This window comes from Olsenella phocaeensis (assembly GCF_900120385.1).
Classification (GTDB): Bacteria; Actinomycetota; Coriobacteriia; order Coriobacteriales; family Atopobiaceae; genus Olsenella_I; species Olsenella_I phocaeensis.
Genome location: NZ_LT635494.1, coordinates 828747 through 885306, shown reverse-complemented (window position 1 = coordinate 885306; position 56560 = coordinate 828747). Strand labels below are relative to the sequence as shown.

Annotated in this window: 49 protein-coding genes, 1 tRNA gene and 4 pseudogenes (1 of these 54 running past the window's edge); 11 read left to right on the top strand and 43 right to left on the bottom strand. The window is 67.2% G+C overall.

The genetic code is table 11. The features are described 5' to 3' along the window. Both BQ7388_RS04175 and BQ7388_RS04170 read right to left on the bottom strand, forming a co-directional pair. A pseudogene (locus BQ7388_RS04175) lies at window positions 1–807 on the bottom strand (subtype A tannase); the annotation flags it as partial. A 100-nt stretch (window positions 808–907) separates the two neighbouring features. Then, window positions 908–1849, bottom strand: a complete 942-nt coding sequence (locus BQ7388_RS04170) for a DegV family protein (RefSeq protein WP_009279661.1) — start codon at window positions 1847–1849, stop codon at window positions 908–910. 118 nt (window positions 1850–1967) lie between these two features. Between BQ7388_RS04170 and BQ7388_RS04165 the strand changes: the two genes are divergently transcribed. Then, entirely contained in the window at window positions 1968–2306 is a 339-nt protein-coding gene (locus BQ7388_RS04165; protein WP_083558255.1) for an acylphosphatase, read from the top strand. Between the two features lie 336 nt (window positions 2307–2642). Here the strand turns inward: BQ7388_RS04165 and BQ7388_RS04160 are convergent, their stop codons facing one another. The 20 genes and pseudogenes from BQ7388_RS04160 to BQ7388_RS12910 form a co-directional block, all read right to left on the bottom strand. Then, a complete protein-coding gene (locus BQ7388_RS04160) occupies window positions 2643–2969 on the bottom strand; it encodes an AzlD domain-containing protein (RefSeq protein WP_072499846.1) in 327 nt (108 codons plus the stop codon). Then, window positions 2966–3691 carry an AzlC family ABC transporter permease gene (locus tag BQ7388_RS04155; protein ID WP_083558254.1) on the bottom strand — a complete coding sequence of 242 codons (726 nt, stop codon included), beginning with the start codon at window positions 3689–3691 and terminating at the stop codon, window positions 2966–2968. The genes BQ7388_RS04160 and BQ7388_RS04155 overlap by 4 nt, the downstream gene beginning before the upstream one ends. Window positions 3692–3936: 245 nt before the next feature. Beyond that, window positions 3937–4012 (bottom strand) — tRNA-Phe (locus tag BQ7388_RS04150). A gap of 92 nt (window positions 4013–4104) precedes the next feature. After that, a complete protein-coding gene (locus tag BQ7388_RS04145; RefSeq protein WP_072499845.1) occupies window positions 4105–6084 on the bottom strand; it encodes a DUF2207 domain-containing protein in 1980 nt (659 codons plus the stop codon). 89 nt (window positions 6085–6173) lie between these two features. Then, window positions 6174–6767 carry an FHA domain-containing protein gene (locus BQ7388_RS12265; protein ID WP_062530506.1) on the bottom strand — a complete coding sequence of 198 codons (594 nt, stop codon included), beginning with the start codon at window positions 6765–6767 and terminating at the stop codon, window positions 6174–6176. 388 nt (window positions 6768–7155) lie between these two features. Further along, window positions 7156–7593 (bottom strand): hypothetical protein, encoded by a 438-nt coding sequence (locus BQ7388_RS04130; protein WP_009279668.1) that lies wholly within the window; start codon window positions 7591–7593, stop codon window positions 7156–7158. Window positions 7594–7655: 62 nt separating this feature from the next. Further along, window positions 7656–9650, bottom strand: a complete 1995-nt coding sequence (locus BQ7388_RS04125; protein ID WP_234946829.1) for a hypothetical protein — start codon at window positions 9648–9650, stop codon at window positions 7656–7658. 34 nt (window positions 9651–9684) lie between these two features. Further along, on the bottom strand, window positions 9685–10182 hold the full coding sequence (locus BQ7388_RS04120) for a TadE family protein (RefSeq protein WP_009279670.1): 498 nt from the start codon (window positions 10180–10182) through the stop codon (window positions 9685–9687). Between the two features lie 22 nt (window positions 10183–10204). Further along, complete coding sequence (locus BQ7388_RS12260; protein ID WP_156797643.1) at window positions 10205–10375, bottom strand: hypothetical protein; 171 nt, start codon at window positions 10373–10375, stop codon at window positions 10205–10207. A 684-nt stretch (window positions 10376–11059) separates the two neighbouring features. Further along, complete coding sequence (locus BQ7388_RS04105) at window positions 11060–11260, bottom strand: Flp family type IVb pilin (RefSeq protein ID WP_009279672.1); 201 nt, start codon at window positions 11258–11260, stop codon at window positions 11060–11062. Between the two features lie 39 nt (window positions 11261–11299). Further along, complete coding sequence (locus tag BQ7388_RS04100; RefSeq protein WP_072499841.1) at window positions 11300–11968, bottom strand: type II secretion system F family protein; 669 nt, start codon at window positions 11966–11968, stop codon at window positions 11300–11302. Then, window positions 11968–12906: a type II secretion system F family protein gene (locus BQ7388_RS04095; RefSeq protein WP_083558253.1), complete on the bottom strand. Its 939-nt coding sequence runs from the start codon at window positions 12904–12906 to the stop codon at window positions 11968–11970. The genes BQ7388_RS04100 and BQ7388_RS04095 overlap by 1 nt, the downstream gene beginning before the upstream one ends. After that, entirely contained in the window at window positions 12879–14240 is a 1362-nt protein-coding gene (locus tag BQ7388_RS04090; RefSeq protein ID WP_072499840.1) for a TadA family conjugal transfer-associated ATPase, read from the bottom strand. The genes BQ7388_RS04095 and BQ7388_RS04090 overlap by 28 nt, the downstream gene beginning before the upstream one ends. Before the next feature lie 1063 nt (window positions 14241–15303). Then, window positions 15304–16161: an SAF domain-containing protein gene (locus BQ7388_RS13195; RefSeq protein ID WP_009279677.1), complete on the bottom strand. Its 858-nt coding sequence runs from the start codon at window positions 16159–16161 to the stop codon at window positions 15304–15306. Window positions 16162–16330: 169 nt separating this feature from the next. Continuing rightward, window positions 16331–16684: pseudogene (gene rsgA, locus BQ7388_RS04075) on the bottom strand (GTPase RsgA); the annotation flags it as partial. After that, a complete protein-coding gene (locus BQ7388_RS04070; RefSeq protein ID WP_083558251.1) occupies window positions 16647–17045 on the bottom strand; it encodes an SAF domain-containing protein in 399 nt (132 codons plus the stop codon). The pseudogene rsgA (BQ7388_RS04075) and the gene BQ7388_RS04070, both read right to left, overlap by 38 nt. A 169-nt stretch (window positions 17046–17214) precedes the next feature. Beyond that, window positions 17215–18363, bottom strand: coding sequence for a ribosome small subunit-dependent GTPase A (gene rsgA, locus BQ7388_RS04065; protein ID WP_072500444.1), 1149 nt, complete (start codon window positions 18361–18363; stop codon window positions 17215–17217). Window positions 18364–18420: 57 nt separating this feature from the next. Continuing rightward, entirely contained in the window at window positions 18421–19995 is a 1575-nt protein-coding gene (locus BQ7388_RS04060) for a cation-translocating P-type ATPase (RefSeq protein ID WP_234946827.1), read from the bottom strand. A gap of 191 nt (window positions 19996–20186) precedes the next feature. Further along, complete coding sequence (locus BQ7388_RS04055) at window positions 20187–20696, bottom strand: NanQ anomerase/TabA/YiaL family protein (RefSeq protein ID WP_159430786.1); 510 nt, start codon at window positions 20694–20696, stop codon at window positions 20187–20189. Between the two features lie 352 nt (window positions 20697–21048). After that, entirely contained in the window at window positions 21049–21198 is a 150-nt protein-coding gene (locus tag BQ7388_RS12910) for a hypothetical protein (protein ID WP_234946825.1), read from the bottom strand. A gap of 371 nt (window positions 21199–21569) precedes the next feature. On the opposite strand from BQ7388_RS12910, the gene BQ7388_RS12905 reads away from it, so the two are divergent. After that, complete coding sequence (locus BQ7388_RS12905; protein ID WP_231782250.1) at window positions 21570–21971, top strand: IS110 family transposase; 402 nt, start codon at window positions 21570–21572, stop codon at window positions 21969–21971. 261 nt (window positions 21972–22232) lie between these two features. On the opposite strand, the pseudogene BQ7388_RS04045 reads toward BQ7388_RS12905, so the two are convergent. From BQ7388_RS04045 to BQ7388_RS04030, 3 genes and pseudogenes are all read right to left on the bottom strand, one after another. After that, window positions 22233–23531: pseudogene (locus tag BQ7388_RS04045) on the bottom strand (cation-translocating P-type ATPase); the annotation flags it as partial. Window positions 23532–23886: 355 nt separating this feature from the next. Continuing rightward, entirely contained in the window at window positions 23887–24396 is a 510-nt protein-coding gene (locus BQ7388_RS04040; protein WP_159430786.1) for a NanQ anomerase/TabA/YiaL family protein, read from the bottom strand. Window positions 24397–25762: 1366 nt separating this feature from the next. Then, window positions 25763–27073 carry an ATP-binding protein gene (locus BQ7388_RS04030; RefSeq protein WP_062530448.1) on the bottom strand — a complete coding sequence of 437 codons (1311 nt, stop codon included), beginning with the start codon at window positions 27071–27073 and terminating at the stop codon, window positions 25763–25765. A gap of 535 nt (window positions 27074–27608) precedes the next feature. Between BQ7388_RS04030 and BQ7388_RS04025 the strand changes: the two genes are divergently transcribed. Both BQ7388_RS04025 and pyk read left to right on the top strand, forming a co-directional pair. Beyond that, window positions 27609–28616 carry a 2-hydroxyacid dehydrogenase gene (locus tag BQ7388_RS04025; RefSeq protein WP_062530482.1) on the top strand — a complete coding sequence of 336 codons (1008 nt, stop codon included), beginning with the start codon at window positions 27609–27611 and terminating at the stop codon, window positions 28614–28616. Between the two features lie 136 nt (window positions 28617–28752). Further along, window positions 28753–30195, top strand: a complete 1443-nt coding sequence (pyk, locus tag BQ7388_RS04020; protein ID WP_062530480.1) for a pyruvate kinase — start codon at window positions 28753–28755, stop codon at window positions 30193–30195. 428 nt (window positions 30196–30623) lie between these two features. Here pyk and BQ7388_RS04015 read toward each other — a convergent pair whose 3' ends face one another. From BQ7388_RS04015 to rpsA, 8 genes and pseudogenes are all read right to left on the bottom strand, one after another. Further along, window positions 30624–32039, bottom strand: a complete 1416-nt coding sequence (locus BQ7388_RS04015; RefSeq protein ID WP_072499836.1) for a glycoside hydrolase family 1 protein — start codon at window positions 32037–32039, stop codon at window positions 30624–30626. A gap of 25 nt (window positions 32040–32064) precedes the next feature. Continuing rightward, a complete protein-coding gene (locus BQ7388_RS04010) occupies window positions 32065–33534 on the bottom strand; it encodes a PTS transporter subunit EIIC (protein ID WP_072499835.1) in 1470 nt (489 codons plus the stop codon). A 74-nt stretch (window positions 33535–33608) separates the two neighbouring features. Beyond that, entirely contained in the window at window positions 33609–34451 is an 843-nt protein-coding gene (locus tag BQ7388_RS04005; RefSeq protein ID WP_072499834.1) for a PRD domain-containing protein, read from the bottom strand. A gap of 317 nt (window positions 34452–34768) precedes the next feature. Beyond that, window positions 34769–34990: a type II toxin-antitoxin system RelB/DinJ family antitoxin gene (locus tag BQ7388_RS04000; RefSeq protein WP_062530470.1), complete on the bottom strand. Its 222-nt coding sequence runs from the start codon at window positions 34988–34990 to the stop codon at window positions 34769–34771. Between the two features lie 240 nt (window positions 34991–35230). Beyond that, window positions 35231–35656, bottom strand: coding sequence for a class I SAM-dependent methyltransferase (locus BQ7388_RS12900; protein WP_234946823.1), 426 nt, complete (start codon window positions 35654–35656; stop codon window positions 35231–35233). Window positions 35657–35712: 56 nt separating this feature from the next. Next, a pseudogene (gene coaE, locus BQ7388_RS12895) lies at window positions 35713–36153 on the bottom strand (dephospho-CoA kinase); the annotation flags it as partial. A 165-nt stretch (window positions 36154–36318) separates the two neighbouring features. After that, a complete protein-coding gene (locus BQ7388_RS03985) occupies window positions 36319–36729 on the bottom strand; it encodes a hypothetical protein (protein WP_062529677.1) in 411 nt (136 codons plus the stop codon). A gap of 255 nt (window positions 36730–36984) precedes the next feature. Then, window positions 36985–38157 carry a 30S ribosomal protein S1 gene (gene rpsA, locus BQ7388_RS03980; protein WP_062529675.1) on the bottom strand — a complete coding sequence of 391 codons (1173 nt, stop codon included), beginning with the start codon at window positions 38155–38157 and terminating at the stop codon, window positions 36985–36987. A 259-nt stretch (window positions 38158–38416) separates the two neighbouring features. On the opposite strand from rpsA, the gene BQ7388_RS13320 reads away from it, so the two are divergent. The 5 genes from BQ7388_RS13320 to BQ7388_RS03955 all read left to right on the top strand — a co-directional run bounded on the left by BQ7388_RS13320 (window position 38417) and on the right by BQ7388_RS03955 (window position 41710). After that, window positions 38417–39067, top strand: a complete 651-nt coding sequence (locus BQ7388_RS13320) for an HAD family hydrolase (protein WP_456319909.1) — start codon at window positions 38417–38419, stop codon at window positions 39065–39067. Window positions 39068–39261: 194 nt separating this feature from the next. Beyond that, the gene (locus BQ7388_RS03970; RefSeq protein WP_062529670.1) at window positions 39262–40563 is read left to right on the top strand and encodes an L-cysteine desulfidase family protein; all 1302 of its coding nucleotides are present in this window, start codon (window positions 39262–39264) and stop codon (window positions 40561–40563) included. A 26-nt stretch (window positions 40564–40589) separates the two neighbouring features. Continuing rightward, window positions 40590–40844, top strand: a complete 255-nt coding sequence (locus BQ7388_RS03965; protein ID WP_072499833.1) for a hypothetical protein — start codon at window positions 40590–40592, stop codon at window positions 40842–40844. Window positions 40845–40932: 88 nt separating this feature from the next. After that, window positions 40933–41268: a hypothetical protein gene (locus BQ7388_RS03960; protein ID WP_072499832.1), complete on the top strand. Its 336-nt coding sequence runs from the start codon at window positions 40933–40935 to the stop codon at window positions 41266–41268. Beyond that, on the top strand, window positions 41252–41710 hold the full coding sequence (locus tag BQ7388_RS03955) for a PIN domain-containing protein (protein WP_062529666.1): 459 nt from the start codon (window positions 41252–41254) through the stop codon (window positions 41708–41710). Before BQ7388_RS03960 ends, BQ7388_RS03955 begins: the two co-directional genes overlap by 17 nt. 96 nt (window positions 41711–41806) lie before the next feature. Here the strand turns inward: BQ7388_RS03955 and BQ7388_RS03950 are convergent, their stop codons facing one another. The 7 genes from BQ7388_RS03950 to BQ7388_RS03920 form a co-directional block, all read right to left on the bottom strand. Beyond that, window positions 41807–42181, bottom strand: a complete 375-nt coding sequence (locus BQ7388_RS03950) for a heavy-metal-associated domain-containing protein (RefSeq protein WP_062529664.1) — start codon at window positions 42179–42181, stop codon at window positions 41807–41809. Between the two features lie 90 nt (window positions 42182–42271). Continuing rightward, entirely contained in the window at window positions 42272–42757 is a 486-nt protein-coding gene (gene rnhA / locus BQ7388_RS03945; protein WP_197414909.1) for a ribonuclease HI, read from the bottom strand. A gap of 101 nt (window positions 42758–42858) precedes the next feature. Continuing rightward, a complete protein-coding gene (locus tag BQ7388_RS03940; RefSeq protein WP_062529661.1) occupies window positions 42859–43707 on the bottom strand; it encodes a metal ABC transporter permease in 849 nt (282 codons plus the stop codon). After that, entirely contained in the window at window positions 43707–44471 is a 765-nt protein-coding gene (locus BQ7388_RS03935) for a metal ABC transporter ATP-binding protein (RefSeq protein ID WP_062529659.1), read from the bottom strand. The genes BQ7388_RS03940 and BQ7388_RS03935 overlap by 1 nt, the downstream gene beginning before the upstream one ends. After that, a complete protein-coding gene (locus BQ7388_RS03930; protein ID WP_062530373.1) occupies window positions 44471–45478 on the bottom strand; it encodes a metal ABC transporter substrate-binding protein in 1008 nt (335 codons plus the stop codon). Before BQ7388_RS03930 ends, BQ7388_RS03935 begins: the two co-directional genes overlap by 1 nt. Window positions 45479–45749: 271 nt before the next feature. Continuing rightward, window positions 45750–48473, bottom strand: coding sequence for a DNA polymerase I (polA, locus tag BQ7388_RS03925; RefSeq protein WP_072499831.1), 2724 nt, complete (start codon window positions 48471–48473; stop codon window positions 45750–45752). A gap of 458 nt (window positions 48474–48931) precedes the next feature. Then, on the bottom strand, window positions 48932–50350 hold the full coding sequence (locus BQ7388_RS03920; protein WP_072499830.1) for an NAD(P)/FAD-dependent oxidoreductase: 1419 nt from the start codon (window positions 50348–50350) through the stop codon (window positions 48932–48934). A gap of 406 nt (window positions 50351–50756) precedes the next feature. Here BQ7388_RS03920 and BQ7388_RS03915 point away from each other — a divergent pair, with 406 nt between their 5' ends. Continuing rightward, the gene (locus BQ7388_RS03915) at window positions 50757–52853 is read left to right on the top strand and encodes a glutamine synthetase III family protein (RefSeq protein WP_072499829.1); all 2097 of its coding nucleotides are present in this window, start codon (window positions 50757–50759) and stop codon (window positions 52851–52853) included. 316 nt (window positions 52854–53169) lie between these two features. On the opposite strand, the gene BQ7388_RS03910 is transcribed toward BQ7388_RS03915, so the two are convergent. Next, on the bottom strand, window positions 53170–53763 hold the full coding sequence (locus BQ7388_RS03910; protein WP_072499828.1) for a manganese efflux pump MntP: 594 nt from the start codon (window positions 53761–53763) through the stop codon (window positions 53170–53172). 149 nt (window positions 53764–53912) lie between these two features. Between BQ7388_RS03910 and BQ7388_RS03905 the strand changes: the two genes are divergently transcribed. Next, window positions 53913–54842 (top strand): zinc dependent phospholipase C family protein, encoded by a 930-nt coding sequence (locus BQ7388_RS03905; RefSeq protein ID WP_072499827.1) that lies wholly within the window; start codon window positions 53913–53915, stop codon window positions 54840–54842. A gap of 135 nt (window positions 54843–54977) precedes the next feature. Here BQ7388_RS03905 and BQ7388_RS03900 read toward each other — a convergent pair whose 3' ends face one another. Continuing rightward, window positions 54978–56381 carry a cation:proton antiporter gene (locus BQ7388_RS03900; protein ID WP_159430785.1) on the bottom strand — a complete coding sequence of 468 codons (1404 nt, stop codon included), beginning with the start codon at window positions 56379–56381 and terminating at the stop codon, window positions 54978–54980. A 171-nt stretch (window positions 56382–56552) separates the two neighbouring features. Beyond that, a protein-coding gene (locus BQ7388_RS03895) for a carbohydrate-binding domain-containing protein (protein WP_159430784.1) crosses the window boundary here: on the bottom strand, window positions 56553–56560 show its 3' end. The gene runs 1603 nt beyond the window's last position; 8 of the gene's 1611 nt are visible here — the last part of the coding sequence; the start codon falls outside the window, past its right edge — the gene reads right to left on this strand; it ends in the stop codon at window positions 56553–56555.

The following is a 56560-nucleotide window of genomic DNA, read 5'->3' as shown; positions in this document are numbered from 1 at the left end:
GAAGGAGGTGACGGAACACCAGGGGGCGGAGCCGCAGATGGCGTCGGACACCGCGTTGCCCTCGTGGTCGTGCGTCACGGCGCCGATGGCCTCCAGGTACTTCTGGTAGAGCGCGGAGTCCCCGCCCGCACCGAGGACCGCCGAGACGCCGCCGCCCGCGCCGTAGCCCGCGACGAAGACGCGGTCCAGGTTGGCGGGGAGCTTGGAGGCGTTGTAGCGCAGGTAGCGCACGGCCGCCTTGAGGTCGACGACCGGCCAGGGTGCGCCACCCGGATAGAGGTCCTGGGAGTCGCTCGCGATTCCCGCGGAGCGACCGCGGAAGCCCGCATAGACGTACACCATGCCGGCAGAGAGGTAGCGGCTCAGGCCGTCGTAGGAGTAGGAAGTGGGGCAGGCCTGGGCGTTGAGGCGTGCGGAGTTCACGGGCATGACGACGGGCGCCGTCTTGGGGGTGAGTCCGGCCAGGGTGGCGTCCTGCTTCACCGTGCACTTGTAGCTCTCGCCCGACTTCTGCGCGTCGAAGTAGGCGCCCGGCACGAAGATGGCCAGGGACTCGTAGGACTCGCTGCCGGGCTTCAAGCAGTACTTGACGCCCAGCTGGTAGTAGCAGTCGTTGGCAGCGTCGTACTTCCAGGCGTCGTCCTTGAGTGCCAGCCCCTCGAACTCCTCGAGAACGACGGAGGGCTGCTCCTGCTGCTGGTCAGTGGCCTGGTCGCCCGTCTGCCCGCCGGGACGCGCGCAGGCGGCGAGGCCCAGGCCTGCGGTTACGGCCGAGAGGGCGAGGAAGTCTCTTCTGCTGGCGTTCATGTGTCCTCCTAGTTGCGTGCGCTCCCCTGCGCGCCGTATCTGACGTTCGTGCCGGACGGCGCGCCCCATGACGTGGTGGCGCGGTCGCCCGGCGTCCGCGCTACTGGTCTCGGACGCTCCGTGAGATCTGGTCTGCCACCGACGCCCCGTGGCGGCGGTCCTCTCCCCAGAAGCAGCACGAGACCATGCCGGGGCCGACGTGGCAGCCGATGGTCGGCCCTATGGTCGAGATCATGGTGACGGCCGAGTCGTTGCCCTTGTGGATGATGTCCGCGAGGCGGTCGGCGTCGCGGGGGCAGTCGGCATTGCCGATGGCCACCACGTTGGAGAAGAGGTCGTCGTTGTGGTTCCGCTCGTAGAAGGAGGCCAGCTTGCGCAGGCCCTTCTTGCGCCCACGCGAGATGCCGATGACGCTGAGCGCCCCGTCGAGGTCAAAGGTGAGAAGGGGCTTCACGTCCAGGGCCCCGCCCAAGACGGCGACCGACTTGGGAACGCGCCCGCCGCGATGCAGGGCGTCCAGGTCGTCCACCATGAAGATGGTCTGCACGAAGTAGCGCGCCTCCTCCGCCCAGCGGACCATCTGGTCTGCCGTGAGGCCCTTGTCACGCTGGCGGATCGCCTCGACCACGAAGAGGTACTGCGCCGTCGATCCCAGCTTGAGGTCGACGATGCTGATGGGCAGGCTGTGGCCCACCTCCTCCTCCAGACGCGCGAGCGCCGTCTGGGCCCCCTCGTAGCAGCCCGAGATGCCGCTCGAGAAGCAGAGGTAGACGGTAGGGAGCTCGAGTTCCGCCGCCTCGCGGAAGGCGCGCTCGAACTCCAGCTGGGAGGGTTGGGAGGTCATGGGGCAGGCGCCCTTGCGAATCTCCTCGTAGAAGCTGTGGGGGTCACGGCTTTGGAAGAGGTCGTCCTCGCCGCTGAGCCCGCCCTCACGGCCGGCCTCGGTGTAACTGAAGTGCAGGCAGCGTATGCCGGAGTCCTCCACCATCTGCTGCGTGAAGTCGCAGGGCGAATCCGTCATCAGGTTGAACTTCGCTGGCATGCATCCTCCTCGGCGCGGGTGGGCCTGGGGCCGTGCCCGGCGTCGAGCGGACACGGCGGAACCTACTGATGGTATTGTACGCCCAAGGGTTTTGGACGTCCGAACGGGGGGCTGCCTCATGCTTGGCTTTGGTCTGCGGAGGCGGAACGGCAGGGAGAAGGGTCCCCTGCCCGAGGGGACGAGACGGCTGGGCCTGGTGTTTCGCGGAGAGGTCCAGGGCGTCGGCTTCCGCTGGACCTCCCAGCACGTGGCCGGCGAGTCGGGCTGCACGGGCTGGGTCAGGAACGAGGACGACGGCAGCGTGAGCATGGAGCTCCAGGGGACGGACGACGCCATATCTGAGTTCTTCGGGCGCTTCTCGAACGCATACGCCCGCTACCCAATCGACTATCGCATCGACTCGAAGGTCGAGCTCGAGCCCGTGCCCGGAGAGGTCGGCTTCCGCGTGCGCTACTAGCTGGAGACGGCGCGCCGCGAGGCGGGCGGTCGCGTTCGAGCGTGCGAGCTGCAACATCCTGCACGCTGCCGCACACGTTTGCGTGTTCGCTACAGCACCACACACGCCGTTGCACACGCCCCCAGACGCCTAGCACGCCATCGCGCACAGTCGCAGCACCACGCACGCAGTTGCGCACATTCGCCGCATCGCGCACGCAGTTGCGCACATTCAGCCTGACGTTTCCGCAGTTGGCAGATACCGCCAATGTGCGTAACAGCGTGCTGGATAATTTGCTTGTGCGCAACGGCGTGCTCAGCAGGACTGCAGGGGAATCCTCTCGCCCGTCTCGAAGGGCTAGGCGAGAAGGCCCAACAACGCATACGCCAACATGCCCACTGCGGCACAGAGGACCAGGGACTTCGTCCTACGCGCCACGATTGCGACGATGACGGCGGCGACCAGCCCGGACGCCGCTGCCAGCGGGTCGCGCGCGATGGCCGAGGGGTCGAGGAGGTCGTTTGCCACCAAACCGGCGAAGGCGGCGGCCGGTATGAGCCCGAGCGCCTCCCCGACACGGGGCGAGAGGCTCCTTCCCCTCAGGAGCAGCAGAGGCAACGTCCTGAAGGAGAGGATGGCAGCAAAGGTGACAGCCCAAGTGAGGGCGATCTGAGAGGCGCTCATGACCGGATACCCCCACTCCGGCCCCAGGCCTGCCAGGCAAGCCCGCAGACAACGCCACCGGCGGCGCCGAGGAGCACGGCTGCGCCCTGGAGGTCAGCGAGCTTGCAGACGAGGACGAGGAGTGCCGAGACAAGGGCCGCGACGTAGGTGGACCCGTCATGCAGCTGCCCCAGGAGCAGGCACACGAAGATCGAGGTCATGCCAAATGACATGAGCGCGGTGGGTAGGCTCACCATGCCACCTACGAGCACGCCTGCGGCATTGGCAAGCGCCCACGCGGACATGCAGAGAAGGTTGAGGAGAAGGCCGTCGCGAACGTCCCAGCCGGCATCTCCCGCAAAGCGGTCGAGGTTGACGCCGAAGGACTCGTCCGTGACAGTCGCCGCAAGCGCAAACGCGTCAAGGCGCGAACCCTTGCCCAGGTAGGGGGCAAGTCCCGCCGAGTAGAGAAGCTGTCGCGAGCTCACCAGCACGATGCTCGCAATGGTCGTGGGAAGCGGCATCCCAGCAAGGACCATCTGGGGCAGCATGAACTGGCCTGCGCCGGTATAGAAGGTGGACGAGAAGGCGAGGGCGAGGAGGGGACCGAAGCCAATCTGCGCCTCGAGCACGCCGCAAGGGATCCCAATGACCAGGTAGGCGAGAACGACGGGCAGCGCATGGGGAAACACGTACGCAAGCCGTCGACCCACGGTGCCATTGCCCCCCTCTTTTGAAGCCATTGCGCCCCCTTGCGCATCACCGACAAACCGCTCCCGCGGGCAAAGGCTAGCACCCTCGAGAAGCGCGCCTTGGCAAAGTCACAGTCGGGAAAACATTCGGTCACGTCGCCTTAGCGCACCCCGCGCGATTTGGCATGCGGGAGGCGCGCGAAGGTGTACGCGCTTGCATGGGACACCGCAAGGAACAGATACCCACCCAACAGGAAAGCCCGCCTACCTTCACGCAGGTAGACGGGCCTTTTTTATGGTGGCGGGGAAGGGAATCGAACCCCTGACACGGGGATTTTCAGTCCCCTGCTCTACCAACTGAGCTACCCAGCCGAAGCGCTTGCGCTTGCAAGCCTGTTTAATATAGCAAAGAATCCCAAGCCGTCAACGGATTTCTCGAATCTCCTTCTCGTGAAGGTTCCCGACTAGAAGGCGCCGCCTCCGCCGCCTCCGCCGAAGCCGCCTCCGCCACCACCGGAGAACCCGCCACCACCTCCACCGCCATCGCTGAAGGACGAGCTGGCGAGCTCGGCGGTGCTGACCTGGTGGGCATGCGAGATGTTCTCGCCAAAGTCCGCGACGGGCCTGCCCAGGCCGGGCTCGGTGTGATACCAACCGTACACAGGCATGATCTGGGGATCCTCGAGAATCTGTGGTGCGGCGATCTTGAGCTGCTTGATGACCTCCTCGGAGACACCGAGGACGACAGCCAGGACCAGGAGCTGGTTCCAGAGGACCACGTCCTGGGGAATGGCCTCCTCAAGGCGGGTGAAGTCGAGGAGCCAGCGCCTGAGTGCCTCCAGCTTCGCCTTGAGCTCGATCGCCTCGGAGGAGAGGCTCTCCATGCCGCGGGCGCTCCAGATCGAGAAGACTCCTGCGACGGCAAGGAGGGCGGCCGCGGGCAGCCCCCACGTCCCCGCGACCTCTCCGATCAGCATGAGAAACGCCAGGCCCACGGCAAGGATGACGTCAATGCCGCCAAAGAGCGCCAGGCCCACACGACCGTTCGAATGCTCGTCCTCGGAGAAGCGGCGCTCCGTGAGGCAGGCCTCCACGGTCGTCTCCCAGTCCTCGTATGCGTCCCTGTATGTCTCGGCATCTGACTTTGCAACGTCACCAATCTCGGAGAAGTAGAGGGTGGTCGAGTCGCTGCGCGTGCCCTTTGGGGCAATCTTGCGGAAGAGGAACTTTATGGTGTCCTCGTCGATGCGTCGCGCCTGTGCCTCGCCTGGCCCCTTGGTACGGGCGATGGAACGGCCCACGTTGTTGGGAGTGAGCTCGAGCCGGTACTCGCTGTCCTGGTGGGTCCGGCCAAAGAGGCCCTTGCGGCTCGTCTTCACCATGCTGAGCTTTGCCATCCCAAGGTCGGTGAGACGCATGAGTGACGCAGTGAGGTCCTCCTGCTGCGGAGTGCCGCCCTTGATGAGGGCCCCCAGAACCGCGGGGTGGTCTGCGGAGGGGACGTCGCGGAAGTACTTGTCGTCGAACTGGGGCTTGTGCGTCTCCTTGTACCTCAGGCGCCTGGATATCGCATAGGCGCAGGACGCGATGGCGGCAAGGCCCCCGAAGCCCGAAAGCCCATACGAGATCGCCCGGGCCTTCGCACGCTTAGCGTTGGCCTCGTCTGCCCAGCCCTGCTCCTGCGAGGTGATGTAGTCGAGCCTCGCCTCGCTCGAGGCAGTCGCGTCAGAGAGCCATTCGGACGGGAAGGCGACGCGCGCCTCGGCGTACTCGGAGCTTCCCACGCCTGGCACGCTGTAGACGACGTTGCCGTCCACGACGTACACGCTGGCATCGAGGGGGCCGTGCCCCCAGACCCTCACGTTATCGCCCGCGCTCACCGTCTGGCCAGAGGGCACGGGTAGGTGCACCACGCAGCGAACGTTCTGGGACTCGACGTCCCAGCCATCCGAGACGAACTTCCAGTAGAGCTCGGAGGTGTCGGCGTAGCGACGTGCGAGCTGGGAGTCGACATAGTTGATGCGGAAGGTGGCCGACTCGTCCTCGTGCGCCGAATAGAGCTTCACCTGGAGGTAGCTGCCGTAGTCGGTCACCGTGTAGGTGCCGTCGTCGCCCGAGCTCGACATGGTGAAGGACTCGAAGGAGCCGTCGGTCACGAGGCCCACCTCGCCGATGGTCACCTGCACTTCCCTGCCCTCGTACTCCCCTTTGGGAATCTTCCAGTACACCCCATGGAACGAGCCATCGAAGTCGTAGATGCGGTCCTCGGTGACCGAGAGGCTGCCGTCCGTCGCCACGGTGGCGTCTATGTCCACGCTCGTGATGGCGTAGTCCTTTGCCAGTGCTCGCAGGGGCAGGAATGCAGCGGCAGCAACCAGGGCAATCGCGGCAAGCAATACGGCATGGACCCGCATTTTGCGGGCATGGCTGCGGGGAAGCGACATGGTTCCCTCCGATCCGTCTCGGGGGAGGGCACTAGAAGCCCTCTCCGTAAGAGGATACCAAAGCGGAATGCGCCACCCATCGCCGTCGCTCATGAGGGAACGGGCCCAACGAGCGTGAGGAGCGTCCCACACACGTCCAAGGTGTCGCCGACCTGCATGCGGGCGAGGTCGTCCACCGCGCGCCCACGCAACATGGCGGGGTTCGTCGAACCCTGGTCCTCGACCACGGCGCCCCCCGACACGAGGGACACCCGCAGATGACGACGCGAGGCCGCGGCAGAATGCAGCACCACGTCGTTCGAGGGCAAGCGCCCCACGTTGAGGCCATCCTCGGGGATGGGCACCACTACCTCGAGCTCGCTGCCCCTGACCCACACCGACGGGATCCCGCTGGTCCTGGCACCCAGGGGCATGCCGGACAGCTCGAGCGTCCTGCCATTCTCCTCGAGCTCGAAGGGTGGCATCCCCTCGTCCCAGCCCCGAGGCTCGTCCAGGTCGTCCTGTGGGGGCAGGTCCGGACCTGACGAGCCCGCACGGGAGAAGTCGAAGAGGCAACCGTAGCAGACGTCCATGTCCGAGAAGAGCTCCATGCCACAGCGGGGACAGCGCTTGGTCGTCTCGCCCTGGCCTTCGGGCTGGACGGGTGGTTCCAGCGCCAAGGAAGTGGTTCCGTACTCATCCATGCTCAGATACCTTCCTCTTGGGTCGGGATTCCCCTCCCGACAAATCGAACAGCTCGACATGACTGCCCTCGAGAGGCCATGGCCTCGAGCCCGCAGGCCTCTCCAGCACGGCCGCGGCACCGTGGCAGCACAGAATCGTCCCGGCGCGCAGGGCCCTCCGGACGAGGAGGACCCTCCCTCCCCCGTCCAAGAACGCGACGTCTATCGCGTAGCGCATGCCCACGCAGTGGATCGAGTGGCAGGGCATGATCACGATGGGCATGGCGTCAGGCCCCGTTCCCAAGAGCCCCCGTGCCCGTTCACAGAAGCGCTCCCTGAGCTCGAATCGGCCCAGTGTCGTCCCATCCGCGAGTCGTGCCCCTACCATGCGCCCTACCATCCCCCTCACCTACACCACCACCCCAGGCCTGAAGCGGTCGACGGTGATGGAGCGTTCGTGCCGCAGGAACGCAGGGACCCTCAGGTCGATCCCGGCCATCGAGAAGGAGCTCGGCCAGGGACGGTACGAGAGGGTGCAGGTAAACGTGGTGAGGAGGGGCGAGACGGGAAACGACACCCCCTTCCCCCTTGGCGCAGGACCTAGGTCCCCCGAGCTGACCGCCACCTCACAGCCAGATACCGGGAGCCCGTCCTCGATCGCCGCCCTCACCTGCGCGCAGGCAGACGCTACGTCCTGCTCCCCCGCGGGACTCACCCCGTGCGCGATGACGCAGTCGGGCGCGACCCTGTCGAAGGCCGCACAGGCTTGCAGGAAGCGGACCATGTTGAATGCGACGAGGGCCACCGCGATCACGATGGGAAGCAGCACCGCGAGCTCGACGACCATCTGCCCCGCCTCGCCTCGCGACACTCCGGCGTCGCTCGCCCCGGCCCATGTCCATGCCACCCTCATGTCAGCGCCCCCAAAATCGTGGCCAGGTCTATGGTCAGGGGGATGGTGGTGCCCTCCATGCCGGGAACGGGCAGTTCGGCAACCGTGAAGGTCTTGTCCCCAAGCTCGTCGGAGACCATCTGCGCACAGCGGCCCAAGAGCTCCCTGGGTTCCATCGGCAGGGCCTGCACCAGCTCCCTCACCTTGCCGACCCTCTCGAGCCCTGCCCGGTCCAAGACCTGCTGGCTGTTCACCAAGACGGGCTTTCGCAGCCTCATGTCCGCTGGCTCGAAGCCCGCAGACGTCACCGTCGCAGAGATCTTCTTGCGCAGCCACGACGCGACCCTCTCGCCGAACACGCCCCCTATGCCGTCCAGCACGTCATCCGTGACCCCCGAGACGCTCTCGTAGGACGAGCCATACGAGACGAGCAGCCTTCCCCAGATGCCCGTGATGCCACCCACGAGGTCGAGCACCAAGCCCCCGTCCGAACGGGTGACGCCCTCGAACACGCTCGAGAGGACGTTGTGCCCGTCGGTCCCCTCGTCCGGGGCAAGGGTGGCGGCAGAGACGGCGGCGCCACGGGGGAGCTCTCCCTCGGAGGAGAAGTGCGAGATCCCCGCCGGCACGGGGGTGAGGTCCGGGCGAGACACCACGGCCATGCATCCGTAGGCGCCGGGAGGGCAGAGCCTCGGCCTCCCCACCGAGAGCAGCTTCATGGCGCGCTCGAACGCGCCGTCCGCACGCTCCGCAATCTCTTGCATCTCCCGTTCTGCCTGGACCTCCTCGTCCCTTGCCACCTGGTACTCGCGCGAGGCCTCCACGACGATCCTCCAGTAGTGCTCGTAGCCGTTCGATATGTTGGTGGACGCGTCCGCCACGTTGCCCATGGCCACCGCGTCCATGCGACAGTCGGGGCAGACGGCGGCAGACCCCGCGTCGATGTCCGCGAGGCTCGCAAGGCCCGCATAGGGACCCCGGGCACCGGGGCAGTCGAGCGAGCAGTGCAGCGTCCTCACGCCATCCTCGATGGTGCACGGCCAGACGACGTCGGTGTACAGGGTCGTCTCCCTGACCCCCGCCGTGGTATGGGGGAGTTCGGGCAGGTCGATCGAGCAGCCCTCCTCCGACTCGTCACAATGCGCCTCCGATGTCCGCTCGTAGGCGTAGCGAAAGAAGGCCTTGCGCGCACAGGACCTCTGGAGCTCGTCCGCGTCCGAGCCCGTCTCGCCCTCTGCCGACCAACGGGTCAAGTAGTAGTTAGCGCTGCGGAGCCGCGCGAAGTCGAAGCGCCATGACGAGGGCTCCGGATAGGACGGGTTCTGCCCTCCGGACAGGCCCGCAAGCCGCTCGGCCCGACTTCTCAGGCAATAGGGGTCGTCCACGTTGTCCGCTCGCCAGGCCCTCTCCTTTGCCGCCTCGGCACGCTCGTGGGCGGCCTGTTTCCGAGCGGACGCCTCGGCGAGCCTCCTGGCATCCTCCTCCATCTCCTCGGCGTCCAGCCCGTCGTCGAGCCCGGAGAAGTCGGACTCGCTCTTTTGGGGAAAGGGGACGGCGAGCCCCACGTAGCGCACGTCACCCTTGGAGTTGGCGGACACGCAGGACGCGGAGTTCGCCATGACCAGGGCGGGGAGGGCCGCCTCCAGGCGAGAGAGGCCCTCCGAGGCGCTGCGCGCAAAGCCGCGCCTCGCGTCGAGCACCTTCCTTCCCGCAGCAAACACCCCCGTCGACATCGCCTGGAGCGGAGGTATGGCGGCTATGACGAGCGCGGAGGCGCAGATGACGGAGCCCAGGAGCCCCATGCTCAGGACGCAGGCGTCCACCACCTGGGCGACGGTCGAATACGCCGCCACCACGTTTGACCCGGCGAGCGCCGAGGCGTCGGCCACCGCCTGCACGTCGGCAGAGCGGGAGGAGGCCCACTCGAGGGTGGCGAGGGAGAACACGAGGGAGAGGCTCACGAGGAGCGCAACGGCCACCGCCACCGTGGTATAGCCGCCGTCGTCCCGCACGAAGATGGCGAGAGGGCTCGGCAGCTCCTCTCCCCTAGTCCCAGATGGTCTGCCAACTCGCATAGCTCCCTCCCAACCACGATGGCCTCAGCCCCTCGCTTGCCCTTGCCTCGAGCACCACTCCCCGTCCGTCGCTCCTGCCCGCAAGCGCCATCGCCGCCCCGAGGAGGGGAAGCGGCCTCGCATGGCCGCGCAGGCCCACCTCGACCCGGCCGCCGGAGCTCGACACGCTAACCTCCCAGCCCTCCTCCCCTCCCACGTGAAAGAGGGGAACGTCGGGCACCGCGGCGAGCCTGCGCAGCGCGAAGGCCTTGCACCCGTCGAGGTCGGACCCATGGTTGGTGAGCGCCACGCGGGCCGTCTCCGCGGCCGCCGACCGCATGACCACCAGCGAGTAGCCAAGGCAGGCGGGCTCCAGCAGGATGGCCAGGATGAGCATCAGGGAGGGCAGCAGGACCGCCGCCTCGACGGTCGCCTGCCCAGAGGCCGAGTACGGGACGACGGGGACGAAGCCGGCCGTGACACCATCCAAGGCGCCCCTCCCTCCCGGCTCCTCAATAGAGGAGGACGTCCTGGAGTGCCGCGACGAGCCCTCCCGCGCCGAAGCCGTGGGAGGCCGCGTCGAGGGCTCCGCGCATGAGCCCGCCGCCGCTCGCTTGTCTCCAGACGGCCGCGAGGACGAGCGTGGGGACAAGGAACGCCAGGGTGACGAGCAGGTATTCCACCGTCGACTGGCCACACGTGCCCAACAGAAGAGCCTTGGCGCAAGCCCCCGTCCCCCTGAACGTCGAGCGGGCGGACCGGGCAGAACGAACACGGCCCCCGAAAAGCCGAGCCTCACAACGCATCGACCCCCTCCCCCCACTCGTCCGCCCTCAGCCGTGTGACCGCCTCCCTGCACCCACCGCCAGGCGCCGCAGAGACCTCGCACACGTCCACCCAACCATCGCCCTGCACGACGCAAACCCAGACCCTTCCCAAAAGGTCGGCATAACCCGCGCTGACGAGCACGCAACCACCCCCTTCGCGATACCTCCCGAGCAGCTCCCCGGCCAAGTCGGGCACGTCACGGGAGCCATGGACCAGGACATGGCTCCCTCCCTCCCGAGGGACGTCGGCATTCCCCTGGCCCACTTGGCCCCCGTCGCCGCCCCCGCTCCCGACGGACATACCTGGTTCGGCCTTGCCATCCGGCCACATGCCACTCGGAGGCGCGGGCGACCCGTCACCGCCACGACGAGTGCCCTCGGCATCACCCTCACCGTGCCCTCCCACCTGTCGCAGGACGGCGTCGCCCGGGACACCTCCCCTTTCCAAGAGCCGTGGGACCCCCACGATGACGGCTGCCGCGAGGAGGCAGGACGCCACCAGGACCGTCCTGCCCGTGCGGCGCAGGTGGGACTTCCTCGTCACAGCGAGTTGATGCCGTCCGAGATGGCCGTCCAGAGCTCCTGTACCTTCCCGCGAAAAGCGACGATGGCCACAATGGCTATGACCACCAGGACGCCGACGAGGATCGCGTATTCGGTCGTCCCCTGCCCGTCCTCGCTTGCGACGAGCTCGCGGGCCCGAACCGCCAAGCCAGCAACCCACACGCCAAGTCCCTGCATCTCTTCCACCTTTCTTCCCTGCCCCCGACTGGGGCGCAGCTAATGACCCAACACGAGCGAGGAGCCGAGGAGCGGCCCCAGTATCGCCAGGAGCATCGCCGGGACGATGAGGGTCCCCAAGGGGACGAGCATCTTCACCGGGACCCGCTCGATCTCCTCCTCCACCTGCGAGCGCTGCTCGTCCCTGATCGCCTGAGCCTGCCCCTCGAGGGCGTCGGCCAAAGGCGAGCCGAAGGCGAGGGCCTGGGCGACCGTCTGGGCAAAGCTTCCCAGAGCATCGACCCCCAGCTCGTCCGCCATCGCCCTCAGGGCCGCCTCGCGCGAGCTGACGCCCATGCGCCAGGAGGTGAGGGCGGACGAGAGCGCGCCCGCAAGCCGGCCCTCGTAACGTTGGCAGTAGAGCTCGAGCGACGCATCGAACGAGAGCCCGGAGAGCAGTCCCAAGGTCACCACATCGAGCATCGAGGGCATCTCGCGGAGGCAGCCCATCCGCACCCTCGAGCTGCCCGCCTGTACCCTCGCCCTCGCCACGGGTCCATAGCCCTCCACGACTTCCAGCAGTCGATTCGCAACGAGCGCCGGCCCACGGGCAGAGGGCGCACGGGCCGCCCCCCTCCCCCTGCGACCGGCATGCGGTGGCCCCAGGAGCAGAAGGCAGGCCACGAAGGCGAGGAGTGCCACCGCGCCGTGCAGGGCGATTCCAGCCATCAGAGCACCCCTCTCATCAGGCGTCGGATGATGAGCAGCGCGAGGGCGTCCATCCCTGCGGCGACCAGCACGCAGCCTGCCCCGAAGAGCGTGGCGAGCCCCGACCGGAAGTCGGGAGACACGAGCGAGAGCACCCCGATGAGAATCGCCGGCAACGCGCACACCACGCGGGCGGAGAGCCTTACCTGGGCGGTCTTGACCGCGAGCAGCCTCTGGAACTCCCCTTGGCGCTCGACCATCTGCGCCGCATGCTCGAAGAGCTCCCTCAGCGGGCTGCCCGTGCGTTGCGAGATGGTGAGGGCCGTGGCGAGAAGGCCCACGCCGGGAGCCTCGAGCTCCTCGCGGAGCGCGTCCATCGACCCCTCGACCGAGATGCCGCAGCGCAGCCTCAGCGAGACGCGAGCGAAGGCCGGTGCCACGACGTCGGGGCTGTTCGACCCCAGGTAGTCAATGGCCTGGGAGAGCGTCTCGCCCGAAGCCAGGGCCATGGCGAGGGTGCGGAACACCCCCGGCATGGCCTGCGCGAGCTCCCTCTCCCTCCTCCTCCGCGTCGATTGCGCCAAGAGGGGGACGCCCACGGCAAGCAAGAGCGCAGCCAGGGGCAGCGCCAGCCAGGTGCCAAAGAGGAGGGCGAGGACGACGCCTGCCAGGAAGCCGCCCGTGAGAAGCAGCGCGCAGGACCCCTCGCGAGAGGTCACAAGACCACCTTGGGCCACGAGGCCGCCAAACTCGTCTGCGGCAAGGCCCCAGTCATCCCTCCCGGCCAGGAGGTGGACCAGGGGGAGGGTGGCCAGGCGCTCGGCCGCGACTCCGGCAAGGCGCCTGAGCCGTCGGGTCCTCCAGCCCTCCGCACGCGCACGAGGCAGCCCGCCTCCCACGAGCGCGAAGCTCCCAAGCCACGCGCAGCCACCTAGGCCAAGGACATACGCCGCCTCCAAAGCGCCACCTCCCCCTCGTCCAAGACCCCCTCCTCCAGGCCCCGGCCCACGAACGCAGGCTCGAAGCCAAAGCTCCAGCAGCGCGACGCCTCGTCGAAGCGGACCGCCTCCTCCAGGCGCACGCCGCCGGACCCCTCCCGCGTGACCGCGTTGAGCGAGGCGATGACGCGCCTGCCGTCCGGCAGCCTCTGCGACATGACCAGGAAGTCAAGGGCAGTCGCTATCTGCTCCTCGATGATGTCGGTGGGCAGGTCCATCCCGAAGCGCGCCATGAGCACCAGGCGCAACACCGCCTCCTGCGCCGTGCCCGCATGCAGGGTCGTCAGAGACCCGTCGTGCCCCGTGTTCATGGCCTGGAGCATGTCGATGGCCTCCTCGCCGCGCACCTCGCCCACCACGATGCGGTCGGGCCTCATGCGCAGGGCGTTCTTCACCAGGTCGCGGATGCTTATCTCGCCCGAGCCCTCGATGGATGCGGTGCGTGCCTCGAGCCTGACCACGTTGGGATGGGAGTCGAACTTGAGCTCTGCGGAGTCCTCGATGGTCACGATCCTCTCGGATGGCGGTATCTCGCACGAGAGGGCGTTGAGGAGGGTCGTCTTGCCCGATCCGGTTCCTCCCGCCACGGCGACGTCCTGGCGCAACCTCACCGCCCAGCTGAGGAGCTGGGCATACCAGTCGGGCAGCGACCCCAGCTCGACGAGGCGCCCAAGCGTGCTAATCCGGTTGGAGAACTTCCTGATGGTCACCATGGGCCCGTCGATCGCGATGGGGGGCGACACGGCGTTCACGCGGTCCCCGTTGGCGAGTCGCGCGTTCACGATGGGACAGTTGCGGTCGAAGCGTCTGCCCAGGGGAGCCAGTATGCGGTCCACCACCATGAGAATCTGCTCGTCCGAGTCGAACACGGCACGCGCGGGATGAATCCTCCCCTCCCGCTCGAAGAAGAGGCCCTCCCTGCCGTTCACCATCACCTCCGTCACGCTGTCATCGTCGAGGAGCGGCTGGAGGGGACCCAGCCCGCATATGTCGTCCAGGACCCAGCCCTCGAGCTCGCCCCGCTCGTGGGGACCCAGGGTGGAGAAGTCGCCCGAGCGCAGGATCGCCTGGCACGCCACGGAAAGCTCGCCCCTGGCACGCGTGGAGTCCGCGGACGATGCCATGGACGCCACCACCTCGAGTCCCAGCCTGCGGACCAGCTCCCGCTTGAGGCGCTCCTTCAGGTCCATGAGCTCGCGAGTGCCGCGAAGTCCCCCTTGCGGCGGCTCCTCCCGTACGGAGGCGGGCGAGACGAGTGCGGCCTCCTGCTCGCGCACCATCTGCAGGACGGACATCAGCCCACCTCCCTCCTGAGCCCGAAGAGGCCGCGACGCCTCCTTCCCGGCTTGAGCTCCAGGGCATGCCTGGTCTCCTCCCCGTCGGGAAGCGCCCCCAGCTCGGCCAGCAGCTGGGCCATGAGGTACGAGACCGCCTCAGAGAACTCCGAGCGGGACGAGAGGAGCCTCTCGGTCTCCCCGGCGGCAAAGAGCTCCTCGGCCTCCTCCCCGCCGTCAGGCACCCTGAAGAGCCGTGCGCCCTCGAGCCCGGGCTCGATCCGCGCGAAGTCGACCTCCTCGTCCCCTCGCAGGTCGTCCATGTTCCTGACGCGCACGATGCGGGTGCGGGCGACGCCCAGCCTCACGGCCAAGGCGCTCGTCCTGCCCAGTGCCGCAAGGCCGCCCTGCCGGTCGTCGTGCACCAAGACCAGGCGGTCGGCAAGCTGCACCGCCTGTGCCGCAGCGTNCGTCTCGCCCTGCCCCCGGCCGCCAGCTGCGCCGACCCCCTCCCGATGCGTGGGCGAGCGTCCCGACGGCACGCCGTCGGCGCGCCCCGACTCGGGGACGGAGCCTCCCATGGGCCCGCCAAGGCCCGTTGCGTCTCCATGCGCAGGACGGTTGTCGCACGTGCACGCATCCCCAGCGCCGAGCGGATGGCCTCCCTCTGCCTGCCGCCCCAGGGACCCCGCCGCGCGACCCCTCGCGCTGGACGTTGATGAGCCCCCGGGACGGCCAGACGACGTGCCAAGCTCGTCCAGGTCGATGACCCGGTCGATGCCCGCCCGGGACGCACGCGAGCGCAATGACCCGGAGACCTGCCTGCCCACCAGGACCACCTCGCTCGCAAGGCCGTCTTGGGCCAGCGCCGCGGCGAGGTTGACGTCAGACACTCCCCTTCCCGTCAGCCCCACGATGGCACCGACGCTCTGGGGCTCCTCCTCCCGGAAGCAACTCCGCATCTCGGTCGCGTCATCGGCGAACGAGAGGACCGCGAAGGGCTCGACCGACCTGAGGGCACGGGCAACCTCCGCCCTGCTGCCACGTGACGTGCATCCCAACCAAAGCTCGCTCATGCCCGCACCTAACCCTTCCTGTCCTTCTCCCGACCCGGGCCAGACCCTTCCGGGGCGGCCCCCTTCGCCTGGCCCGCAGCACCGTCCTTCCCGTCCGACCCGTCCTTGTCGGCACCCGCCTGACCTGGCTTGGACGGTTTCTCCTCACCGCCAGCCCGCACCCCCTCGACAGCCGGGGAGTCGGCGGGATCCTCGAGCTCCTCCGGGGCCTTGGCCGTCTCGGCCCCCTCGCCGTCCCGGACGTCCTCCGCGGGGAGCACCAGCCTCAGGTCGCCCTTCGCGCTGGACGAGAGGACCGCCGACACGTCCTCGGGAAGCACGGCCAGGCCCAACTGACCCGAGCCGGCGATGGGAGAGGTGCCTGGGGAGGAGATGACCTGCATGTCACGGGCGAGAAGCTCCGACCCCGTGTCGCCCACGCGATAGGCGATGACCTGGGAGCCCACGGCGACGTTGCGCGAGATGCCCAGCTTGTCGGTGATGGGAAGGGAGAGGCCGACGTGTCCCGCGGGAACCTGGGCCGAGTCAGACGCGTTCCTGAACGCAAGCTCCGTAACCGGGGCGTTGCGTGCCACCGGAACGCTCACCTCACGCCCCACGACGTCCTCCAGCCGGGTCGCGGCACCCTCCGGCGCGAGCGCGGCCGCCCAGTCGCGCACGGCCACGTCCGCCTGGCCAACAACCTGCCCAGGCTCCAGGCCCTCCCCCGCCACCACCAGCCCCACGATCTCCCCGCCGTAGCGCGCGATGGCGTCGGAACGCGCGCGGTCGGCCTCCTCGCGCACGCCCTGCACGTAGACGTGGCAGAGGAGAAGTGCCAGGACCGCGCAGGCGGAGGCGAAGACGACCCTGAACCTCAGCGACATGCGAACCCCTCCCCAGACGACTTCCCCAGGGCAACTTCGCCCGTGAGGAAATTGTCACGCCAGAGGAGGGGTCCGCTCGCGTCCTTGGAAATCGGGCTGGCACGAAGCTGGCGCATAGCTAGCAGGCAGCTGCGCGCATCTATGGTCTGAGCAGGCGTTTGTAGAAAAGTCAGAGGACCACGTCTGGATCCAGGACGCCCAGGGAGGAGCGCATCTCGCCCGCGAGGGCGACGTAGGCGTCGTATTTGGGGCGGCGAACGGCACCAGACTCGAGAAGCGCCCTCACGGCGCAGCCGGGCTCGTGCGTGTGCGTGCAATCGCGGAAGCGGCAGTCGCGAGCCGCGTCGGCGAGGTCGGGGAAGACCAGAGCAAGGCCCCTTTCGTGCCCCACCAGGGGCAGGCTCCTGAGTCCCGGCTCGTCCACGACCACCCCTCCTCCGGGGACGCTCACCATGCGTCGGGCGACCGTGGTGTGGCGCCCCGCGTCATCGGAGGCCCGCACGCTCCCCGTNGCCGACGTGTCCCGCGGGAACCTGGGCCGAGTCAGACGCGTTCCTGAACGCAAGCTCCGTAACCGGGGCGTTGCGTGCCACCGGAACGCTCACCTCACGCCCCACGACGTCCTCCAGCCGGGTCGCGGCACCCTCCGGCGCGAGCGCGGCCGCCCAGTCGCGCACGGCCACGTCCGCCTGGCCAACAACCTGCCCAGGCTCCAGGCCCTCCCCCGCCACCACCAGCCCCACGATCTCCCCGCCGTAGCGCGCGATGGCGTCGGAACGCGCGCGGTCGGCCTCCTCGCGCACGCCCTGCACGTAGACGTGGCAGAGGAGAAGTGCCAGGACCGCGCAGGCGGAGGCGAAGACGACCCTGAACCTCAGCGACATGCGAACCCCTCCCCAGACGACTTCCCCAGGGCAACTTCGCCCGTGAGGAAATTGTCACGCCAGAGGAGGGGTCCGCTCGCGTCCTTGGAAATCGGGCTGGCACGAAGCTGGCGCATAGCTAGCAGGCAGCTGCGCGCATCTATGGTCTGAGCAGGCGTTTGTAGAAAAGTCAGAGGACCACGTCTGGATCCAGGACGCCCAGGGAGGAGCGCATCTCGCCCGCGAGGGCGACGTAGGCGTCGTATTTGGGGCGGCGAACGGCACCAGACTCGAGAAGCGCCCTCACGGCGCAGCCGGGCTCGTGCGTGTGCGTGCAATCGCGGAAGCGGCAGTCGCGAGCCGCGTCGGCGAGGTCGGGGAAGACCAGAGCAAGGCCCCTTTCGTGCCCCACCAGGGGCAGGCTCCTGAGTCCCGGCTCGTCCACGACCACCCCTCCTCCGGGGACGCTCACCATGCGTCGGGCGACCGTGGTGTGGCGCCCCGCGTCATCGGAGGCCCGCACGCTCCCCGTCTCGAGCGAGTCGTGCCCGAGGAGGGAGTTGAGGAGGGTCGACTTGCCCGCCCCGGACTCGCCCAGGACGATGGCGACGGAACCACGGGGCACCAGCTCCAGGACGCCACCCAGGCCCCAGCTCGCCCCTGCCGCGAGGGCGGCCGCCTCCAGGCCCGGGCGACCTCCCGTCGCGGGCTCCACGGAGCAGCTGGCGCAGACCGGCACGTCTTCGCCCAGGACCGCGCGGATGGAGCCGACGTCGCGGGAGAGGAGCGACGACCCAGCCCTGTCCGCCTTGGTGAGGACCACGGCCACCCGGCAGCCGCAGTCGCAGGCGATCACGGCAGAGCGCACGATGCGGTCGCAGGGGACGGGCGTCTCCCCCAGGGCCTGCACGACGAGGACGACGTCGACGTTGGCCGCAAGGGTCTGGCGCTCGCCCCGAGAGCCACCGCGCCAGCGGGCGATGTCGCTCTCGCGCGGGAGGACCTCCTGGATTATGCCCATGTCATGGGCGGGCGGGCGTCGCAGGGCCACCCAGTCGCCCACCGCGGCGCGCCCCTTGCTGGCATCCACGCGGCCGGCCTTCGAGAGCGCCACGGCGAACTCCGCCCTGAACGCCCCCTCCCAGCAGAGGACGACGGGGAAGCCCCGGTCCAGGCGCACCACGCAGCCCAGGCTCAGCTCGCCCTCCCCCTCGCGGCCGCCCGCAGTCCCCTCCCTGGCCATGATTCCAGCAAAGGCGGCCTCCTGGCGTCCGCTTGCGCGCAGCTCGGAGAAGTCGGGCAGGTCGGCAAGGGAGAGGGGCCCCGACGGGAGCCCCATGCCCCCGCCGACGCCCCTCTTGGCACGCCTGCCTCTGTCGTTGCGACGACCCAACGCTTAGGCTTTCGCCTTGTCGACGCGGCGCATGATGGCCTTCTCCAGCTCGACGATCGGGATGATCAGCGCGGCGAGGCCTATCGAGATGGCGTAGTGGACGAGGTCCAGCTCGGCGAAGTCGAAGGCCTCGGAGAGCGGCGTCTCGATCACCACGAAGGTCAGGAGCAGGGCCACGACGAAGGCGCCCCAGAGCCAGAAGTTCTGCTTCTTGAGGGTGAAGACGGACTCGCGGCGGCTGCGCATGTTGAGCGAGTGGAACATCTCGACCATCGAGAGCGTAAGGAAGGCCATGGTCATGCCCTCGAGCCCGCTGCCGTTGCCCGCGACCACGTCGGCCAGGGATACGCCCTCCGTCGCCAGGCCGATGAAGTAGGCGCCGAGCGTCAGCACGGCGATGATGGTGCCCTGGACGATGGTGTCGAGGCCCATCCCGTTGGAGAAGATGCCGTCCTTCGAGTCGCGGGGCTGGCGCTCCATGATGTTGGGCTCGGCGCCCTCGGTCGCCATGGCGAGGGCGGGCAGGGAGTCGGTGATGAGGTTGATCCAGAGCAGGTGTGTGGGCTCGAGCAGGGTGAAGCCCATGAGCGACGCGACGAACACCGTGATGACCTCGGCCAGGTTGGAGCTCAGGAGGAACTGGATGCACTTGCGGATGTTGTCGTAGATCCGGCGACCCTCTTCGCAGGCGTTGATGATGGTCGCGAAGTTGTCGTCTGCCAAGACCATGTCGGCGACGTTCTTGGTGACGTCGGTGCCGGTGATGCCCATGCCCACGCCGATGTCGGCCTTCTTGATGGAGGGGGCGTCGTTGACGCCGTCACCGGTCATGGCGACGACCTTGTCCTTCTTCTTCCAGGCGTCGACGATGCGCACCTTGTGCTCGGGCTGGACGCGGGCGTAGACGCCGAAGCGCTCCACCTCGTCGGCGAGGTCCTCGTCCGAGATGCGGTCGAGCTCGGCACCGGTGATCGCCTGCTCGCGGCTCTCGATGATGCCCAGCTCGCGGGCGATGGCCACGGCCGTGTCGATGTGGTCGCCCGTGATCATGACCACGCGGATGCCGGCGGAGTGGGCCTCCTCGATGGCCGCCTTCACCTCGGGGCGGACGGGGTCGATCATGCCGGAGAGCCCGACGAAGGTGAGGTCCTGCTCGAGGAAGCCGGGCTCGAAGGACTCGGGCATCTCCTTGCCCCAGTCGCGACGGGCGGACGCCATGACGCGCAGCGCGCGGTCGGCCATGGCCTTGTTCTGCTCCATGATCCGGGCGCGCAGCTCGTCGGTCATGGGCACGACGCCGTCCTCGCCCATGTAGCGGGTGCAGCGAGCCAAGACCACGTCCGGGCCGCCCTTGGTGTGCTGCTCGTAGCCGTCGTGGTCCTTGACCACCACCGACATCATCTTGCGGCCGGAGTCGAAGGGCGCCTCTCCCACGCGCGGGCGGCTCTGGGCCAGCTTGGCGGTGGTGTAGCCCTCCTTGGCAGCGTCGGCGACGAGGGCGGCCTCGGTGGGCTCGCCGGTCGCCGCACCTGCGGCGTCATCCCACTTGGCGTCGGAGGCCAGCGCCATGGTGCGCACGTGNCGGGAACGTCACCGTTCCACGGAAAGCTCGATGTGGGTGGTTTTCTCGGCGAAAAGCACCCGGAACCACCCACTTCTTGCCCCAAGTGGCAGGTGAAGCACCCACATCGCCCCTCTCGCGGCAAGGGACGCGGCCACGAGGGACACACGCGCACCACGCTCCGGCACCCCATCCCCACCCACTCGCCCTAATCCCAGAGCTCGTCGGCCAGGATCTTGAAGCAGACCTTCCGGATGGGGCCGGGCCCCATGCCCGCCGGAGCCAGGTTGGGCATGTGCGACTCCCCAACCACGAAGAGGGCGAAGCGCCCGTGGCCCAGTTCCCCGCCGAACTCGTCATCGTTTCCCACCGCCACATCGAGGTACTGCTTGTCCGCCCCCTCGTCGTAAGGCGAGAGGGGCTCCGTCGCTCCCGGGGTCACGAGAAACGCCTCGTAACCCTCGACGTCCACCTGGAGGTCCATGTAGCGACGGTGCGCCTCGTAATGCGCGTCCCCACGCCTGCGCGTGGTGGCGTCCTGCGCCAGCGCGAAGACCCTGTCACCCAGGATCTCGTGCCTGCCTGCCTCGAGGGCACGGTAGTCGTTCTTCCCCAACCAGTCGATGAGCACGTCAAAGCCTCTGTAGAGGCCACCGTAGCGCTCGACGCCAGCCATGCCGTCATAGATCATGTCCCTCTCCTCCACCTCGGTGCGCACGCCACTCCTCGGCGACGCCCACGCCATCTCGTCAGGACCGGTTCCGTGCCAGCCGCTTGGGCTAGACGATATGAAGAGAGGTGGCTGGGACTCGCTCTGGTGATGACCGAATGGGCCCTCTTCGGGGGCAACGTGAGTTAGCCTTGCCGCTGTCGGTGTCAGGCATATCACAATCACGGGAGGTCCCAGCCATGCTCAATTCTACATACGTCGGTCTTGACGTGCATGCAAGGTCCATCTGCGCCTCCGCGCTCGTGGTCGAGACGGGCGAGGTGCTCCGGTCGTCGTTCGGCTACGACGCCAGCGCGGTGGCGGGGTGGTGCAAGGGGCTGCCGCAGCCGGCCAGGTGCGTCTACGAGAGCGGCCCCACCGGCTTCGACCTGCAGCGGAAGCTCGAGGCCGCCGACGTGCCGTGCGTCGTCGGGGCCGTCTCGAAGATGCTCCGGCCGTCCGGGGACAGGGTGAAGACCGACAGGCGCGACGCCGCCTTCCTCGCCCGCACGCTCGCCGTCGGCAACGTGGTCGAGGTCGCCGTGCCCACGCCCGCCCAGGAGGCGGCGCGCGACCTTTCCCGTGCACGAGAGGACTGCCGCGAGGACCTGATGCGCGCGCCACCAGCTCTCCAAGTTCCCGCTCAGGAAGGGGATCGTCTGGGACGGGGGCGCCACGTGGACCAGGAGGCGCCGCGCCTGGCTGTCGTCGCTGCACTTCGGGGAGCCCAGCGAGCGGCTCGTCTACGACGACTACCTCGCTTGCGTCACCAACGCCGAGGAGAGGCGGGACCGCCTCGACGGGGCCATCGCCGAGCAGGCGGCGACGCCCGAGTGGGGGCCGACGGTCGCGAGGCTCTCGGCGCTGAGGGGCATCGCCACCGTGTCCGCGTTCTCGATCGCGGCGGAGGTCGGCGACTTCTCGCGCTTTCCCGACGCGCGGTCGTTCATGTCCTACGTCGGCCTCGTGCCCTCCGAGTCCTCGAGCGGGGAGTCCCGGTCGCGCGGCAGAATCACGAAGACCGGGAACGGGCACGTGAGGCGCCTGCTCGTCGAGGCCTCTTGGCACCATGCGAGGGCGTGGCCGCCCGCGCTGGAGACTCAGCGGGAGGCGGCGGCCAAGCTGGCGCCGCGCGACGCCGCGTCGGCAAGGAAGGCGAACCGCAGGCTCCATGACCGCTACGCCGCGCTCTCCAGGAGGGGCAAGGCCCCGAACCTCGTGAAGGTCGCCGTGGCCCGCGAGATGGCCGGCTTCGTCTGGGCGCTCGCGACGGGCGCCGAGTAGGGCGCACCGACAAAACCACATCGTCCCGCGTCCCGACGAGATGGCGCGTGGGGCAACCCGCGAATCCGCTATGTGCAGCCCGGAGACGGGCCATGCACGAACCTAGACGCGCGGAACTCCCCAGCCGAGGCATCGGAATGCGTTAGCCAACACGCGGATGTCAGACTCGCAGTCGTGCGTCGAATCAGACACGCTTGAGTGCCGCGGACCGGGACGGTTGGTCATAGGGGGAAGGTCCCAGCCCGAGTCGAGAAACCTTNCCTTGACCACCACCGACATCATCTTGCGGCCGGAGTCGAAGGGCGCCTCTCCCACGCGCGGGCGGCTCTGGGCCAGCTTGGCGGTGGTGTAGCCCTCCTTGGCAGCGTCGGCGACGAGGGCGGCCTCGGTGGGCTCGCCGGTCGCCGCACCTGCGGCGTCATCCCACTTGGCGTCGGAGGCCAGCGCCATGGTGCGCACGTGGGCCGTGAGGTCCTCGGTTGCGTGCTCGACCACGGTCATCTTGTTCTGGGTCAGGGTGCCCGTCTTGTCCGAGCAGATGATCTGGGTGCAGCCCAGGGTCTCGACGGCGCTGAGCTTGCGGATGATGGCGTTCTTCTCGCTCATCTTGGTGACGCCCATCGAGAGGACGATGGTCACGACGGCGACCAGGCCCTCGGGGATGGCGGCGACGGCCAGGGACACGGCAATCATGAAGGTGTTGAGCACCAGGGGAAGGTCAGAGAGGAAGCCCATGCCGTGCTTCACGAAGCCCGTGAGGAAGACGACGGCCGAGATGACGACGACCAGGATGGTGAGGGCGCGCGAGAGCTCGTCGAGCTTGACCTGCAGCGGCGTCTGCCCGTCCTCGGCCTGGGCGAGGGCGTCGGCGATCTTGCCCATCTCGGTGTCCATGCCAGTCGCGACTACGACGGCGCGACCGCGCCCGAAGACCACGGTCGAACCCATGTAGCACATGTTCTTGCGGTCGCCCAGGGGTACGTCGTCGGAGCCCTCCTCGAGCTCGATGACCTCCGCGTGCTTGGTCGCCGGGACGGACTCGCCCGTGAGGGCCGCCTCCTCGATCTTCATCGAGGCGCTCTCGAGGATGCGGCAGTCCGCAGGCACGGAGTCACCCGCTTCGAGGATCACGATGTCACCCACGACCAAATCGGAGCTGGGGACGCTCACCACCCTGCCGTCGCGGACTACCTTGCTGGTCGCGGCCGCCATCTCCTGCAGGGCAGCCAGGGCCTCCTCGCTCTTCGCCTCCTGGACGACGCCCAGGATGGAGTTGAGCACGACGACGAACATGATGATGATCACGTCGGCGAAGTCGGCCTCGCCCTGGACTATCCCGGTCAGGGCCGAGATGAGCGCCGCGATGATGAGCATGATGACCATGGGGTCGGCCATCTGCTGGAAGAAGCGCTTCCACAGCGGGTCCTTCTCGGCCTCCTTGAGCTTGTTGGGCCCGTTCTGCTCCAGGAGCTCGGCGGCCATGCCGACACCGAGCCCCTGCCCCTCGTCCGCGCCGCACTCCTTGAGCACGTCCTGCGCGGGAACCAGATACTCTCTCACTGCTATCCCCCCTGGGTCTGGTGGCGGCCCCCTGCCGCCACGGCGACGCACCTGGCAGATTGATGCCCGATCATAATTCCCCAGGAGGGGCAAGGGCTCACCAAGGTTGCCGTGCCAGGCACCTTATAAGCAAGACATTGTACATGCGAGAGGCCACTCGCCGTACCACGGGAACGTCACCGTTCCACGGAAAGCTCGATGTGGGTGGTTTTCTCGGCGAAAAGCACCCGGAACCACCCACTTCTTGCCCCAAGTGGCAGGTGAAGCACCCACATCGCCCCTCTCGCGGCAAGGGACGCGGCCACGAGGGACACACGCGCACCACGCTCCGGCACCCCATCCCCACCCACTCGCCCTAATCCCAGAGCTCGTCGGCCAGGATCTTGAAGCAGACCTTCCGGATGGGGCCGGGCCCCATGCCCGCCGGAGCCAGGTTGGGCATGTGCGACTCCCCAACCACGAAGAGGGCGAAGCGCCCGTGGCCCAGTTCCCCGCCGAACTCGTCATCGTTTCCCACCGCCACATCGAGGTACTGCTTGTCCGCCCCCTCGTCGTAAGGCGAGAGGGGCTCCGTCGCTCCCGGGGTCACGAGAAACGCCTCGTAACCCTCGACGTCCACCTGGAGGTCCATGTAGCGACGGTGCGCCTCGTAATGCGCGTCCCCACGCCTGCGCGTGGTGGCGTCCTGCGCCAGCGCGAAGACCCTGTCACCCAGGATCTCGTGCCTGCCTGCCTCGAGGGCACGGTAGTCGTTCTTCCCCAACCAGTCGATGAGCACGTCAAAGCCTCTGTAGAGGCCACCGTAGCGCTCGACGCCAGCCATGCCGTCATAGATCATGTCCCTCTCCTCCACCTCGGTGCGCACGCCACTCCTCGGCGACGCCCACGCCATCTCGTCAGGACCGGTTCCGTGCCAGCCGCTTGGGCTAGACGATATGAAGAGAGGTGGCTGGGACTCGCTCTGGTGATGACCGAATGGGCCCTCTTCGGGGGCAACGTGAGTTAGCCTTGCCGCTGTCGGTGTCAGGCATATCACAATCACGGGAGGTCCCAGCCATGCTCAATTCTACATACGTCGGTCTTGACGTGCATGCAAGGTCCATCTGCGCCTCCGCGCTCGTGGTCGAGACGGGCGAGGTGCTCCGGTCGTCGTTCGGCTACGACGCCAGCGCGGTGGCGGGGTGGTGCAAGGGGCTGCCGCAGCCGGCCAGGTGCGTCTACGAGAGCGGCCCCACCGGCTTCGACCTGCAGCGGAAGCTCGAGGCCGCCGACGTGCCGTGCGTCGTCGGGGCCGTCTCGAAGATGCTCCGGCCGTCCGGGGACAGGGTGAAGACCGACAGGCGCGACGCCGCCTTCCTCGCCCGCACGCTCGCCGTCGGCAACGTGGTCGAGNCCCCGCCTCGCCGGCTCAAGCTGGGTGGAGCCCGTGAGAAGGAGCCTGCCCGTCTTTGCCGCGGAGTCATCCACGAAGCGCCGCGCCGCGTCCCACACCGCAGGCACCTCCTGCCACTCGTCCACCAGGTGCGGCGCGTCCCCCAGAAGGGCCAGCGAGGGGTCGACCTCGGCCATTTGCCTCTGCTCGCCCCTGTCGAGCTCGGTGACGCTGGCCGCCCTGGAAAGTGCACTCCAGGTCTTGCCGCACCACTTGGGCCCCGTGATCTCCACGCACCCGAAGGCACCCATGAGCATGTCGAGGCGAGCGTCGGTCAAGCGCGGCAGATATCCGTCCGGAGTCAGTCTGTTGGGTTTACTAGACATGTATTTACCTCGCTGTTCCATATTTTACTCCTAATTCGTTAGTTATTTTACACCCTTGAGGCTAGACGCTTCGCACCCTCCCGGCAGACGAGACGCTCGCCCGGGCCCGACGGACGAGCCGGGCCGGGACGGGGGCGTCACCCCCCGTGCGAGCCCTCGATGGCCCCGCGTGCCGCGCCTCCGGAGTTGTATGCGGTTTTCTCGCCTGAAAAACAGCATACAACTGTTTAAGACTTATATATTAGCAGGTAGAACGCTTGCCCGGTTTTGAAGTTGTATGCGAGAACAGCAAACAACTTCTCTCGCCCACCGGCTCGGCGCGGACGCCCCACCGTCCCCCGGGCGCGCGCCCGCCGACTTCGCGCGCGGCTCCGCCGATTGTCGCCCCTCGCCCGCCGCGCGCGGCTCCGCCGACCCCCACCGACCCCCACCCGCTCTCCCCGCGACCCGACGGGCGAGCGGCGACCTGCGCCTCAGGACCCAAGGGTCGCCATGGGAATAACGAACACTCCATCCTCCCTCTGGTAGGCGACGCTCCCCCTCCCAACCACGACGGCAAGGAAGGCAGGGGGCTCCACCTGGGCCGCAGCGTTCGCGCAAAGCTTGGACCTCAACCTAAGCAGGTTGCGCGCTGCCGCATCCGCCTTCGTGTCGCTGAGCTTCACCTCGACCGCCGCCCAACGACCGCCGTGTTCCAGCACCACGTCCACCTCGAGCCCCTTGTCGTCACGGTAATAGTGGACGGAGTTCCCCAGGCCAGGATAGGTGGAGAGAAACACCCTGAGGTCGCGAAGAACCAGGGACTCGAAGAGGTCTCCCAGCGTCTGCGTGTCGCGCACGAGCCTCTCTGGCGTGGCGCCAAGCAGCGCCGCCGCAAGGGAGGGGTCCGTGAAGTAGCGCTTGGGACTCACGCGCACCCGAGCCTTCGCCCTGAGCGGGGGTTCCCAGCCCGCAAGCTCCTCGACCAGGTAGAGCCGTTCGAAGAGCCCGACATAGGACGTCAGCGTGTCGACGGAAACCCCCCGAGCGCCCATGTCCCGGATGAGCGTCCTCTTCGTCGCGGCACGGCTCGAGTTGAGGGCAAGGGACCTGAGCACGGCAAGCGCCGTGTCGGCAGAGAGCCCCTCCTGCATCACGTTGTCGTCCAGCACGGCCTGAATGTATTGGGATGCCATCTCGAACGCAACCACGTCGGGCGCGCCAAGTGCGGCAGGCCAACCTCCCCTGCAGCACCACCGAGCGACGTCGGCGACTGAGGTGGGGCTGGTGGCAGGCGAGAATGACCCCTCGAAGAGGCCCCGGAGGCTCACTTCGGCCGTGGACTCCCCCAGCTCCGCAAGCGTCATGGTGCGCATGCGAAGCCGAGCGATGCGCCCCGCGCCACTGTGATGCACCTCTCCCCGCCTCGCCGGCTCAAGCTGGGTGGAGCCCGTGAGAAGGAGCCTGCCCGTCTTTGCCGCGGAGTCATCCACGAAGCGCCGCGCCGCGTCCCACACCGCAGGCACCTCCTGCCACTCGTCCACCAGGTGCGGCGCGTCCCCCAGAAGGGCCAGCGAGGGGTCGACCTCGGCCATTTGCCTCTGCTCGCCCCTGTCGAGCTCGGTGACGCTGGCCGCCCTGGAAAGTGCACTCCAGGTCTTGCCGCACCACTTGGGCCCCGTGATCTCCACGCACCCGAAGGCACCCATGAGCATGTCGAGGCGAGCGTCGGTCAAGCGCGGCAGATATCCGTCCGGAGTCAGTCTGTTGGGTTTACTAGACATGTATTTACCTCGCTGTTCCATATTTTACTCCTAATTCGTTAGTTATTTTACACCCTTGAGGCTAGACGCTTCGCACCCTCCCGGCAGACGAGACGCTCGCCCGGGCCCGACGGACGAGCCGGGCCGGGACGGGGGCGTCACCCCCCGTGCGAGCCCTCGATGGCCCCGCGTGCCGCGCCTCCGGAGTTGTATGCGGTTTTCTCGCCTGAAAAACAGCATACAACTGTTTAAGACTTATATATTAGCAGGTAGAACGCTTGCCCGGTTTTGAAGTTGTATGCGAGAACAGCAAACAACTTCTCTCGCCCACCGGCTCGGCGCGGACGCCCCACCGTCCCCCGGGCGCGCGCCCGCCGACTTCGCGCGCGGCTCCGCCGATTGTCGCCCCTCGCCCGCCGCGCGCGGCTCCGCCGACCCCCACCGACCCCCACCCGCTCTCCCCGCGACCCGACGGGCGAGCGGCGACCTGCGCCTCAGGACCCTCACCTGCGTTAGAATCAAGACGTCAGAACGTACTTGGATCGGGGCTGCGGCTCCCAGAGAAAGGAATCGTCACATGAACGTTCTCGTCTTCGGCACCAAGAGCTACGACAAGTCCTCGTTCAACTCGATCCTCTCCGACTACCCCGAGCTCAAGGTCGACTTCACCGAGACCAACCTCACCCCGCTCACCGCCACACTTGCCCAGGGCTACGACGCCGTCTGCGCCTTCGTGAACGCCGACATCTCGGCCATGACGCTCGAGGTGCTGCGCGGCCTGGGGGTCGGACTGATCCTCATGCGCTGCGCCGGCTTCGACGCCGTCAACGTGGACTTCGCCAAGTCCCTGGGCATGAAGGTCACGCGCGTCCCCGCCTACTCGCCCGAGGCCATCGCCGAGCATGCCATGGGTCTCGCCCTCACCGCCAACCGCCGCATCCACAAGGGCTACATCCGCGTGCGCGAGAACAACTTCTCGCTCGAGGGGCTCGTGGGCGTGACGCTGCACGGCAAGACCGCGGGCATCATCGGGACCGGCCGCATCGGCGCCGCGCTCTGCCGCATCTGCAAGGGCTTCGGCATGACCGTCCTGGGCTCCGACCTCTATCCCAACCAGAGCCTCGTCGACGACGAGCACATCATCGACGAGTACGTGGACTACGACACGCTGTACGCCCGCGCCGACCTCATCTCGCTCCACGCCTTCCTCAACGAGGACAGCTACCACATGATCAACGACGAGAGCATCGCCAAGATGAAGGACGGCGTCATCTTCGTCAACACGGGCCGCGGCGGCCTGGTCGACTCCAACGCGCTCATCCGCGGCATCAGGTCGGGCAAGATCGGCGCCGCCGGCCTCGACGTCTACGAGGAGGAGAACGCCAACGTCTACCAGGACCGCGAGGACCAGATCCTGGGCTCCTCCATCACCGCCCGCCTCTGCTCCTTCCCCAACGTGGTCATGACCTCCCACCAGGCCTTCTTCACCAAGGAGGCGCTGGGCCAGATAGCCAAGGTCACGCTCCAGAACGCCCGCGCCTTCGCCAACGGTACCGATTTTGTGGAGCGCAGCGTCGTTTGCTAGGCAAGTTGCCCATTTGTCAATGACGCATCTGCGGACGTCCTATAATCATCGGTCGTCAGTTTTGTTGGACGCCAAAATCAGGCTGGTCCCCTTTCGGACCAGCCTGAGTCACATAGGAAGACCGAAAGGAACGAACATGCCTGCCAAGAGAACCAAGATCGTCTGCACCATGGGTCCCGCGACCGAGAGCGACGAGGTCCTGACCGAGCTCATCAAGAACGGCATGAACGTGGCCCGCTTCAACTTCAGCCACGGCAGCCACGACTACCACCGCAACAACATCGAGCGCGTCCGCCGCATCTCGAGCGAGCTGTCCATCCCCGTGGCCATCATGCTCGACACCAAGGGCCCCGAGATCCGCACCGGCCTGCTCAAGGACGGCCAGAAGGTCACCCTCAACACCGGCGACGACATCATCGTGACCACCGACACCTCCATCGAGGGCACGGCCGAGCGCTTCTCGCTCGACTACGCCGAGCTCCCCCACGAGGTGGAGAAGGGCTCCACCATCCTGATCGACGACGGCCTCATCGGCCTGGAGGTCGACCACGTCGTGGGCGAGGACATGTACTGCAAGGTCACCAACGGCGGCGAGCTGGGCGAGCACAAGGGCGTCAACGTGCCCAACGTCGAGGTGGGCCTGCCCTCCGTCACCGAGCAGGACCGCGCCGACATCATGTTTGGCTGCGAGCTGGGCATCGACGCCATCGCCGCGTCCTTCATCCGCAACGCCGGCGCCGTCGAGGAGATTCGCCAGATCTGCGCCGAGAGTGGCATGCGCAACGTCTACATCTTCCCGAAGATCGAGAGCGCCATGGGCGTCAAGAACTTCGACGAGATCCTGGCGGTCTCCGACGGCATCATGGTCGCCCGCGGCGACCTGGGCGTCGAGATTCCCGCGGCGCAGGTCCCTCATATCCAGAAGACCATCATCCAGAAGTGCAACGACGCCTACAAGCCCGTCATCACCGCCACGCAGATGCTGGACTCTATGATCCGCAACCCCCGTCCCACCCGCGCCGAGGTCAACGACGTCGCCAACGCGGTCTACGACGGCACCGACTGCGTCATGCTCTCGGGCGAGACCGCTGCCGGCAAGTACCCCATCGAGGCCGTCAAGACCATGGCCTCCATCTGCAAGGAGACCGAGCGCTACCTGCTCGAGCGCCACAATTTCCACGACCGCGGCGGCCTGCGCAACGTCAACGCCTCCATCGGCCTGGCCGCGGTCGAGATCGCCGACCGCGTCAACGCCAAGTGCATCATCTGCCCCACGCACTCCGGCCGAACCGCGCGCCTGATCTCGAACTTCCGTCCCAAGCTGCCGATCTACGCGATGTCGCCGTCCAACCACGCCATCCGCAAGACCTGCTTCCAGTGGGGCGTCCACGCCTACAAGACCACCGAGCAGGGCTCGCTCTCTGCCACCTGCTACAACGCGCTGACGGTGGCGAAGGAGCAGGGCCTGGTCGAGAAGGACGACCTGGTGGTCATCACCGCCGGCGACCCCCAGACCTCTCCCTCCCAGGGCGACTACATCACCTCGACCAACATGGCCATGGTGTCCCAGATCCAGTAGCGCGGGCGCTCATAGTCGCACGTCAGGCGGGGCGGTCCAACTTCGGGCCGCCCCGCCCTCCTGTGTCCGCGCCAACAAGGCGCACGGCCCGTCGCGGCGCGTCCCTCTCCCCCACCCGACCATGCCCGATGCAAGCGCCGGGGAGGCGCGCCATGCGAAGGGGAGAGCCGCCGCGGCCATCGCCGAAGCGGCTCTCCCCTCTTGGAANGGGCGCTCATAGCCGCACGTCAGGCGGGGCGGTCCACCTGCGGGCCGCCCCGCCCTCCTGTGTCCGCGCCAACAAGGCGCACGGCCCGTCGCGGCGCGTCCCTCTCCCCCACCCGACCATGCCCGATGCAAGCGCCGGGGAGGCGCGCCATGCGAAGGGGAGAGCCGCCGCGGCCATCGCCGAAGCGGCTCTCCCCTCTTGGAACGTGTGCCTGGCCCGACTAGAGCTCGGCCCCGTTGGTCCTAATCACGTTCTGGTACCAGAAGAAGCTGTCCTTGCGGACGCGCTCGAGGCTCCGCAGGTCGTGCTCGCCACGGTCCACGTAGATGAAGCCGTAGCGCTTGCGGAAGCCCTGGTGCGAGCTCAGGAGGTCCATGACGGACCAGGGCGAGTAGCCCATGAGTTCGACGCCGTCGCGCATCGCGTCGCGACAGGCCCCCACGTGGGCGCGCAGGTAGTCGATGCGATAGTCGTCGTGCACGCGCCCGTCGGCCGTGAGCTCGTCGGGAGCCCCCAGGCCGTTCTCGGTGATGATGATGGGCACGCGGTAGCGTGCGTAGTACTCGTCGAGCACGATGCGCAGGCCCATGGGGTCGATCTGGGCACCGTACTCGCTGGCCTCGAGGGAGGGGTTCCTCTCGTCGCGGCACCAGCCGTACTGGTCGAAGTCCACCTCGTTGCCCCGGAAGGCGCGAGACCCCAGGGGGTGCTCGTCGTCGACGGGGAGGTAGCTCGCGCAGAGGGTGCGGTAGTAGTTCAGCGCCAGGTAGTCCATCTTGCCATGGCGCAGGGTCTCCGCATCCTCGGGGAGCATGACGGGCACGATGCCGCGCTTCTCGAGGTAGTCCATGTAGAAGCCGGAGTAGGCACCGTACTGGCACATGTCCAGGTTGTACAGGGTCTTGAGGTAGTCGTTGCTGCGCGCGGCCCAGACGTCCTCGGGCTTGGGTGTGAGCGGGTAGGTGCAGGTGGACGAGATGGCAGGACCCACCAGCCCTCCCTCGACCAGCTCGTGACAGGACCTCGTCGCGCGGGCGTGCGCCAGGGACATGTGGTAGTCCATCTGGGCGCGCAGGCGGTCGGCCTCGAGAGGGTCGGACGCCGCGATGTTCATGCGCTCGTCCACGCGGACCATGAGGTTCTGCTCGTTGATGGTCTGCCAGTGCTTGACGCGGTCTCCGAAGCGCTCGAAGCAGATCCGGGCGTAGCGGTCGAAGGCGTCGACGCAGCGTCGGTCGGCCCAGCCGCCGTAGCGCTCCACGAGCGCCCAGGGCAGGTCGAAGTGGTACAGGGTCACCCAGGGTTCGATCCCCGCGGCGAGCAGCTCGTCGATGAGCGCGTCATAGAAGGCGACGCCCTCCTCGCTCACCTCGCCGTCGCCGTCGGGAACGATGCGCGTCCAGGCGATGGAGAAGCGATACATGCCCAGGCCGAGCTCCTTCATGAGCGCGACGTCACCGCGCCAGCGGTGGTAGAGGTCGCTGGCGACCTTGGTGTCGGCCTGGCGGTCGGAGCGCTTGAAGGCGTTGTGGTCCGCGACGCTCGGGCCCTTGCCGCCCTCGTCCCAGCCCCCCTCGATCTGGAAGGCCGAGGACGAGGCGCCCCACCTGAAGCCCTTGGGGAAGCTTGCTGGCATTGCGTGCTCCTCTCCCACGATCTGGCTAGGCCTGGGCGGCGACGGAGGCCGCAGGGGCCTTCTCGCCCACAGTCGCGGGCAGGTCCTCGAAGCCCACCACGTAGGTGGCGACGCAGGCGCCCACGAAGGCGACCAGGCAGCCCACAAGGTAGAAGACGAACGGGGTCATGCCGAAGGCGGCGTAGGTGAAGATGGTCAGGACGCCGTTGTTGGCGAAGGCGTCGCCGTAGACCCCGCCCGCGCCCATGATGGCGCCGCCGATCGCACCGGCGACGATGGCGCAGACCATGGGCCTCTTGAAGCGCAGGTTGCAGCCGTAGATGGCGGGCTCGGTGATGCCGACGAGCACGGCCGAGATGACCGCAGAGGCAGAGACGCCCTTGAGCTGCTCGTTCTTGGTCTTGAGCATGACGCCGAGGGCGGCTCCGCCCTGGGCGAAGTTGGCAGCGCCGGCAAAGGCGAGCAGGTTCTGCCTGCCGCTCACGGCGACGTCGTTGAGGCCCACGGGAAGCAGGGCGCGGTGGGCGCCGAAGATGACGAGCACGCCCCAAAGGCCGCCGACCACGGCACCGCCGAGCAGGGCGTTGAAGTTCATGAGGGCGTAGTAGACGACCTGGATCACGTTGCCGATGACGATGCCCACGGGCCCGAGGAGGCAGAGGGTGAGGGGCAGCATGACGATGAGGGAGACGCCGGGGACCACGATGATCTGCAGGATCTCGGGGACGTACTTCTCGAGGAAGCGCTCGACGTACATGAGGACGAGCACGGCCAGCAGGATGGGGATGACCGACTCGGTGTAGTTGAAGACCTTAGTTGACTCACCGATGGTCCAGGCCGCCTTGACCACGGGCAGGCCGAAGATGGCCGTCGCCGTGGAGGTGTCCTGAATCAGGGCGTCGACCTGCGGGTAGCAGAGGAAGCCACCCAGCACCATGGCGATGATCTCGTTGCACTTGAGCGCCTTGGCCGCGGTGTAGCCCAGGAAGACGGGCATGAAGTAGAAGATAATCTGGCTCGCGGCATAGAGGAGCACGTAGGTGTCGGAAGTCGCGATGTCGATGCCCTGGCGCGCGAAGATGAGCTTCGCGGCGGTGAGCAGGCCCTTGATCAGGCCGGCCGCGGCGATGGCGGGAATAAGCGGGGTGAACATCTTGGCGACGGTCTGCAGGATGCGGTCGCCCAGCTTGCCCTTGGGCTCGTCGGCGACGGGCTTGCCGGTCTCGGCGTCGACGAGGCCGGTGCCCTCGATGCCCGCCATGGGCAGGAGCGCGTCGTAGACCTTCTCGACCTTGGCCCCCAGGACGACCTGGAACTGGCCCTGGGCCTTGACCACCTGGATCACGCCCTCGGTCTGCTCGACCCTCTTCTGGTCGACCTTGCCCTCGTCCTTGAGGACGAGCCTGAGCCTGGTGAAACAGTGCGAGACGTCAGAGATGTTCTCCTTGCCTCCCACCGCCTCGAGGATTTCTGCCGCGCTCTTTGCTGGATCCATCCGTACTCCCTTTCCTAGGGGCTTGTAGGGCTGACTTGGGGCCTCGCCGCGCGACGCCGCCGGCGCCGTGGGGGCTATTGGGCCTTGAGGAATTGGTTGACGTGCATGGCGAGGTAGAGGCGCTGCTCGCTTGTGCACTCCCAGGAGCTGCGCTTGCGGAGGTGCTCGACGATGCGCTCGGTGCAGGCATAGGCGGCAGGGTAGGCCTTGCGAATCATGGCCAGCATGCCATCCGCGTCGATGCCCCCCTCGGGCGGCTCGGCGTCGCCGAGGAGGACCGAGACCAGGTAGCGCAGGTGCGTGATGAAGCGGGTGTAGGCATAGCACTTGTGGTCCAGCACCCCGCCCGCGAAGGACTCCACGATGGAGACGATCTCCTCTATGAGCTCGGTGCTCTCCATGACCAGGTGCATGCCGCCCGCCCCAGAGGCCTGGTCCATCTCGGCGCTGACGATGTGCACGGCAATGGTGTAGGCCTCGGAGTCGGGCAGGCGAATCCCGCAGCAGCGCTCGCAGACGTCCAGGTCCTTCCAGCCCACCTCGACCTCGCGCGGATACACGATGCCGATCTGGGTCGAGAGCGGGTTCTCGAGGTGGATCCCGCCCTCCTCTCGACTGATGGCGAACTGCAGGTGGTCGGCGAGGGTCAGGACCAGGTTGGGATTGAGCTCGCCGAAGCGGTCGCCTGCCAGCTCGATTATCTCCGCGGAGGCCTCAAGCACCTTGTCAGAGAGCGAGACCAGCATGGGAAGCAGGCTCTTGTCGATGCCATAGAAGGCGCACTCGATCTGCGTGGAATCCTTGAGCTCGTAGGGAGTCTTGGGAAAGCCGATACCACGACCGAAGACCACGAGCTTGCGCCCGCTGTCATCCAGTGCGATGGCCACGTTGTTGTTTATCTTGCTGACGATAAACATAAAAATACTCCCTGGAACGGCACAGCGACAGGTGGGCCATGGGGCCCGACGCCCGCGCAAGTGATGCCTCCGAGGAGTAACAAACCTGCTGAATCGAGGAGCATTCTAGAGCATGCTTGGCATGCGCGCAAGGAGGAAGAGGACCCATTTTGGAATCCAGACGACAGGCGCGCCAGAGGCCAGACGCCTCTGGACCCAAGTCATGGCCAGGCGCGTCTGGCTAGTGCCACATGCAGCGGAGGGAGTTCGAGACGTAGGCGCTGCGCATGCGCGAGGTCATCGTGCAGGGAAGGACCCTCGCAAGCAAGATGGACACCCTAAGAAAGCGCCACCGTATCTCCGCGCGCATCGGCGATCCCCCCATCCCCCACCTTCGGGGCGACTATCTCGAACGGAAACGTACCGGCTCGGTTGAACGCCGAGATGAACATCCGGATGGCGTTGGACGGCGTGGTCCCGATCTGCTCGGTCGCCTCGAAGAAGCGGTCCTTCTCGTCGGGAAGGACCTTGGCCACCACCGGCGTCAGCTTTTCCTTCATGTTCACCCCTGCGAGCTGTTTTTTGCTACGTTTTGCTGCTGCATTGGTATTACTTCGTATGCCTTAGGTATACCAGATAATACCAATGGATCAGCTGAGAAAGACGGGCATTTTGCAGGCGGCGCCCAGGCTCGCGCGGAAGGCAGGCGGGGCGGTCGCCATGGAAGAGGCGGCGGGCCCATCGGGACCTACCGCCTTGGCGTCAGTCAACCATGTCGGCGCCCCGCCAGGGGCTCGCACCTAGCGCACGGCATCCACCGCAATCCAGCCCTCGTCGCTCAGGTGACAGCGGCAGGAGGCGAACCCCGCCCTCAGCACGAGCTCCTCGTATCCCTCGGGCGAGAGGACCGTCAGGTCGTACCTGCGGATGTTGGCCAGGGTGTCGGGATCGAGCCCCTCCCGCAGGTACACGTCCGCCACCAGGAGGAAGCGGCCCACGGGACGGATGACGCGCGCCACCTCGCACAGGTTCGCCTCGGGGTCGGGCCAGAAGTAGAAACTCTCCACCGTGGTCACCACGTCGAAGCTCGCGTCCGCGAAGGGTAGCTCGGCAACCGACGCGCAGACCACGTCCATCCTGCCCTCTGCGATGGCCTCGGCGTTGGCCAGGCGGGACTGCTCGCACGAGACCTCGGAGTAGTCGAGGCCCGTGACGTGCCCGCGCATGGCGCCGTCGCCCGCAGCGGCGATGCGCCGTCCCAGGCGCCCATGCCGCGTGCCACCGCGCGCTCGAGCCTGGTCGGAGCGGGACAGCTCACCACCAGGACCTCGTCGGCAAGCGCAAGCAGGTCCTGGACGCGGTCGAGCAGGGGCACCTCCACCACGACGCAGGTGGGAGGCGCCGCCTCGGCCCTGGCCTCGTCGAGGAGCCGACCCAGGCGGGACTTGATGTGCGGGAGCTCGATGGCCTCGAGGCGGGACGTCCCCTCGGGCGTTGCAAACGCGCGACGGGCCAGGAGCCCTCGGTCGAGCTCTCCCGTCACGGGATCGAGCAGGTCGGCCCCGAAGGTGGCCGCGACCTCCACGAGGCACGGCTCGCCTGGAGCCAGGACGTCACGAGACAGCTGGTCGAGGTCGATCACGCGTGCCCCGCGGGCCGCAAGGAGACGGGTGACGGTCGACTTGCCCGATGCGATGCCGCCCGCCAGAAACACCACGTACATGACCCCTCCCCTCTTCCGTCCGTCGGGCATCCATCATCGCATGACGGTGGGACGCCCTTCTCGCTTCCATCAAATCGCTGGCTGCCGACGACCCCATCCGCACAAGCCAGGCGCGGCCGGACGAATCCGACCGCGCCTGGGGTGCCGACAGATTGCTCGTGAAGGCTAGGAGCGCAGCTCGAACTTCTCCCCGCAGCGAGGGCAGGTGACCCTGACCAGTCCCTTGCCGCGCGGCACGCGCACCACCTGGTTGCAGCGCGGGCAGCGGGCATGCTTGTACTCGCGGCTCTCCTTCAGGGCAGCGGGGGGGTTGCGCAGCCACAGACGGGCCGGCCCGAGACGCTCCATCACGGCCTCGTTCTCCTTGCGACGGGCGGCCACATCAGGGGAGACGATCCTGAACACGGCATAGGCGACAAGGAGGACGACGACCACAGTGAGCCAGACCTGGCGCGCGAAGATGTTGACGACGGCGAGGACGAGGGCGAGAAGCCCGGCGCAGACTGCGAGCTCGTCGGCCCCATTGCGACCACGCATGAACTCCGCGGCCTTCCTGTTAAGATTGGCGTTAGCCATCACGTACCCCTTCTCGCTTCGTGAATCCCCCGTCGGGACCCGCCCGCTGGGCGCCTGTCCCTTTCAGGATGCCCGTTCGCAGACGCAATATTCCCGCACGCCCGACAACGCGCACCACAAACCCATAGGATAGCGCAGACGCCATCCCACGGCACCGGAGCGGGTCATGCGCACCCCCTCTCCCCGGTCTCCCGCAAAAAACGGGGCCGCCCGAAGGCGACCCCGTCAACGGCAAAGCAGGCAAGAGCCAGGAGGCTACTCCTCGACGGGAGCCTCCTCGTCGTCATCCTCGGGCTTGTCGAGGGGCTTGACCTCGACCTCGACGCCCAGGGTCTCGGCGGCGGACTTCATGGACAGGGAGATGCGACGACGGTCGAGGTCAATCTCCATGACCTTGACCTGCACGGTATCGCCCACGGCACAAACCTGCGCGGGAGCGTCGACGTGCTGCTTGGCCATCTCGGAGATGTGGACCAGGCCCTCGACGCCGTTGCCCAGGTCGACGAAGGCGCCGAAGGTGACGAGCTTGGTGACGGTGCCCTCGACGATGGCGCCCACGGGATACTTCTTGACCAGGGTCCTCCAGGGATCCTCGGTGGTCTGCTTGAGGCCCAGCGAGATGCGCTCGCGGTTGAGGTCGACGTCCAGGACCTGCACCTCGACCTCCTGGCCGACCTTGACGACCTCGGAGGGGTGGTTGACGTGGTTCCAGGAGAGCTCGGAGATGTGGATCAGGCCGTCGATGCCGCCCAGGTCCACGAAGGCGCCGAAGTCCACGATGGACGAGACGGAGCCCTTGAGGCGCATGCCAGGCTGGAGCTTCGAGAGGATCTCGGAGCGCTCGGCCTTGCGGGCCTCCTCAAGCACGACGCGACGGGAGAGGACGACGTTGTTGCGGTTGCGGTCCATCTCGATGACGCGAGCCTCGATGCGGGTGCCCAGGAAGGCGTTGAGGTCCTTGACGCGACGGAGGTCGACCAGGGAGGCGGGCAGGAAGCCGCGCAGGCCGATGTCCAGGATCAGGCCGCCCTTGACGACCTCGATGACCTCGCCCTCGACGTTCTCGCCGGCGTTGAACTTCTCCTCGACGCGGTTCCAGGCACGCTCGTACTCGGCACGCTTCTTGGAGAGGATCAGGCGACCCTCCTTGTCCTCCTTCTGAAGGACCAGGGCCTCGATGCCGTCGCCCAGGGCGACGACGTCCTCGGGGTTGATGTCCTTGCGGATGGAGAGCTCGCGAGAGGGAATGACGCCCTCGGACTTGAACCCGATGTCCAGCAGAACCTCATCGTGCTCGATCTTGACGACGGTGCCCGTCACAAGATCGCCCTCATCGAAGTCGGTGATGGTACCGTCGATGAGGCTGTTCATCTCCTCGTCTGAGACGTCATCCAGGGAGAAGATGGACGAGTTCTGAATCTCACTCAAAGGTGGACCCCTTTCGAAAACGGGGCCCCGATCTACATGATCGCTGCCTAGGGCGCTCTGCTGGTGCGTCGCGCAATCGGGAACTTACATGCTCTCGGGGGCCGACAGATACAGTCGTGCGGCACCTTGCCACACGTTGGACAGAATACCTTGACAAGATGGGGCATTTCAAGGTTCGCGAGCTTAAATCTGTATTTCCACGAGTCATGCCCGATGCCCGGCGGCCCCAGGCGACCGGGTGGGTAAGCTAGGGCCAGCAATGACGGAAGGGAGCTGCCCCCTCATGATCAAGGCCGTCCTCTTCGACCTGGACAACACCCTGCTCGACATCAACCTCAGCGCCTTCATCGCCCGCTACCTCTGGGCGGAGGCGCGCGTGCTCGCACGCATAGGCCGCACTCCCGTGCCCGTGGCCTATGCCTGGCTCTCGCGCTGCTACCTCGCGGTGGACTCCGCCACGCGCCAGGACGACCTCACGGGACGCGAGCTCTTCGACAAGACCTACCTGCGCCTCTCGAGCGTGCCGCTGGATGACCCGGCGGTCAGGGGTGCCATCGACTGCCTCGAGGGGGAGTGGATCGACCACCTGCGCGATGGGGTCACCCAGGCCAGGCCGCGCCCGGGCGCGCGCCGCTGCGTCAGGCGCGCGCAGGAGCTGGGATACACCGTGGCCCTGGCCACCAACCCGGTCTTCTCGCCCGCGGTGGACAGCGCACGCCTGAGATGGGCGGGACTGGACGACATCGACTTCGGCCTCGTCTCCACCCTCGAGAACTCCCGTCGCTCCAAGCCNAGATGTGTAATAAGAGACAGCCGCATACGTGGGCCACGGCTGGCCCAGGGCCGCCGTCTGGCGCGGGAGCATCGGCAAGCTCGCGGACGAGCTGGGCGAGCTCGTGGCGCGACTTGACGCCGAGGACGAGGGTCACCGCTAAGGTCTGCGCACGGGACTCTTGACGGTCCCACGGCAGCTGGCCCTTTGCCGTTCGCCTTCACAATTCGGAGCCAGCGTGCGCACAGTTTTTCTGGCCCGCCCGCACGTTCGCACATGATATACAGTGCATCCTGTCAAGACGCGCACGCCCATCCTAGCTGGAGACCCGCATGGACCGAAGCTCGTACCTCAACCACGTCGCCATCCTCAACGAGGAGCTCGTCTGCGCGCTGGGCTGCACCGAGCCCATCGCCGTTGCCCTCGCGGCCGCCCTCGCAACCCGCACGCTAGGGCAGCGCCCCGAGCGCCTGAGGGTCGCCTGCAGCGGCAACATCATCAAGAACGTGAAGAGCGTCACCGTGCCCAACTCCGGCGGCATGCGCGGCATCGAAGCAGCAGCCGCCCTCGGCGCCATGGGTGGGGACCCCGACGGCTCGCTCGAGGTGCTCCAGAGCGTGAGCGAGCAGGACCGCCGGGACGCGCGCTCCCTCGTCGAGGATGGCCGCTGCGAGGTCGAGCTCGCGGAGGGCGTGCCCAACCTCTACGTCCGCGTGGTCGCCCTCGGCCAGGGCCACGAGGCCGCCGCCTGCATCGAGGAGCGCCACACCAACGTCTGCGAGCTCTCCCTTGACGGGGTGGCGACGGGCGTGGCGACCACCTCGGGGGGACCGGGTGAGGACGCAGGCGAGAGGCCTGCGGCAGACCGCTCGGCGCTCTCGCTCAGGTCCGTCTGGGACTTCGCCCACGAGCTCGAGCTGTCTGACGTGGACGAGCTGATCAGCGGACAGATAGAGACCAACCAGACCATCTCGAAGGCGGGGCTCGAGGACCGCTGGGGCGCGAACATCGGCTCCACGCTGCTCGCGAGCCGTCCCAACGACATCTCGTGCAAGGCCCGCGCGACCGCCGCTGCGGGGTCGGACGCCCGCATGAGCGGCTGCCCCCTTCCCGTCACCATCTGCTGTGGCAGCGGAAACCAGGGGATCACCTGCTCGCAGCCCGTGCTCGAATACGCCCACGAGCTCTGGAGCGACCACGAGACGCTGGTCCGCGCCGTCGCGCTCTCGGACCTCGTGGCCGTGCACGTCAAGTACTTCATCGGCGAGCTGAGCGCCTTCTGCGGCGCGGTGAGTGCGGCCTGTGGCGCCGGCGCCGGCATCTGCTACCTGCGCGGCGGGAGCTTCGCGCAGTTCGAGGCGACCATCGTGAACACCCTGGCCAACGTGGGCGGCATCGTCTGCGACGGTGCCAAGCCCAGCTGCGCGGCAAAGATATCGGCTGCCGTCGACGCGGCGATACTGGGTTGCGACATGGCGCTCGCGGACGACAACTTCCTCGCGGGCGACGGCCTGGTGGGCAAGGACGCCGAGGAGACCATCCGGTCCATGGGCTATGTGGGACGCGTGGGCATGCACCCAACCGACGTCGAGATCCTCAACATCATGATTGGCAAGACGGACACGTCCCTGTAGCCCCGTCGCACGAGGAGGCGGTCGGCATGTTGCCGGGCACCAATTGGAAGGAACCCTGGAAGCCCGTCGAGGGCAGCTCTTGGTGGAGCGAGATGCTCGAGGAGGATCGGCAGCAGATCGAATCGAACAGGGCGAAGCTCCAAGAGGAGAGGCCCATCCGTTCCCGCCGACTCCCGCTCCCCCTCTGGGCGCGCCTCCTCGTCGTGGCGAGATGGTTCATTTGGGCAATCGTAGTCGTCGTGCTTGCCTGCGTCGCCATCGAGCTCATGTCCCTCACCTGAGCGAACCAGCAGAAAGCCCACAGAAAAACAGCTCTTGCCTTCTCTTCTGTATTACAATATTACCATAAAATAGAGGAGAGGAGCTGCAATGGACGCCATGGTCACCGCGCGCGTGCCCGTCGAGGTTCGCAACCAGGGAAACGCCATTCTGAAGCGCATCGGTTCGAGCCCCACGAAGCTCGTGAACGCAGCCTACGACTACGTGCTGAGACATGAGTCACTGCCCGACCAGGAGCCTTCCGCTCCCGCAGCAGGAGGGGAGCCCCAGAAGACCGTACGCATCATCACGCCAGAGATCCGGGCGCAGATCGAGGCCGCATTTGCGGCTGTGGCACTACCCACGCCTGTCGGGGGCTGGGACCCTCACGACTACAAGGAAATCATCGCCGAAGGAAAGCGGGCTGACTATGAAGCTTTTGGTTGATACTAACGTCCTGCTCGACTTCTTCGAGACGAGACAGCCCTTTGTCGAGGACTGGAAAAGGGTTTATGTCATGAGCTGCTTTCGCGATGCGGAGCTATGGATGTCCGCCAAGTCATACGCGGACATCTTCTATGTTGCACGAAAGCAGATGAGCAGCAAGACGGTACAGAGATCAATCATCGAATGCCTTTCCCTGGTCAAGACATGCGCCATAGATGGGGAGGACATCCGCTGGGCAGCAGAGCAGGGCTGGAAAGACTTCGAGGACTGCGTCGTAAGTAGGGCGGCACAGAAGGTGGGTGCCGACTACATCCTTACCCGCAGCGTGGAGGGCTTCGAGCGCTCGGCCGTCCCTGCCATCACCCCCGCCGACTTCCTGGCCCTTGTGGAGGAGAAGTACCACCTCATCTACGAGGAGATGCCCATGGCGCCTCTTACCTAGGCACGTCGCTCCTCAAGCGCCCGCTGCCCCTCAGGCGTCTGCGGCCCGCATCCCAAGTCCGACGACCAAGCCGACGTCCACCTTTGACGGGTGTGCCTAGGAGATGACGCGGTAGCCTGCCTCCGAGACCACTTCCCTATAGGCGTCGAGGTCGACAGGCTGCTTCGAGAGGACGTGGGCAGTCCGCGTGTCGAGGTCGACGCGCGCCCAGGTGCCCTCAATCGAATCGAGGGCGTTCTCGACGTTCCGCGCGCAATTCTGGCAGCTCATGCCCGCAACGGTGAGGTCTGTCGCGTAAGGGTAGTGCGCCTCGTCAGTGTCCTCAATCCTCGTCGCGCGGAACTTCTTCCCACTCGGTTTGGCATCGCCCGAGCAGCAGTCACGCCTGCCAGTGGCAGTTCCCACGGCACGGCGCAGGCCAAAGAACATGCCAATCAGAACGGCGACGATGATGATGACGTCTACGACCATGCGATTCCTCCAAGGACCATAAGTTTGACGTGGCAAACTATAGCACTTGGCAAAATGACCATGCGAGGCGCGCAAGGCAGACGAGAAGGCCTACCCCTCAAAGCCAGCATCCTCAAGGAGGGGTCCCAGCAGGCCGTCGGCGGCAGAGGTGGCAAGCTCGTCGCAGCGCTCGTTGAGCTCGGCCCCCGCATGTCCCTTGACCCAATGCCAGCTGAGCTCGTGGGGCTTCGCCGCCGCCAGCAGACGTTTCCAGAGGTCGGGGTTCTTGACCGGCTGCTTGCTGGCCGTCTTCCAGCCCTTCTTGAGCCACCCCCAGACCCAGCCCTTGTTGAAGGCGTTCACCACGTACTGCGAGTCAGAGTGGACTTCCACCTCGCAGGGACGCCTGAGCGCCTCGAGCGCGCTGATGACACCCAGTAGCTCCATGCGATTGTTCGTGGTGCGGCGATATCCCTGGGCGAGCTCCTTGACATGCAGCCCACCAGAGGGGTCGACGTAGCGCATGACCGCACCATAGCCGCCCGGTCCGGGGTTGCCACGCGAGGAGCCGTCCGTATAGACGACCACATGCATCATGGCTGGCTCCTCTCGCTTCCCGAAAGCCACCCCGTGTGGCTTGCGTGGTGCGGGCCATTGTACGACAGAGTGACAGCCCACGCCGCGCGAGCGGCCAGCCCCTACACCAGGCTGCCCCTGTGACGCAGCTCGACGATGAGTCCATGAGGGCCAAAGACACAGGCCAGCGCGAAGAGCAGGCCCAGGACCACGCCAATCATGCCACCCGAGGAGGCGTCGAGGACGTAGCTCGCCCAGATGCCCAGCACGGTGGCGATGGCGGCGACGAGCGGTGACAGCCACAGCATCTTCCAGAAGCTGTCAGTCAGCATGCGTGCCGTGGCACCCGGGGTGACGAGCATCGCCACGGAGAGGATGATGCCCACGGCCTGCAGCGACACCACGACGGTCACGGCGAGGGCGCCCAGGAGGACGCCACTCAAGAGCTGGGGTGACTTTCCCAGCGCCTGGGCGTGCATGGGGTCGAAGGCGAAGAGCACGAGGTCTCGCTTGAGCATCAGGAGCACCGCGAGCACGACGGAGGCGAGCACGATCACCTGATGCATGTCGGGCACACCGACGCCAAGGAGGTTGCCAAAGAGGATGTGTGAGAGGGACACCTGGCTGGGGACCTTCGAGATGAGCACGGTCCCCAGCGAGAACAGGGTGGTGAACACGATGCCCATGGAGGTGTCGGCGCGGATCTGCCCGCTCCTTCTCACCACACCGATGAGCGCCACCGCCAGAAGCGCCGCGACGACGGCGCCCACGGCGTAGGGAAGGCCCAACATGTACGAGACGACCACGCCGGGCAGCACGGCATGCGATATGGCGTCGCCCATGAGCGACCAGCCCACGTGTATCACGTAGCAGCTGATGACCCCGCAGACCAGGGCCGTGGCGAGGCCCGTGACGATGGCGCGCTGCATGAACGCGAACGAGAGCAGATCGAGCACGGCCACGTCCTCCATCAGGCCACCAGCTCGCGTGCGCGATGGTCGTCCACCGAGAACGCGCGTGCCAGCATCTCCGGCCTGAGCGCCTCGTGGGCAGGGCCCTGGAAGACCACGGACCTCCTGAGGAGGATGACCTGATCGAATTCCTCCGCCACCATGTGCAGGTCATGCACCGCCACGAGCAGCGTGATTCCCTCACCCGAGAGTTCGCGCATGAGCGAGGCGAGCGTGGCCTCGGAGCTCTTGTCGACTCCGGCGAAGGGTTCGTCCATCAGCATGAACCGTGCCTGCTGCGCCAGGGCACGCGCGACGTACATGCGCTTGGTCTGCCCTCCCGAGAGAGAGGCGATCGGACGGTGGCGCAGGTCCTGCAGGCCCACACGCTCGATCGCCTCGTCCACTGCGGCATGGTCTGCGCGAGAGGGGCCACGCAGGGGGCCAATCCTACCGTAGCGCCCCAGCATGACCACGTCCTCCACGGAGAGGGGGAAGCCCTCGTCCGAGACGTCACGCTGCGGCACGTATCCCACGAGCCCAAGGCGACGGGCCCGCGCGGAGTCGTGGCCGTCGAAGCTGACGCTCCCCCGCTGGGGCCTCTCGACGCCCATGATCACCTTCATGAGCGTCGACTTGCCTGCCCCGTTGGGTCCCACCAGGGCGCAGAGGCTGCCTCTATCGAGACCGATGCTCACGTCCTCGAGCGCCGGATGCGTGGCACGCGAGTATCGCAGGGTGACTCCCTCCACGCGAAGGGAGTCACCTGAGGCGGTGTGCGACATCAGCGTGCTCCTCCCGTGAGGCCGTCCACGATGGTGCGGACGTCGTAGCGCAGCAGCTCGAGGTAGCTGGACACCACGCCACCCTCCTCCGAGAGGGAGTCGACGTAGAGCACATGCCGGGCATCCGTCGCGAAGGACGCGCCGGTCTCGTCCGCCACCTGCTGCATCGCCTTGGGGCTCACCGTAGACTCACAGAACACGCAGGGCACCTTGGACTCCCTCACGCGCTTGACCACGCCTGCGATCTGCTGGGGCGTGCCCTCGTCCTCGGCGTTCACGGGCCAGAGGTAGACCTCCGAGAGGCCGGCGTCACGGCAGAGGTACGAGAACGCACCCTCGCAGGTCACCAGGGTGCGCTGGTCCTGGGGCAGGCCATCAAGGCCCTGCTCCATCTCGTCGGCAACGGACTGGAGCTCCCTCTTGTACTTCTCGCCGTTGGCCCTGTAGTCATCCGCGTGCTCGGGGTCGAGCTCCGAGAAGGCCTTCACGATGTTGTCAACGTAGACCATGCCGTTCTTGGGCGACATCCATGCGTGCGGGTTGGCGTTGCCCTGGTACTCGCCCTCCGAGATCTGCATGGGCTCGACGCCCTCGGAGAGGTTGGCGCGACGTGCGCTGGAATCGCTCATGAACTTCTCGAACCAGCGCTCGAGGCCCAGGCCATTCTCGAGCACGAGGCTCGCCCCCTGGGCACGCTTGATGTCGTCGGGCGTGGGCTCGTAGTCGTGGATCTCGGCGCCAGGCTTGGTGATGGACTGGACGTCCAGATGGTCGCCGGCGACGTTCTGTGCCATGTCCTGGATGACGGTGAAGGTGGTCAGGACCACGGGCTTCTGAGCCGCGTCCTTCGTTGTGGCGTCCGTGGTAGGGGTGCCTCCCGAGCAGCCAGAGAGGGCGAGGCTCAGCATGAAGGCGCAGGTCAGGGCAACGATGCAGGGCAGTGCCTCATGGGCCAGAAGGGCGAGCCGCGCCGTGCGGCTCCCGTCGAGGGAGGCATATCGTTCCATGTAGCTCACGGGTCTTCCTTTCGAATCCCGACAAGGTCGAGTCCATATGGCATTAGTTAGTCTTATCTAACTTTATCGCCCACAGTGTATGACAGATAGTTAGACATGGCAAACTTATTAGCATGAAAAGAGGTCATTCTCCCCACGGAATGAGAGTGGGACCCTCTCCCCATACGGTCCTTGTGAGGAGAAGGTCCCATCTACCAGCGACGATGGAGGCTGCCGGCGTGGCCGCCCAACGTGGTCGCCCAACGTGGTCGTCCGATGCCCCCTACTTCGCCTCCGCCCAATTGGAGCCGAAGGAGACGTCGGCAATCAGCGGGACGCGCAGCTTCACGACGCCCTCCATGGTCTCCTTCACCAGGGCCGAGAGTGCCTCCACCTCGTCCTTCGGGCACTCGAAGTCCAGCTCGTCGTGGATCTGCAGCACGAGCTTGGAGCGCAGTCCCTCCTCGCGGAGCCGCGCGGCCACCTGGACCATGGCGATCTTGATGATGTCAGCCGCCGTTCCCTGCATGGGGTGGTTCATGGCGGTCCTCTCGCCAAAGGAGCGCAGCTGGAAGTTGCGGCTGTTGATGTCCTTGATGTGGCGCTTCCGTCCGAAGGACGTGGCGACCCATCCGTTCTTGCGGGCAAACTCCACCTGGGCGTCCAGGAAGGCACGAACGCCGGGGTACACCTCGAAGTAGCGGTCGATCATCCGCTGGGCCTCGTCGCGTGGGATGTGCAGCGAACTGGAGAGGCCAAACGCCTGCTGCCCGTAGACGATGCCGAAGTTGACCGCCTTGGCCCGGCTGCGCAGCTCGTGCGACACCTCCTCGACAGGCACACCAAACACGCGCGCCGCGGTTGCGGCATGGAAGTCGGCGCCCTCGCAGAAGGCCTCGACCAAGTGCTCGTCGGCAGAGAGGTGGGCGAGCAGCCTGAGCTCGATCTGGGAGTAGTCACAGGCGAGGAACACGCTGCCCTCGGGCACGGTGAAGGCCGTGCGCACGCGGTGTCCCAACTCGGAACGGGTGGGGATGTTCTGCAGGTTGGGATCGGAGCTGGAGAGCCGGCCGGTCGCCGCGACGGTCTGGTTGAGCGTGGTGTGGATGCGGCCGTCCTTGCGGATCAACGCGGGCAGCGCGTCCAGGTAGGTGCTCTTGATCTTGGCGCGCTCGCGGTAGTCGAGCACCGTGCGCACGCGCCCGTCCTCGCTCGCCAGGTTCTCGAGGGTCTTGGCATTGGTGGAATAGAAGCCCTTCTTGGTCTTCTTCAGCCCGAGGGTGGGAAGTCCCCACACGTCAAAGAGCACATGGCTCAGCTGCTGCGGGGAGTCGAGGTTGAAGTCCTCCCCCGCCGCCGCCTTGACCGCCGCGACCATCGAGCCGATCTCTTCCCCGAGCTCCGCGGACTGCGCCGCGAGCGCGGCGGGGTCGGCGTGCAGGCCACAGCGCTCCATCTGCAGGAGCACCGGGAGCAGGGGCATCTCGAGCCCCTGGAAGAGCCTGAGGGAACCGTCCTCCTCGAGCCTGCGCGCGAGCTCGGGCCTAAGGAGGCGTGCCGCAAGCGCGTCGACGCCCGCCTTGCCGACCTCGTCCGTCGCGGCGGGCAGCGGCACGTCGAGGTACGCCCCGGCAAGGGCCACGGGCGAGAAGTCCGCATCGTCCGACGCCAGCAGGTAGCCTGCCACGCCGACGTCGAAGATGCGCGCGGCGTCCAGCTCGCCGACCTCGACGAGGGCGGGTTCGGAGGAGTCATAGGGGCAGGCTAGGTGCAGCAGGGCCTTCGCGTCGCCCGAGGCGAGCCGACCCTCGCGCGCGATGCGGGCGAGGGCGCTCGTGGCGTCGGAGGCGGCGAACTTGAGCAGCGCGGCCTCGGTGCTGACCCAGACGGTCAGGGTCTTGCCGTCGCCCAGGTCAAGCGCCAGCTGGCCACCAGGGCCCTCGACCTCCTCGAAGGAGGCGCCCAGCCACTCGCCGGCGGCAAGGGCGACGTCCAGGGCCTTGCGCGCGTCGTCGCCCTCGAGCGGGGCATCGAGGGTGACCTGAGGGGCCGGCGACTGCTCCGGGACGTCCTCGACGCCGGCAAGGCGCACGATGCGCCCGGTCATGCCCGTGAACCCAAGGGCAGAGAAGGCCTCGGCCACCTCTGCCGGGTCGAAGGTGGGAAAGCGAGCGTCCTTGAGCTCGAGCTCGAGCGGCGCGTCGGTCCGGATCGTGGCGACCTTGCGGCTAAGAAGGGCGTCGTCCACGTGGGCGCGGAGGTTCTCTCCCATCTTGCCCTTGACCTCGTCCGCATGGGCTATGACCTCGTCCAGGTTTCCGTACTGCACGATGAGGGCCGCCGCCTTCTTGGGGCCGATGCCGGGAACGCCGGGGATGTTGTCCGAGCCGTCTCCCTTGAGGCCGTAGAAGTCGGGCACGAGCTCGGGTGTGACGCCATGGTAGAGGTCGTCCACGCTCTCGGGCGTCATGATGGCGACGTCCGAGGTGCCCTTCTTGGTGGAGACGATGCGCACCCTCTCGGTCGCGAGCTGGTACATGTCGCGGTCGCCGGTGACCAGCAGCATCTGGTAGCCGGCCTCCTCTCCCCTGCGGGCGAGGGTGCCCAGGATGTCGTCGCCCTCCCAGCCCTGAAGCTCCGCCACGGGCACGTCCATCGCGCGGAGCAGCTCCTTGACCATGGGGAACTGCTCGTGGAGGTCGGGGTCCATGGGGGGGCGCTGGGCCTTGTACTGGGGCAGCATGTCAATACGGACCTGCGGCCGGCCCTTGTCGAATGCGCAGATGATGCCATCGGGGCGGAAGGTCTCGACGAACTTGACGAACATGTTGAAGAAGCCGAAGAGTGCGTTGGTGGAGCGTCCGTCCGGCGCGCTCATAGGCTGGCGGATGGCATGGAAGGCGCGGTGCATGAGCGAGTTGCCGTCGATCACGGCGATGGTGCGCTGCTCCGCGGGCTGCGCGGTGGGCTGGGCCTGGGCGGCCTCGGTGCTTGGCTGGTCTGGCATGGGTGCTCCTTGCTGTGGTCGAGGGACGTTCGCGAGCGCGATGGCCCCAGGCCCCATTGTACCCGCGGGCAGGGACGGCGGCGGAAGGGGCGAGGAGCCTGGGATAGGTCCCCGACGACGTCCGGCGCGCGTCTCAGCTGCTCGAAAACGTCCAACACGTCCAAGGCACCAGAGAACTCGCAGGTCGCGGTTCTTGCTCAGACGCGTTGGACGCTGTCGGGCAAAAGTAGCGCGCATTGGACGCTGTCGGGCAAAAGTAGCGCGCGTTGGACGTTGTCGAACGGGGCAGGCACGTTTTCGGCACGCCGCGCTCCAGCCAACCGTTCAGGACTCGCCCGAGATGACAGCAAACTGCAATCTCGAGCGAGTTCTGAACGAATCGGACGAGATAGGCCAGGCCACCCGGCCGGGACCCAGCCCGGCCGGACGACCCCGACCCCGCCGAATGTCTCCCGGCCCTACCGCACTGCGTCGGCCTCGGCCACGGCCTGCATGGCCACGGCGCCGACGTAGTTGACGGGCTGGCCGAAGTTGGGCTGGAAGAAGAAGTCGAAGCCCGCCAGCTCGTCGATGGTGTTGTGGTTGTGAATCGCGATCGACACCGCATTCGCGGCCTGAGAGATGTCATGCCTGCAGGCGAACTGCGCCCCCTTGACCTCGCGGGTCGTGGGGTCCCAGGTCAGGACGCAGGTAACGGGCTCGGTGGTGAGCATGAAGTCGGGACGGAAGTCCTGCACCAGCGTGGTGGAGGCGACCTCGACGCCACGCGCCGCAGCGCCCGCCACGGTAAGCCCCGTCGCCGCGAGCGAGAGGTCATAGAGCTGCACGGCCGAGGTCGCCTGCGTGCCCAGGTAGGCCTTCGTGGGCTCGACGGCGTTGGCCCCCACGAGCAGCCCCTGCCTCACCGCGTTGGTGGCCAGGGGGATGTAGTCGTCCTCGCCCGTGGGGTTGTAGAGCACGGTGGCGCTGTCACCCGCCGCGAACACGTCCTGACAGGGCTCCGCCTCGGGCATGCCGTCCTCGTCGAGCAGCGTCGCACGCATGTAGGGGTCCACCCTGATGGCCCCGTTGCGCAGCATGTCCAGCTTGCCCTGGAAGAGCTCGGTCCGGGGAGAGAAGCCCGCGGCCATGATCAGGTAGTCGACGCGGCGCTCGACCCCACCACTCGTGACGCTGACCCCCGCCTCATCCGCCTCGACCCTTTCGACCATCTGGCCGAAGGCCAGCTCCACGCCATGGTCGCGGTAGGCTTCCTCGACCAGGCGGGTGACGTCCTCGTCGAAGTTCTTCGCGAGTGCGCGATCGAGGCCGTCGATCAGCGTGACCTTCGCACCCATGAGTGAGGCCTGCTCAGCGAGCTCGGCCCCGATGTAGCCCGCGCCCAAGACGGCGACCGACCTGGCGTCGGACATCCTCTCCTTGATCTGGCGACCGTCGTCCCAGTTCTTGCAGCGCAGGACGCGACCGGCCTGGAAGCCCTCCGCCAGGCCGGGAATGGGCGGAATCACGGGCTTGGAGCCGGTGGTGACGACGATCTTGTCAAACGGGAGGGTCCCCTCGCCCTCGCCGTCGAGCTCGCGCCAGGCCAGGGTCTTTGCCGACAGGTCGACGGAGGTCACGTCGCAGCGCATGTGCATGGTGGCGCCGAGCTCGGCCAGGGCCGCCGGCGAGGAGTAGAACATGCGCCTGGGGTCCGACACGTGGCCGCCCACCCAGAGCGCGATGCCACAGGAGAGGAACGAGAGCGTGTCGTTGCGCTCGAAGACGTGGACCTGCCAGTCGGGATGTGCTGCGAGGATCGACTGGGTGGCAAAGGTCCCCGCGTGGGTGCAGCCCACGACGGCGACGGTCAGGGCCCCATTCTTGCTGTCTGGCATCAGTGCTTCCCCTCTCTTCCGGTGGCGCTTCCTGCGCCCTCGTGCCAGCTGCGGGAGGGAATGCGGTCACTCTCGCCCCTGGCCTCTTCGCTTTAATGTTACCTAATTACTAACAGTTTTGAGGCGAGAGGGACGGACACATTTTGGGACGAGAGGAACGGCGGCCTTTGCGGAGACCCTCACGGGGATCGTCGCCCCACCCGCGAACGACGCGTCCCCTCTCACCCAGCCACGCCAAGTCGCAAGCGCATGGGGCAGGCGGGGCACCCGAGCGCAGCCAATGCCCGCATTTCGTGTCGGTGGCCGTTCACTCCCCTTTAACAGGGGTCAGGTAGTGTACCTTTCGGAAAGAAACGCAGGCCCGGGCCACCGCGGAGCGCGGGCTCACAGGGGAATTGGGGGCACCATGTCAAAGGACAAGGTTTCCGAGGAATACGGCAGCCTGGTCTTCACGGACGCGGACATGCAGGACCGGCTTCCCAAGCCGACCTACCGCGAGCTCCGGCAGACCATCGACGACGGCAAGCCCCTCGACCTCGACATCGCCAACGAGGTCGCGCATGCCATGAAGGAGTGGGCGCTGGAGAAGGGCGCCACCCACTTCACCCACTGGTTCCAGCCGCTCACGGGCATCACGTCCGAGAAGCACGACAGCTTCATCAACCCCAAGGACGACGGCACCGTGCTCATGGCGTTCTCGGGCAAGGAGCTGGTCCAGGGCGAGCCGGACGCCTCGAGCTTCCCCAACGGCGGCCTGCGCGCCACCTTCGAGGCCCGCGGCTACACCGTCTGGGACCCCATGAGCCCCGCCTTCATCAAGGACGAGGTGCTCTGCATCCCCACCGCCTTCATCAGCTACACCGGCGAGGCGCTGGACAAGAAGACCCCGCTCCTGCGCTCCGAGGTGGCCCTCGAGAAGCAGGCCAAGCGCGTCCTGGCGCTCTTCGGCAAGGAGCCGCGGCGCGTGGTGACCACCTGCGGCCCCGAGCAGGAGTACTTCCTCATCAAGGAGGAGGACTACGAGGCGCGTCCCGACCTCATCCTCTGCGGCCGCACCCTCTTCGGCTGCGAGCCCGCAAAGGGCCAGGAGCTCGAAGAGCACTACTTCGGCGCCATCCGCCCCTCCGTCAACGCCTTCATGAAGGAGGTCGACGACGAGCTCTGGAAGCTCGGCGTGCCCGCGCGCACCAAGCACAACGAGGTCGCGCCCTGCCAGCATGAGCTCGCGCCCATCTTCGAGCAGGGGCCGCTCGCCATCGACGACAACCTCATCACCATGGAGAAGCTCAAGCTTCTGGCCACCCACTACGGCCTGGCCTGCCTGGAGCACGAGAAGCCCTTCGAGTACGTGAACGGCTCGGGCAAGCACGACAACTGGTCTCTTTCCGCCGACGGCGAGAACCTGCTCGAACCAGGGGACAAGGCCGAGGACAACCTGCAGTTCCTCGTCTTCCTCGCCTGCCTGGTCGCGGCCGTCGACGAGCACGCCGACCTCTTGCGCGCCTCCGTCGCGTCCGCGGGCAACGACCACCGCCTGGGCGCCAACGAGGCGCCCCCGGCGATCATCTCGGTCTTCCTGGGAGACGCGCTCTCGCCTGTCGTCGACGCGCTCATCCGCAAGGAGCACGCCGAGTCCCACGACCGTGAGCTCGTCGACCTGGGGGTGCCCGCCCTACCCGACGTGCTGCGCGACAACACCGATCGCAACCGCACCAGCCCCTTCGCCTTCACGGGCAACAAGTTCGAGTTCCGCATGTGCGGCAGCCAGCAGAACCTGAGCGACCCCAATGTGGTGCTCAACACCGCCGTGGCCGAACAGTGCGACCGCTTCTGCTCCTACGTGGCGGACCGCATCGACGAGCTGGGCGACTTCACCCAGGTGGCCATGCGCTTCGTGCGTCACACCTTCCGCGACCACCAGCGCGTCATCTTCGACGGCAACGGCTACGCCGACGAGTGGGAGGAGGAGGCGGCCCGGCGCGGGCTCCTCAACCTCAAGACCACGCCCGACGCCCTCCCCTGCATGGTCGAGCCCCAGAACATCGCCTTCATGGAGAAGTACTCCGTCCTCAGCGAGGCGGAGAGCCGCGCGCGCTACGCCGCCGCCGCCGAGCAGTACGCGAAGCTCATCAACATCGAGGCGAACACCATGGTCTACATGGCGCGCCACCTGTACCTGCCCGCCCTCTTCAGCTACTCGGGCGACATCGCGACCTCCGTCGCCGCCAAGGCCGAGATCGGCATCGCCGCGACGGCCGAGAAGGCCACCGTGGTCGCACTCACCGACGGCATCAACGCCATCCACGAGGCCGTGGCAGAGCTCGAGGAGAAGAACTCCCACGCGCATGGCATCGCAAGCTGCAAGGAGCAGGACGACTTCTACCGCGACGAGGTCATCCCCGCCATGGCGCGGCTGCGCGAGCTGGTGGACGGCATGGAGAGGATCTGCGGCAGGGACTACTGGCCCGTGCCCAGCTACAACAGGATGCTCTTCTACGTCTAGGCCGCCGCGCGTGCGTGCTGCCCGCAAGTGCGTCCGTCGCGTGTCTCACCTTGCCGACGACGTCCAACGCGTGTCTCATTTCATTGACAGCGTCCAACGCGTCTGATGCCTCCGCGTTTGCCCAGTTGGCGCGCGGCGCTCAGACGCGTTCGACGTAGTCGAACATCAAATAGACGCGCTGAGCGTAGTCGCGCACTGGGTTGACGCGTTCGACGTAGTCGCATAGCGGACAAACGCGTTGGACGTAGTCGCGCGGCAGACGAACGCGTTCGACGTGCTCGCCCCACCCACCTCGCACGGCGAAGGGGCGCGCCGTCTACCCCAGGAAGGCCCTCAGGCCGATGATGACGAGCACGACGCCGCCCGCCACTTCGGCGCGGTCTCCCAAAAGGCAGCCGAGCCTGCGGCCGATGGCAAGCGCGACCACGCAGCAGGCTGCCGTGGTGAGGCCGATGACGCCCACGGCAAGCGGCAGGTTGACGGCCATGGCCCTGAGCGACACGCCCACGGCGAAGGCGTCGATTGCAGTGGCGACCGCCTGGAAGAGCAGCGTGGCAATGGTCAGGCGAGAGGCGCTCCCGTCCTTCCCCGAGACCACCGCGACCTGGCAGGCCTCGCTGGAGCTTGGGTCCATGAGCGCCGCCGCGCCCTCGCGCACCATGCTGCCCCCGATGACCCCCAGGATGACCAGGGTCACCACTCCGGAGTAGGCCTCGATCAGCTCCGCCGCGAGCTCTCCCAGGTAATAGCCCAAAAGGGGCATGAGCGCCTGAAAGGCACCGAAGAAGAGCGGCATGAGCAGCAGGCGCGAACGGCGCTCGCCGCCGTACACGAAGCTGTTGGATATGGTGACGGCGAAAGCGGCGGCGGAGAGCGCGAGGCCCAGGATGAATATTCCTGCGATGGACACGGCACAACCCCCCAACTGCGCTCGCGATTTTGCACAGAAACGCGATTATACGACTGCCCGGCCCGATGGGACGGACTCGATGCCACGGTCACAAAATGGTCTACCCTGTAGCCCAGTCATCCGCATGGGACGAGGCAAGGAGCAGCACGATGCCGGCACTTATCACGCACCACCTGTTTGGCGAGGAGGCGGCCGCCCTCCTGCCCCAGGGGATTCTGGCAGACGAGCAGGACCTCCTAGCCTTCCTCCTGGGCAACCAGGGTCCCGACCCTCTCTTCGCGCGCTTCTCGACCCTTCCCCGAACGGCTGCCACCTGCCATCGCCTAGGCAGCCTCATGCACGGCCAGAAGGTGCTCGACGCCTTCCTCGCCCTGCGCGACGCCGTGAGCCACCTGCGCGAGGACGACAAGACCTGTGGCCGCGCCTTCGCGCTGGGCATGCTCAGCCACTACGCGCTGGACAGCGGCTCCCATGCCTTCGTGTACGCCCAGCAGGCGACCATCATCGCGGCGGCGGACGGGCTCGAGGACGCACAGAGCGAGGTCCACAGCCTGATCGAGACCGACATCGACAGCTGGCTCCTCTGGGAGCTGCGCCGCCAGACCGTGGTCCAGGCGCCTCCCGCCGACATGCTGGCGCGCACGGAGCGCATCGACCGCGTCGCGGGCGCCCTGCTCTCCCAGCTGGCCTGGCAGGTCTACGGCGTCTCGCTCGACGCGGAGGAGTACGCCGGTTGCACCCACGACTACGAGCTCCTGTACCGCGCCATCGAGCCCGTGGGCTCGCCTCGGGGTCGTGCCCTCATGGCAGTGGAGAGGCTCGTGCGCCCTCACTCCAAGCTGGCGTCCCTCGCCCATCCCGTCTGGGAGGGCGGAGACTGCCCTGCCGCAAACCTGGACCGTCACGAATGGGCGGACCCCTCGACGGGAGAGCGGCGGTTCGAGAGCTTCCCCGACCTCTTCTATGCGGCGTTGGACGCCTGGCCCGACCTGGCGGAGGCCTTCGTCACGCGCGACGTCGAGGCCCTGCGGGAGCTGGCGGGACGCGTCGACTACGACGGCAGGCCCCAGGAGGCCTAGCGGCCTGGGCAGCGCCCGAGCAACCTGACGACCGGCGGCATGCGGCCCGGTCCGGAGCCTGGGGCAAGGAGGCCCGAGCGACGTGGGCCCGCAGCCTGGCTCGGCGGCGCGAGCGCGTGGCGCCGCCCCTCTCCCCTACTCTTGGGGACTCTGGGGACGGTGGCCCTCCGCACGCGAGGCCCTGCCCCTGCCGGCAAGGTAGTCTGCCGAGCTGATCTGCAGGCCGCGACTCCTGCCCAGGCGGCGCTGCTCCCGAAAGACGCGCTGCCGTTCCTGGTAGGCCCTGCTGTGGCCCTCCACGACCTCCCTGAGGCTCCCCTCGCCGTGCGCGACCTCGAGCACCGCCGCCGCGACATCGGCCTCGTCCGCCACTCGGACGAAGGAGGTCAGCACGGGGATGACCAGCACCGTGAGCGCTGCGGCGGTGACCAGCACCGACGCGCTCTGCGACGCCATGACCCCGCCCTCCACCGCGACGGAGGTAACGGCCACCACCAGGGGCAGCGCCATGGTGCAGTAGGCAGCAACAGAGACGAGCTCACGCCAACCCAGGTCGCGGGTCCCGGGGTCCAGGCGCAGAGAGAGCGCCACCATGACCCCGCGCACCAGGACCAGGGCGCCCATGAAGCCGAAGAGCAGCGGCAGGTTCTGGGTCGCGGCCGCGAGGTCGATCCCCGCGCCAGATATGACGAAGAAGGCCGGCTGGAAGAAGCCGTTCGAGATGATGTCGATCTTCTCCTCCATCTGCTCGTTTCCCTCGGGGAAGAGCGCGCGCAGGATGAAGCCGGCTGCAAAGGCGCCGAGCACCGCGTCGAAGTCGAAGTAGGTGGCGGCCAGGAGCAGGAGCACCAGCACGGCGGACACCATGCGCAGGAGCGGCTGGGAGGCATGTCCCACGTCGTTGACCAGGAAGCGCCAGAAGCGCGCGCCGACGTATTTCGCCTTGGCGGAGAGCCCCAGGACCAGGAGGGCGATGAGCCCGAAGACGGCGAAGCTCGCCAGGGTGCGCGTGGTGGAGCGGGACGAGAGCAGGAAGGACATGGCGATGACGGGCAGGAGCTCCCCGAAGGCACCGTGCACGGTGACGATCCTGCCCACGCGGGTCTCCGTGAGACCACGGTCGCGCAGGATGGGGGCGAGGGTTCCGTAGGCGGTGGTGGTCATGGCGATGGCCAGGGCCATCCACGCCGCCGGGTCGGAGAGACCGAGGTTGGCGAAGAGCGGAACCAGGGCGCTGCCCACGGCAAGGGAGGCCACCCACGACGCGGCGGCGACGCGCCCGGAGTGGCCCACCAGCTCTCGGGGGTCAATCTCGTAGCCCGCCTTGAGGAAGAGGAAGCCCAGCCCGAGGTCGCTCACCAGGCTGAGCGCGACGCTCGAGGTGTTGATGACCTTGAGGCCGTGCGCGCCCAGGATGGCTCCTGCAAAGACCAAAAAGACCACCTCGGGCACGGCACGGCCGGGCACGAGGCTGGCGAGGAAGGGCGCGAAGGCACAGACGGCCAGGATGAGCGCCAGGGAGAAGAGTATCGTGTTCATGCGCCACACTATAGCGCCCCCACGTGTGCAGGGCGTGGGGGCGCCGTTCGCTCCAACTCCTATGTCCCGTCCCGCGCAGCCCATCTGCGAACTGCTCAGGATGATCAATTTACCTGGTTATTCTCTCTTTCGCGCGCAAACTGGCCGTAATCTGCGCGGTTAGCGCCCGAGTCACCGGC

Coding starts and splice junctions, on each gene's coding strand:
- BQ7388_RS04170 (WP_009279661.1), bottom strand. CDS start 1,849: ATGCCAGCGAAGTTCAACCTGATGACGGATTCGCCCTGCGACTTCACG.
- BQ7388_RS04165 (WP_083558255.1), top strand. CDS start 1,968: ATGCTTGGCTTTGGTCTGCGGAGGCGGAACGGCAGGGAGAAGGGTCCC.
- BQ7388_RS04160 (WP_072499846.1), bottom strand. CDS start 2,969: ATGAGCGCCTCTCAGATCGCCCTCACTTGGGCTGTCACCTTTGCTGCC.
- BQ7388_RS04155 (WP_083558254.1), bottom strand. CDS start 3,691: ATGGCTTCAAAAGAGGGGGGCAATGGCACCGTGGGTCGACGGCTTGCG.
- BQ7388_RS04145 (WP_072499845.1), bottom strand. CDS start 6,084: ATGTCGCTTCCCCGCAGCCATGCCCGCAAAATGCGGGTCCATGCCGTA.
- BQ7388_RS12265 (WP_062530506.1), bottom strand. CDS start 6,767: ATGGATGAGTACGGAACCACTTCCTTGGCGCTGGAACCACCCGTCCAG.
- BQ7388_RS04130 (WP_009279668.1), bottom strand. CDS start 7,593: ATGGTCGTCGAGCTCGCGGTGCTGCTTCCCATCGTGATCGCGGTGGCC.
- BQ7388_RS04105 (WP_009279672.1), bottom strand. CDS start 11,260: ATGCAGGGACTTGGCGTGTGGGTTGCTGGCTTGGCGGTTCGGGCCCGC.
- BQ7388_RS04100 (WP_072499841.1), bottom strand. CDS start 11,968: ATGGCTGGAATCGCCCTGCACGGCGCGGTGGCACTCCTCGCCTTCGTG.
- BQ7388_RS04090 (WP_072499840.1), bottom strand. CDS start 14,240: ATGTCCGTCCTGCAGATGGTGCGCGAGCAGGAGGCCGCACTCGTCTCG.
- BQ7388_RS13195 (WP_009279677.1), bottom strand. CDS start 16,161: ATGTCGCTGAGGTTCAGGGTCGTCTTCGCCTCCGCCTGCGCGGTCCTG.
- rsgA (WP_072500444.1), bottom strand. CDS start 18,363: ATGGGGCTCCCGTCGGGGCCCCTCTCCCTTGCCGACCTGCCCGACTTC.
- BQ7388_RS04030 (WP_062530448.1), bottom strand. CDS start 27,073: ATGGAACAGCGAGGTAAATACATGTCTAGTAAACCCAACAGACTGACT.
- BQ7388_RS04025 (WP_062530482.1), top strand. CDS start 27,609: ATGAACGTTCTCGTCTTCGGCACCAAGAGCTACGACAAGTCCTCGTTC.
- pyk (WP_062530480.1), top strand. CDS start 28,753: ATGCCTGCCAAGAGAACCAAGATCGTCTGCACCATGGGTCCCGCGACC.
- BQ7388_RS04015 (WP_072499836.1), bottom strand. CDS start 32,039: ATGCCAGCAAGCTTCCCCAAGGGCTTCAGGTGGGGCGCCTCGTCCTCG.
- BQ7388_RS04010 (WP_072499835.1), bottom strand. CDS start 33,534: ATGGATCCAGCAAAGAGCGCGGCAGAAATCCTCGAGGCGGTGGGAGGC.
- BQ7388_RS04005 (WP_072499834.1), bottom strand. CDS start 34,451: ATGTTTATCGTCAGCAAGATAAACAACAACGTGGCCATCGCACTGGAT.
- BQ7388_RS04000 (WP_062530470.1), bottom strand. CDS start 34,990: ATGAAGGAAAAGCTGACGCCGGTGGTGGCCAAGGTCCTTCCCGACGAG.
- BQ7388_RS12900 (WP_234946823.1), bottom strand. CDS start 35,656: ATGCGCGGGCACGTCACGGGCCTCGACTACTCCGAGGTCTCGTGCGAG.
- BQ7388_RS03985 (WP_062529677.1), bottom strand. CDS start 36,729: ATGGCTAACGCCAATCTTAACAGGAAGGCCGCGGAGTTCATGCGTGGT.
- BQ7388_RS03970 (WP_062529670.1), top strand. CDS start 39,262: ATGGACCGAAGCTCGTACCTCAACCACGTCGCCATCCTCAACGAGGAG.
- BQ7388_RS03965 (WP_072499833.1), top strand. CDS start 40,590: ATGTTGCCGGGCACCAATTGGAAGGAACCCTGGAAGCCCGTCGAGGGC.
- BQ7388_RS03960 (WP_072499832.1), top strand. CDS start 40,933: ATGGACGCCATGGTCACCGCGCGCGTGCCCGTCGAGGTTCGCAACCAG.
- BQ7388_RS03955 (WP_062529666.1), top strand. CDS start 41,252: ATGAAGCTTTTGGTTGATACTAACGTCCTGCTCGACTTCTTCGAGACG.
- BQ7388_RS03950 (WP_062529664.1), bottom strand. CDS start 42,181: ATGGTCGTAGACGTCATCATCATCGTCGCCGTTCTGATTGGCATGTTC.
- rnhA (WP_197414909.1), bottom strand. CDS start 42,757: ATGATGCATGTGGTCGTCTATACGGACGGCTCCTCGCGTGGCAACCCC.
- BQ7388_RS03940 (WP_062529661.1), bottom strand. CDS start 43,707: ATGGAGGACGTGGCCGTGCTCGATCTGCTCTCGTTCGCGTTCATGCAG.
- BQ7388_RS03935 (WP_062529659.1), bottom strand. CDS start 44,471: ATGTCGCACACCGCCTCAGGTGACTCCCTTCGCGTGGAGGGAGTCACC.
- BQ7388_RS03930 (WP_062530373.1), bottom strand. CDS start 45,478: ATGGAACGATATGCCTCCCTCGACGGGAGCCGCACGGCGCGGCTCGCC.
- polA (WP_072499831.1), bottom strand. CDS start 48,473: ATGCCAGACCAGCCAAGCACCGAGGCCGCCCAGGCCCAGCCCACCGCG.
- BQ7388_RS03920 (WP_072499830.1), bottom strand. CDS start 50,350: ATGCCAGACAGCAAGAATGGGGCCCTGACCGTCGCCGTCGTGGGCTGC.
- BQ7388_RS03915 (WP_072499829.1), top strand. CDS start 50,757: ATGTCAAAGGACAAGGTTTCCGAGGAATACGGCAGCCTGGTCTTCACG.
- BQ7388_RS03905 (WP_072499827.1), top strand. CDS start 53,913: ATGCCGGCACTTATCACGCACCACCTGTTTGGCGAGGAGGCGGCCGCC.
- BQ7388_RS03900 (WP_159430785.1), bottom strand. CDS start 56,381: ATGAACACGATACTCTTCTCCCTGGCGCTCATCCTGGCCGTCTGTGCC.